Consider the following 57,671-nt stretch of genomic DNA (forward strand, 5'->3'; position numbering starts at 1 on the left):
TTAAAGTCTGCTTCTAAATGATCAAAACTAAATGTGCCATTTAAACCTAAAGAAAAGCGCCAATCACCTTGATTATCGACTTGCCCTGATACTTGTATATTAAATATCTCATGGCGGTATGTATACTGATGACTTAAAAGCGTATTTGCTGCAGAGTTAGACTGATATGTCAGCTGGGTTTGATTGAAGGTGCTTTGTGTTTGTGGCCAACGTAAACTACTTCTCAAACGAGTAAGTTCTGCGCCATTATTAGTCTGCCAATCTAAGGTGTTGGTCCATTTCCAAGAGGCAATATCCATTGAAGAATAAAGCCGGTTTATTAGGTTATTCGTATCGTCATCATAAAATAGTTGGCTTGACCATGTTCCTCCGATATAACTTTTATTGATACCTAATGAGAGTCGGTTTTTAGTGTTGGTATTTTCACGTACTTCATTGCTCCATCTCATATTCCAGTTAAGGGAGTTAAAGAAATCAGTGCGGCCATTTAGGCTCAATAACAGCCTATTTTTGAGTGAGTTCTCTTGTGCTACAAATAAAGCGCTAGAAAAGTCATTAAGGGCACTGTATTCAACATTAACACTGATGTCGTTAAAAAGTGTATCAGAAAGTAGGCCTCTAAAACCGGCAAAGTAAGCATAGCCAGCATCGAGTTGTTTTGTGGCTAGAAAACGGTAACTGCCGTGATCTGTAAGTGTATTTAGCCCCGATGATAGGTAGCTGCTGTTATCTTGGTCAGTTTGCAAATGAGTAACTTGAGCGTCATAAGTGATAAATTCACTAATGCCATATGAGAGATTGCTTTTAAAGGCATTACTCATCGCTGTTGAAGCGTTATTAGATTGATTAAAAACACTTTTATCTGTTTCTAAAAACTCTACCTGATAGCTTATTTTTCCGGGCGATAGAGCGTCTTGTCCTATTGTATATTTTTGAGTACGTGTGATTTGCTCGCCTTGTGAGCCAAAAAGTTTAATTTCAAAAATATTGTTGCCGTAAAACGTTTCAACATCGGTAAATCGAACCAAATTTTCGTCGTTAGCTTGAGTAGTGGCAATAAATTGACCATTTCGATACAGCTCCGCTTGCCAGCCCGATAATGCGGGTTCTTCAATGGTAATGGTTGAAAAGTTTTGTGCCGAATGTGGGTTAGCATTTGAAATATAAAATCCCCGACCTTGATTTGAGCTAGTAATAAGCTGATCTGATTGAGATTGAATATCTCCCAATTGGTAGTGAATGCGTGCCAGTGAGTGATCTTGTTCACTTAAATTAAAGTCTTTAGTTACTTTTAAAAAGGTATTAGCGGTGTTTTCGTTTTTGTTGAATCGTAGTTCAGCTCGATGATGAAATAAGTCAAAGTAGCTATTAAGCCTGAGCAGCCCCTTATAACGATTATTAGACGATTTATAGCTTGCTGATAACGAATATTCAGATACCGGATAGGTCAGCGTTTGGTATTGGTCGTCTATAAAGTGATCGTATTGCAGTACTTTGGACTTAATTTGTTTTGTAATACCACTTGTTATTTGGCTGTTATTATAAGTAAGCAAGCTACTAGAAAATGAAACCTGCATCAGTGAGTAATCAAAGCGCGAGTCGGTATTTAAAAGTGTATTTATGACAGATAAATCAACATAGTGGTCGTAGTCATCGACAGCCCACAATGAAACATTTTCTGAGGGAGCTAAAGTTGAGGAAAGCTCAGTATTAAGCACCAGCTCACTTGAGTCAACTTTAGCAACCAGTGTATTTTGTGACACATTTAAGCTAATTCCCATAGTCGATTTCAGGGCGCTTATGGGCAATAGCAACTTATTTGATTTTGAATAGTAGGCTTCTAAATCTGAGACAACTGAACGCCCATTTACCCTGACATTTATAATCACAAAAGCCTCCTCATCAATAGGCCATTGATAAAGAGTCGGTAACTGCTTGGCGATGATTGCTTTAGGTGCAATTAACAGTAACGTACAAAGTAATAAGCGAGCCGCTAAACCACAGCCTAATGCCCTTATGTTTAGCACTTTCTATCTGATATTAATAGGGATCGCTAACTCGATTTTACCGCCGTAAAGCTCGTTTTCTTTGTAATTGAGTGTCAAAGGCCCAGTTACTGGGGCTTGTAAAGTGATGTATACCTTTCGACGAGATAGAGGGGTATAAACGGCCACATTGGCTATTTCACCAACCATTACATTATTCTCATCAACTAATTCAAAGTTTCCATACACAGAGCGATTCCCTGTGAGTGTTTGCCAAAATGTTAGAGTCGGGCGCCCATTTTGAGTAATTAATTGCGGGTTTATTAATTCTGAGTCAGCCTCTAATTGGCCATGACGAACGATAACAGGCACGCTGTAAGCAACCTTAGGCCTAATACTTATTCCATCAGCGTCAGGGTTTTGTGATTCAGAGGCTATGATTTTAAGCACCGCCCTGTATTCGCCAACAGCAAGCTCAGCTTTTTTGCGAACGGTCATTCTGATAGCTTGCATCCCTTTTGGGGCAATAGTGCCGCGACGTGGTGAAAACCGTAGCATGTTTTTGGCAGAGCGTCCTTCAACTTGTTGCGGAGTAACATCTATAAGCGCTCCTTCTTCGGTCATATCTTTATGGGTAACAACAAGTTTAAAATCGAGATTTTTATTAGAGGTATTGCGGATAAGTAGTGAATTATTTTTAGTACGTCCATCGAAGTATAAACGGTATTCAGACAGCGCAAGGTTGGCACTACAAATTTCAGGTAGTAAAAGAGTTAGGCAAAGGGAAGCCCAACAAAAAAGTTTAAACATCATGGGACAACTCAACAACATGATAATAAAAAGTGGAGCGCGATGCTCCACACATTTTATTTTTAATGCGCAATTGCGCAAAAAAAATAAACTGAGACTAAATTAGTAAATTACTATTGCCTCTGCTTTCATAGTCTTATTGGAAAGACACATCTACAGTGTAATCTACAGTGTAAGCAGCGCCCGCTGTCAGTGTAGAATCAACGGTCATATCACCATATACATTAACGGTAATATCTGTTGCACTTGCATCAGTAGTGAAAGGAGACGCAACATTGTCAGCAGTTGTTACACTGGTTGTTCCATCTGTAGCCGTTGTTACTGGAGCAAAAGTTAAGTTAGTGCCTGTGCTTCCAGATACAGTAATGTTCATTGCTGAATTTGGCGCTAAACCAGATACAGTAATTCCACCTAATTGAATGTTTGCATCTGACGCATCACAGTCACCCGATACAACGCCAGCATTATCCATCGTACATGTTGAGCTTGTAGATAAGCGAATTTTACCAAAGTGCAGTGCGCTATCTTCTGCAAAAGTAGGCTCAGTCCAACCGTTTACACTTGCTTGAAATGTTTGGTTAGATGCAAGTAAAGAAGTTGATGAGATTGCTAGTAAAGCGGAAGCAGCAAAGATTTTTTTATTCATAGTTTTTCCATTTTTAAAAATTATTATTTTTTTACTTCCGTGCAAATTAGTTTAGAGGGTTATCTCAGTCCATTGTTTCGGATTTAAACACAATTGTTATCAAAATGAAATCTTTTGTTAACGTTAAGGCTTTTTAAAAGAGATAAGCAGTATGAAGTTATTAATTTTGACCAGCAAAATGCAACAAGAAAAATAGCACCGATGTAAATTATATTTTAACGCTAGAGGGAGTTATTTTAAGGCATAGTCATAGTGACTTAACTTATGTTGAATCTATATAGATGTTTATAAACTATTTTTAATCTTTCAGAACCATTTTGTAGTTTTGTATGGCAGGAGGCCTGTGCTTAAGCAGTAAAATAAAGTGGCTGCAACATCTATGCGACATGTTTGTTTATTGAGCATAATTTACGCATTACATCTCTATTGTTATTTGCCCAATTAAAATCATTACGGATTAAACCGCATTTATCAAAGATCAGATTTTTACTAACACGTCGGTTTAAAAGTATGAAATTTAATTTTCCAAGCCTGTTTTTTCATCGTTTTTGGTGGTTTTTTAGCCCTCTACGGTAATAAGTTAGTAAAAAATCGGTTTATATCAGTGGTATTTTATCCCTTGTTGGTAAAATACTGATCCAGTGTTATTTGAGGGAAATTTAAAGCTTAGAAGATCTTTAATTATTAGCTGCTTGTATCAAATTTTCCTGTTAGGCCATTTAAAAACTGATTCATGAGAGTGCTTTAGCTAACTTTTAATTTCATACACTGACGTGTATTTACTGCGGCTTTATGTATTTAGTAGATAACAACAACGCATTCAGAACAAGCACTCACTTATAAAGGTTATTTTATAGTTAATTTGTAATCTTATTGCAGATCACTATTTAACTAACTCAATTTAATGCTTATCACTGCATTCAAATACAAATAAGAATTACTATCTTTTGTATTTGTTGGCGTTATAATATCGCCATCTTTTTTAGCTATGTTTAAAAGGAATTTGCAGTATATGCAGGCCTCTAACCGTCTTTTAGACTTTCCCAAACCCGTATTTTCTATGTTATGGCAATTTATGCAGCGCTTTAACTATGAATTAGCGGTTTTATCGCGTTTTTTTATTGCCATTGTGGGCGGATATTTTTTTACTGCCGTCAGTGTGTCGCTGTTAAGTGTTGTGGTGCCGGCCTCTAAAGTTGACGCGGTTCTTTTAAGTGTGTCTGCGAGTATTTTAATTTATGCACTGGTGTTTATTTATAGTTTTTATCTTCAGTCGTTAAAAACAGTTTGGATCAGTATTTTACTAAGTATTGCAGTGCAATTTTTTATATTGTCGTTAATGAAGGGATGGTTATGAAAGGGAGTTTTTTTCGCTCAATGACCTGGTTACATACATGGGTAGGTTTACTCGTGTGTTGGTTACTGTATTTAATATTTTTTGCAGGCACCATCAGCTTTTTTAGAGATGAAGTTAGTTTATGGAATCAGCCAAGTATTCATAATATTGAGCAGCAGACAGACCGTATTGGCGCGCAAAAGCAACAAATAATAAGTGGCGTTGAGTATTTAAATACCCAAGCACCTAATGCCCCTAATTGGCGTATAACACTTCCTGAAGAGCGTGTACCCTATTTAACGTATGGTTATGCTAAGCCAAAAGAGCCTGAGCAGCGCAGAGCCTCTTTTGAAAATACCCGTTTAGATCCAAATAATATGCAGCCTTTAGCCCCTTTTACAGATACCCGAGGGGGAAATTTCTTTTATCGCCTGCATTTTGATTTACATTATATTGATGTAAAAACAGCGCGTTGGATTGTGTGTTTTGCAAGCTTGTTTATGCTTATTGCATTGATATCAGGGATAGTAATTCATAAACGAATTTTTAAAGATATGTTTGTTTTTAGAGCTAATAAAGGCAGTCGTAGCTGGTTAGATGTACATAATTTAAGTTCTGTATTTGCCTTACCGTTTCATTTAATGATTACCTATACCGGCATTATTACTCTGATATTCATGATATTTCCCTACCCCGCGCAAACCGTTTATGAAAATGGAATACGTGGTTTTTTCAATGATGTTTCGCCAAGTAGTCCTGTAACAGAATCATTGCAAGGTACTGCACCTTTGGTGCCTATCAATACTGTTTTAGATCAGGTTTATACTAAGTGGCCAGAGGCTGATATAACTCGGGTAATTATTAATAACCCGAATAAAGCCGCTGCAACTATTATGGTTTTGGTGAGCCCTGGGAAAACATTAAGGGATCAATCACCCCGTTTAATTTTTAGCGGAGCGAGTGGTGAGCTTGTTGCTCAAACTGATGATGAACTCACTGGCAGTAAGGCGCTATATGAATCATTAAACTCAATGCATACTGGGCGTTTAGCAGAACCATTATTACGTGTTTTATATTTTTTAGGCGGCATTGCCGGCTGCATAATGATAGCGACAGGCTGCATAATGTGGGCTAAGCGCTTACGCGAAAGAATGAAAAAAAATACTCAGCCATCTTGGGGGCTAAAGCTAGTTGAAGGGTTAAATCTAGGAACATTGATGGGACTACCCTTGGCTACATCGGCTTTCTTTTTGGCTAATCGTTTACTCAGTAAACAGGTTGCTGAGCGCGCGGATAAAGAAATACTCGCTTTCTTTTTAACTTGGCTATGTGTGTTCATCATTGCCTTTGTAAAGCGTGACAAGTTGCAGTGGTGTGTGATGGCTGCCATAAACAGTATTGCTTGCTTTAGTGTGCCACTTGTTAATGCGCTAACAACACAGGGTAATATAATCAGTTACTTGCGTAACGAGCAGTGGGCATTATTTATGTTTGATAGCCTTTTTCTAGCAATTGGTTTGCTGTTTTTGTTACAAACCGAAAAATTACGTACTGCTCTGCAAGCTAAAAAACCAACTCCAATAAATACTCAGGAGCAAAAAGTATGATTGCCTTGCTTCCTTTTAGTTTATGTTTGGTGGCTTTTAACTGCTTTGCGCTGGCTAAGTTTAATCATTTTAAGGATGTTTTTAATAAGCGCCCCACTCAACAGCAGCGTTTGGTTTTATTGAGTGTTGCTTGGATCAGTATTTTACTAAGTTTGCTGTTATGTATTAACGAATTACAAGGTTATGGTGGTTTGCAGTTTTGTGGCTATATGACGTTAAGTGCTTTAATTGTAATGACTTTTTATAGCTTTTTGGTGAGGTTAACTAAACTTTTTAACTTACTCATATTAGTGATATTGGCCATGAGTACGTTATTTTTTGGTTTAAATGGGCTTTAGTTAGTAAAAACCTGATCCCAAAAAAACAGGCTAAATTGCGTAAAAAAAATGGCAAGCCATCAGGCTTGCCAATTAAAAAGGGGGATTGTCATTATGTCTTCACCTGCTTGTTTCTTTGCAGATGCAGTCACTATAGTCTTGCTTTATTTAACTTACCTTACAGTAACGTGATCGTTTTATTACAGCTTAGACTATTTATCAATTCAACTTGTAAACCCCCTTTACAGCGTTTTTTGATTTACCCAAATAATTTCATCAGTTGCAAAACCAAGCGCCTTTACTTGGCTTAAAAAGTGCTGCTTAAGCTCTTTGCTTACTGTTGGTGTGCGTGATAAAAACCACAAGTAATCTTTACTATAACTGGTAATAAACGCATACTGATAATCAGGCTGGTCAAGTTCAAAAATAATATAGGCGCCATAAAATGGGCCAAAAAAAGATACTTTAAAATGCCCTGTATCGGCATTTTCAACAAATTTAGCTATGCCTTCAGCTTGGTCCCAACGCTGCTCTTCACTAATAAACCCTTTGTTTAATACCTTTACTGTTCCATCATCGTTAATTGAATAAGTGGCTGTTACTTGCTCCATACCTTGTTCAAAAGAGTGGTCTAATCGTGCTATCTCATACCACTTGCCTTGGTACTTTTCTAAATCAAAGTTTTTAACAGGGGTTATTCCTTCCGGTGCGCTGGTACAGGCACTGAGTAAAAACATAGCGGTAATAAATAATGCGGTTTTAAAAGCGAGTTTCATGTTGTTTCCTTTTCTTTAGAAATTGCTATAGGATCGCTCTAATACTAAAGCAATTTAAAGAATTTAGCATGAAAATTTGGGTTGATGCTGACGCTTGTCCGGTGGTAATAAAAGAAATCTTATTTAGAGCTGCAGAGCGTACGCAAACAGAAACTATACTGGTTGCAAATCATGCCATGCGCATTCCACCGTCAAAATTTATTAGTCGACTACAAGTGTCATCAGGATTTGATGTCGCTGATGATGAAATAGTTAAACGAATTGAAAAGGGTGATTTAGTGATCACTGGAGATATTCCGCTAGCTAGCGAAGTGATTGATAACGGCGGCCAAGCGCTTAATCCGCGCGGTGAGCTTTACACTCCTGAAAACATTCGCTCCTTACTAAATGTACGTGATTTTATGGATACTATGCGCTCAAGTGGCGTAGAAATGAGTGGTGGGCCGCCTCCATTGAGCCAAAGTGACAGACAAAACTTTGCTAACAACCTTGATCGTATTTTAGCGCAAAATAAGAGTAGTTAAGGTGAGCAGCCAGTTAATAGGGTTAGGTGATAATTCATTTAGAGTTGGCGTGTATGTAGCAAAAGCCCCACCTATGCCTTACTTTGAAGCACTTGCGCAGTTAGAGCCTGTGGCTAGTGGGCAAATAAATAGCATAAATCAGCACTGTGGCAATGGCTGGCGAAAAGTCTTTAATGTGTACGCCAAAGTGTTATTTGCGCTGCCAAGCGAGCATTACTCATTTGCTAAACAAGCAGTAAGCTGGCAAGCATATCGAGATGAGCTGTTGTTACAACAGCATAGCGGGACTGCATTACTATTTAGCACACCGGTGCTTACTGAGAGTAAAAACCAGTTGCACATTATTGCTGGGCGAACTCACGCTAAAAACTTAATACAACAAGGTAAATTAAACGCCCAATTTGATTGGCTTGATGATGAGTTTGCTATAGATAAAAGCCAGAATATTATTGTGTGCCCCTATTTTGATTATAGGCAGCTGAGTAATATTAAAATTGCCCGTTTGAGTGAATTAGTGGCTCAGCTAAGATAAGCCACTTTCTTTTTTGCTACTGTTACACGACGTGAGTTAGTTTTTGTGCGCTATCAACTAGCATTAGTGAGCCCAAAATAAACAGTACACATGCCGATGCACGCCCAAACTTAAGCGACAATGCGGGATTGTTACTAAGGATTTTTCTGGCACTTATCCCTATTAACCAATACACCAACGCACAGCCTACTAAATGAATTACACTCAGTACCAGCAATTGTTCAGTGATAGAAAACGATAAAGTTGGCAACACAAACTGTGGTAACAAGGCTAAAAATAACAGCATTACTTTAGGATTTAAACCACTAATAATAAAACCCTTTCTCATCCACTTTAGAGGGGTGTCTGAGGTGTGTTGTTGGCCAGCGTTATAGGCAGCAGGCATAGGAGGAAATCGGTACAGTGATGTAGCAATCCAAATTATGTATAAAGCGCCGAACAAGGTTAACAGCTTTATAAAAATAGCATGCGATGCTAATAGCGCACCTAACCCTACCACCACAATTAAACTGGCCATTAAATGCCCAAGTATTAACCCCGCTACCGCAGGAACAATTTTATCGCCTGCTATTCCTGCACTAATTGTATAAGCCCAATCTGCACCAGGGGTGAGAACAAACAAAATTGATACAAGCCAAAAAGAAAAAATAATATTAATATCCATAGCGCTATAACCTAAAATAAGTGAGTAGCTATTTTATTTCTTTCTGATGAGTAAAAGTTACTGTATTTTACTAATATAAGCGTTCATTTTAGGAAATAATTAACTATGGATACCATGGATAGGAAAATTCTTGCCGAATTACAAGTCGATGGCAGACTTACCCTCTCTGAATTGGCTGATCGTGTTGGGCTAAGCGTGTCGCCCTGTCACCGCCGTGTTAAAGAGCTTGAGAAAAGCAAAGCAATTGTGGGTTACCGCACCGAAATATCACCTGAGAAAGTGGGTTTAAACTTTTCTGCGTTAGTATTTATTACTATTAAAGAGGGCGATAAAGTGTCGCTAAGCAAATTAGAGCAAGCAGTGGATGCTATTCCTCAGATCACCAATGCTCAACGACTATTCGGTACACCTGATTACCTGTTACATGTCGTTACTAAAGATTTAGCCGCGTTTCAGCAACTCTACGATGACAAGCTATCAGCCCTACCAGGTGTACAGCGTTTAACCTCAACCATTGTAATGAAAGATATTGTAAGAGCGCGTAATTTGCACTTTTAACAGGTTACGTTTTAACACGAAGTTTAAAAAGTTAAGCCGAGGACGCTGTAAAGCCTATTATGAGAGGTTTTACAGTTGTATATAAAAATAAAGTATAAATAAAGCTTGTTATAAACTGTATTGCTGTTATTCTGCTTGCCATCGGGTTGATAGAAAGCCCAGTTTATTTGTAAGTACCACGTTGTTATTAGTAATAATCCTTCGCGATATCCTCAAGTTAAATGTTTGTTTTCTTCCTGTTAAACGCCTATTTTAAGGCAATTTTTTATTTATTTTTTTAGGATATTATTATGTCTAATACAACTACTGGTACTGTAAAATTTTTCAACGAAGCTAAAGGTTTTGGTTTTATTGAGCAAGAGTCTGGTCCAGACGTTTTCGCACATTTCAGTGCAATTTCAGGCGACGGTTTCAAAACTTTAGCTGAAGGCCAAAAAGTACAGTTCAGCGTAACTCAAGGTCAAAAAGGCCCGCAAGCTGAAAACATCGTTTGCATCTAATTTAAAGGGAGTGGGCTTTAAAGCGCACTCACCACGCTAAACTAACGTTAAGCGATAAAGCTAATATCAATACGATATTAGCTTTTTTTTGCAAAAAATTTATACCACGTACCCACTAAAACCAAGTGCTTTAAAGTACAGTTTTGGAATGCCAAAGCCACATTCATTAAGTAACTCACTAAAACGCATCCGATCAAGCGGGTAAAACTCACGCTCTAAGTTATGTGCCATTTGCGTTTTTCCTGTTTCACTAAGGCCAAGCTCTTTGCATGTATTAAGTTGTGCCTCTCGTTCAAACGGGGTTTCTGGGCGCATTAAATCAGCAATAAATACTGGTGCAGATTTTTTAAGATTATTTTTAATCCCCTTTAATAACTGCTTCTTATCGCCGTTATCTTCAACAAAATGCATCACCAATAAACATAATACCGCGTCGGCTTTAACTTTTAATTTATCTACTGGTTGGCACTCAATGCTGATACGTGCGTCAATACCTTGCTCTATAAAACGTTGCTTAGCAATGGCTAACATGTCGGCCGAGGTATCTTGAGCGGTAAACTGCCATGTAGAATTAATATTCGCCAGCGCTGCGATTTCTTTACCTGTGCCCGCGCCTACCACTAAAATATGGGCGTTATCAGTTAACGTAGCGCTTAGCTGTGCGTTGGTTAGTTGATGTAATAGCTCGTAACCTGGGACTAAACGGGTAATACGGTTATCATACTCTTGTGCTTCTTCGCCTGTAAAAGTGGGCATACTATTTCCTTAAATTACGTTTATGGTGGAGTATCCACCCGGTTTTTTAGCGACATGAATTTGCGTTGCAACGCGTTCGCTCATTTCACTTACATGTGAAATCACACCGACCTTTCTACCTTGCGCTTGCAGTGAATCTAGCGCGTCCATTGCAATACTGAGTGTTTCACTATCTAGTGTACCAAAGCCTTCGTCAACAAATAACGAGTTAATTTGCACTTTGTTTGAAGATAAAGAGGCCAGCCCTAATGCAAGTGCCAATGATACTAAAAACGACTCTCCGCCAGAGAGTGTGTTTACAGAACGTTGTTCATCGGCCATATCGCGGTCAATAATCGCTATATCAAGTGAATCAGCTATTGCTGTGAGTTCGTAACGCTTATTCAGCGTTTTTAAATGGCTATTAGCATAATGCAGCAATATTTTTAGTGTTTGTGTTTGCGCTAAATTACGCATTGTTTTGCCGGTTGCATCACCGAGCACTTTATTAAGTAAATGCCATTGTTCTACTTGTTGTTTAAGCTTGCTTAGCTCAGCCTGCTTGCCCTCAAGAGCTTTTGCATTTTGGTTGTGCTGCTCGATGGCAGTATTAATCGTAAGTAAGTTATTGTGTAATTGTGTTTGCTGCACAGTTAATTGAGTTTGTTGCTCAATTAACTGTGCTTCGCTGTGTGCTGGCTTATTATTTTGCTGATGCTGCTCATTGGTATTTTGCTGTTGTTTTAGCGCGGCATGAGCATCAACTAATGCTTGAGATAACTGCTCGCTATGCTTTAGCTGCTCTTTAATATCGTCATTACTTATAGCCAGTAGCATCTCGATTTGCTGATGGCTAATATCAGCATAAAGCGCGCTAAATTCTTCAAACCAAGCACTATAGCGTGTTTCAAGTGTGATTAGCTCTTGGCTGTTATCGGCGAAGCGCTGCTCAAGGTTTTTAAGCGTAATAGCGTGCTCATCGCGCTGTTTTACGGCGCTATCGTGTGCCTGTTGACTCTGATTTAATTCACTCTGGCACTGCTCTACTTGTCTATTCAGCTGAGCCTGGTAGTCATCAGCGCTAATCGTTTGGTTATCGAATAACGCTAAGCGTTGTTGCTGGGTATTGTTGTGTTGTTGCTGTGCCTGGGTTAAATCGTCGTTGAGCGTGCTAATTTGCTGCTCAGCTTTGGTCATAAGCGGGGTTAGCTGCTGCAGCTGTAAATTGGCGCTGTCTAGCTGCTTTTGAGTTTGCTCAAGTTGTAGTTGCTGATGTTGATACTGCTCTACTTGCTCACCTAATTCGCTTAGCGTTAACGCGCCGGTTTGTAATGTTTGCCAAAATTGACTGTTTTCAAAATGAGAATTCAGCTCACTTATAAGTGTTTCGCGTTGGCTGAGCAATTCCTGGTGCTTATTATTAAGCATGGTGAGCTGATTGTTCAGTTCAACATGCTGGGTATTTAATTGTTGCTGAGCAGTCTGTTCTTTTTTAACCGTGTTTTGCAGTTGGTTAACCGTTTCTTGCAACTGGCTTTGTTGTTTTTGTGCTGCAAAGTACTGCGCTTTTTGCTCGCTTAATTGTTTATGGGTGTCATCAAGCTGCTCAACGCTCAAGTCATTAAGATCTGTTTTAGCCGCTTGCATGGTGTTTTTAATGTCTAACATTTTGGCTTGGGCATCAGCAATCGCTTGGCTTTGCTGCTTATGCTCTGCGACTAAAACAGCATGCTGCGTTTGATGTTGATGTAGCTGGGTTTGTGCATCTAAGTGCTGCTGCTTAGCGCCAGTATAAGTATTTTCAAAGTCGGTTATTAAGTTATTAAAAGGTTGGCTTTGATTGTTTGCAAACGGGTGCTCAGTGGCTCCACAAACCGCACATGCCTCATTAGGCAGCAGTTGTGCGCGTAAATGTTCAACATGTTCACTCGCACGCAGCCGTGCTTGATTAAGCGATTGCTCGGCGTGTTTAAGTGCTTGCTCTTTTCTGCTTAATTGCTCACGCAGTGTGACGTTAGTTTGTTCACTCTGAGTTAGCTTTTCTGCTGTAGCACTTTGTTGCTGCACTGTGTACTTTAGTTCTTGATTAAATTGCTTATAACGCGCTCGTTGCTCTTTTAAGTAATCAATATTTTTAAGCTGATTATCACACTGCTCAATATTGAATTGCTCTTGCTGTTGGGTGAGCTTATTTAGATTTTGTTGCTCAGTGCTTAGTGCGTGCTCTGCATGTTCTAACTGTTTATTTTGCTCGTTGAGCTTGGTAGCGAGAGTGCTTAGCTGCAAAGTAATAGTTTGCTTTTGTTGCTCGAGTGTTTTTAATTGCGTTGTGGTATTAAAAAACTGCTTAAAGCTGTGACTAAAATAGTTCCAATCAGTGGCCAATGGCTTTAGTTGATTGTTTTCTTGTAACCACTGCTGATGGTGAGTGCTTTGTGTTGTTGCCTGCTCCACGCTGAGATTATTTTGTTGTAGCTGCTGTTGTAACTCGTTTAGTTGTTGCTGCTCTTTGGCTTTTTGTTGTGTCAGGCTTGTTATACTTTGCGTAAAAATAGCTAATTGACTGTCGAGCTCACGTGCTTTTGTTATGACTGGTTCAGCTGTTTGTTGTTGTTGTTTTGCTGTTGCTAATTCGCTTTGTTGTTTTTTAACCTTACTTGCTTGTTCATTAATAAGCGCGGCATGATCCAGCGCGTTTAATTCCTTTATTTGCGAATTTAACTGGCTGTTTTGCACAGTTAAGCTTTTAAAGCGCTGGCGATTATCTTTAATTTCAAGCGCACTTTGTGCTTGTTTTGCTTGCTCAGTTTGTGCTTTAACCGCATTTAGTGCATCACTTGCTTGTTGCTCGTTTTGTTGAGCCGCTATTAATGCTTGCTCTAAACTGTGTGCTTGTTTATACCAATTAACACCCAGCTCTGTGCTGGCCAACGTTGTTTTTATGTGTTCAGTTTGTTTTTTAAGTTCATCAAGAGTGTGCTTCTTCTCACTTAGCTCTTCATCAGACAATAACGCATAACTGGCTAAGCTAGCTGTTAGTAATTCAAACTTATCTTTAACTGCTTTATTTCGCTCAAATATACGTTGACCAATTCGGCTAAATTTATCGGTGCCGGTAAGGCACTCTAAAAGTTGTGCGCGTTCATCGCCAGTTGCTTTTAAAAATGCGGCAAACTCATGTTGTGCTAGTAGCACTGCACGGGAGAATTGCTCAAAAGTGAGGCCTATTTTATTTTCAATGGCTTTTATAGTGGTACTTTTGTCGGCGATTAAGGTTTCATCAGGTAAGCTATGCAAAGTATGCTCGGCTACTTTTAGTTTGCCGGTTACTTTTTTATGCGTGCGTTGAATGCTGTAGCGTGCTCTATAAAGTTGCTGATCTTGCCCGCTAAAGTCTACTTCAGCATAGCCTTCCCATTTTCCACGGCGCAATAAATTACGGGCATCGTTAAGCTTTATGTTATCGCCGTTAAAATCAATTAGGTTGCCTTTATCGCCTTTCAAACGAGCAGTTTTCGTATAAAGCGCTAAACAAATTGCATCAAGTACGGTGCTTTTTCCCGCGCCAGTGTCACCTGTAATAGCAAATAAACCTGCGTCTTTGAGTGGTGAAGCTAAAAAGTCGATTTCGGCATCAGCAATGGAGGCTAAGTTATGAATACGTACGGCGGTTATTTTCATATTAGCTGCTCCTGTTCAAGCTCATCAATAACGTTGGTTAATAGTGCTTTTAATTCACTGGGTACGGTTTCTCCGGCCATATCTTTGTCGTTATTAAAGGCCTGTTCGAGCAAATTAATTGGATTGAGCATTTCCACAAAGCTTAAATCCTCAAATACCGTTTCTGAAGAATTACTCACTTGCTGATCGCGTACCCGTTCTATACCGCAAAAGTTAACTTGTTTGCCCTTTAGTGCTTGCTCAATTTGCTCACGAAAAGTGGTGTCAATATCACTGGATTTTAGCTTTACTCGTAAGTACGGGGCTATTTCATACTGTTGTGTATCGAGCGCTTTTATTTGCTCACATAGCTTGGCTAAAGGGACGCACTCTCCTTCTGGTAGAACAATAACTTCCGCGAGTCGAGGAATGTAAAGGGGGTTTACAGTAGTGCTTAGCGGTTGGTCTTTTTGTACGTTAAACTCAACCACGTTAACTTGATGGGTATATTTCCTTTCTGAAAACGACATTGGAATAGGTGTGCCGCTATAGCGAATGTACTCATTTTTAGCCACTAACTGTGCTTTGTGTAAATGCCCTAGCGCTACGTAATTGGCATGCTTACCAAATACTGACGCTGAAATGGCTTCTTCACCGCCAATGACTAAGTTACGCTCAGAATCACCAGAAATATTTCCACCTTTGGCATGTAAGTGACCCATAACAATTAAAGGTGTACTTTCATTGGTAAGCGTTAACGCATGTTCAAATGCTAGTTGGTAAGCTTTAGCAACGCCTTGTGCGTAACTAGGGCCATCCTCGCTCTGGCTAAACGTACTTATATCGCTGGTTCGTAAAAACGGCATAGCGATTACTACAGCGTGTTTGTCGTTATTATTAATTGTTATTACCACGTCATTTGGATTGGCGGGATCAAACCGGCCTACAACATGGGTATCAAACTGGGCTAATAAGGGCTGAGCAGCCAAAATACGATTAGCAGAGTCATGATTGCCGGCAATTATGACCACGTGTAATTGTGGGCACTGTGCTTTGGCATTTTTTATAAATTGATAGAGTTGGTTTTCGGCGCTAGCACTGGGGGTGGCAGTATGATAAATATCGCCCGCAACAAGCAATAAATCGATTTGTTGGCTAACGAGAGTGGTTAATAACCAAGAGAAAAAAGCATGATGTTCATGACGGCGATCATGTTCATAAAATTGCTGACCTAAGTGCCAGTCTGAAGTGTGAAGAACTTTCATTTTGCGCTCTTAAAAAACCATAAGAGCGCCAATATACCCAAGGCAATTAAAGATGCAAGTATCGCTTTAGGTTAAAGTATACCAAGCAATAAAAATAACTGGCAAAGCAGCAAGGGCTATTGTTAAAGGCCACTTTAATGCCTTCGCTTTTTTGGCCTGTAATACTGCTAGTGCGTTTGTTTCATTACAAGCAGCCACTTTATCAATATACAGGTAGCCTGAGTTAATATACTGCTTACAATTTTGCACGTCTGCTGGTATTGCAATTAGTTTTTGCTGCTTTTTTAGGACATAAAAATCCATAAACTCACCACACTTAATACGACTAGTTAGAACAAAAAATATTTGAGAGAAACACTAAAAAAGTACCCTCAAATTAAAAAAGTGGGCGATTCTAATTACAAACCATAGTAAAGATCAACCTAAAACTGCGTTTTTTAGTATTTTTAATGAAAATAGCTGTGTTTTTTCATTTTATCTCTACTTTTAGTGATACTCAGCCTATTTTGTAAACCCCCTTTACAGCTTAGTTTTTTATGTAAATTGCTAAACAATTTAGTTAAATGTTGTTGTGTAAAACCGTGTTTTTTATATTCATATAAAAGTGTGGAATATCACCCTATAAAAGCAGGGTTTTATCGCTATTTTATTGAAGCTTAGCTGTAAATTTGTCACAGTAGCGTCACTAAAATCGATCAGGATTAACAATGAAGAAAAATTTATTTACATTGAGTGCGTTTGTATTGCCTTTGGCAATGGCGAGCTCTGTGATGGCCTCATCTGTTGAACAGACTAAAGGCAGCTATGTTGATAAGTTTCGTCAACTAGATGAAGCCTTGCCTACCCCTAATGTTTACCGCAGTGCCGCAGGTGCACCGGCAGAAAATTACTGGCAACAACGGGTTGATTACGATATTGATGTAAAGCTTGATGAGCAAAAGCGTCGTTTAACGGGGAGTCAAACAATTGAATATAAAAATAACTCACCGCATACGCTTAAATATTTATGGCTACAGCTTGATCAAAACATTTTTAAAAATGACTCGATTGCAGAAACCACGCAAACTTTTAAAAGTACCCTACAAAACGAACCTGATGCCAAGCCTGCTAAATTAAGCTTAGGTGATTTACGTCGTCAGCAGTTTATGAACGACAACGAGCTGGGTTACACCATTAGCAATGTTAAAGATGAAGATGGTAAAGCGCTGCGTGTAACGGTTGTTGATACTCTAATGCGTATAGATTTAAACACGCCACTAAAGCCCGGTAAAGATGTTGAGTTTAGTATGGACTTCGCGTTTAACTTGGTTGAGGAAGATGCGGTAGGTGCACGTGCAGGTTATGAACACTTTGAAGAAGACGGTAACGATATTTTCTTAGTAGCACAGTGGTTCCCTCGTTTAGCTGCGTATACTGATTACGAAGCATGGACTAACAAGCCATTTTTAGGCAGCGGTGAATTCACCTTAGAATTTGGCGACTACGACGTTGAAATTACGGTTCCTGCAGATCATATTGTATCGGCAACCGGTAAGCTTGATAACCCAAGCTCTGTTTTAACTAGTACTCAGCGCAAGCGTTTAAAAAAAGCTGAAACAGCAAAACGTCCTGTATTTGTAGTTACTGAAGAAGAAGCGCTCGAAAACGAAAAAGCCGGTACAGACAAAACAAAAACGTGGCATTTTAAAGCTGAAAATGTTCGTGATTTTGCATGGGCGTCGTCACGTAAGTTTATGTGGGATGCTAAAGGTTACCAACAAGGGGGAAATGAGCAACCACTGGTTATGGCGATGTCGTTTTTCCCTAAAGAAGGTGGCGATTTATGGAAGAAATATTCAACTGAATCTGTGGTACATACCATGGAAGTATATTCAAAATACTCATTTGATTACCCGTACCCAACTGCACAGTCAGTCAATGGTCCTGTAGGGGGTATGGAATACCCAATGATCACTTTTAATGGTCCACGTACAGATTTACAAGACGATGGCACGCGTACTTATTCTCAAGCAGAAAAGCGCTTTTTAATCGGGGTTGTTATCCACGAGGTGGGGCATATTTATTTCCCTATGATTGTAAACTCAGATGAGCGTCAGTGGACCTGGATGGATGAAGGTTTAAATAGCTTTTTAGATGGTGTTGCTGGGCGTGAATGGGATCCAACCATTCCTTGGGGTGTTGAGCCACGTGACATTGTGGCGTACATGAAGTCTGAAACCCAAGTGCCAATTATGACGCAATCAGACAGTGTGCTTCGTTTAGGGCCTAATGCCTATACTAAACCAGCCGCAGCATTAAATATTTTACGTGAAGTTATTTTAGGTCGTGAATTATTTGATTTTGCGTTTAAAGAATATGCTCAGCGCTGGAAATATAAGCGCCCTACTCCAGCTGATTTTTTCCGTACTATGGAAGAAGCGTCAGGCGTTGATTTAGATTGGTTCTGGCGTGGTTGGTTTTACACCACAGACCATGTTGATATCTCGCTTGATAAAGTATATCAATTACGGTTAGACACCAAAAACCCTGATATCGACTTTAAACGTTTACGTGACATTGAAGCGAATAAGCCAAGCTCATTATTTGTTGAGCGTAATCGTGCTGAAGGTAAAAAAACCTGGGTTGAGAAAAATCCAGATGTAACCGATTTTTATGACGAAAACGATCGCTTTACGGTTACTAATAAAGAGCGTAATTCGTACAACAAATTTTTAAAAGGCTTAAAACCGTGGGAGCGTAAAACACTCGATCGCGCATTAGAAGAAGACAAAAACTACTATGTTATGGAGTTTTCAAATCTAGGCGGCCTAGTGATGCCGATTCTTTTAGAGTTAACTTATGAAGATGGCACTAAAGAAGAGCGTTACATTCCTGCAGAAATTTGGCGTCGTAACCACAAAAACGTACAAAAACTGATTATTACCGACAAAAACAAACCGCTCACCTCAGTAACGGTTGATCCAGGTTGGGAAACAGCAGATGTGAATGTAGAAAATAATCACTACCCACGTCGTATTATTCCTTCGCGTATTGAAGTCTACAAACGTGAAAAGAGTAAAGCAAAAGTAAGCCGCGATATCATGCAGGATATTAAAACTGAGCTGAAAAAAGACGAAAAAAATAACGAAGAGGACCAATAATAATGCGATTTTTGCTTATTATTGTTTGCTTTTTAATTGCTGCGCCGAGTATGGCGCATCAATTAAAATCATCCGTTACCACGGTGTTATTTAATCAACGAACTCACAATATTGAATTAATGCATCGCTTTTACTTACATGACACAGAGCATGCTGTTGGCAGTTTATTTCAAGGCAAAGTGGATATCATCAATAACAAGCGTGACCAAAAACGCTTTGCTAAATATGTTGAATCTCATGTTGCTTTGCAAACCTTAACGGGTGAGCCGCTCACACTTAATTATGTGGGTGCACAAGTTGATGGTAAGTTCTTTTGGGTTTACCAAGAAGCGACGATCCCCGATGAGATTGAAGGTGTTAAGATGAGTAATGGCGCATTGCGCGATTTATGGCCTGCGCAAGTCAATATGGTAAATGTTGAAGGGCGAGGAAAAGTAAAAACGTTAAACTTTAGTCAAGACGATACGTGGCTTGAAGCACGATTTGAAACTAACTAACCCACTGTGCACCTTTATAAGGTGCGCACTTTTTTGCTGTATAAATTAGCTGATCGCATTAATTTACTTCATCGTAAAATCGATATAACAGTTGTTATTCAAACCCAAACTATTGTGTTATCAAATGAGCTATACTAAGAGGGCAATGGACTGAACTCTTTGTAATTGTCTATTGATATACTTTTTATATAAAGCAAATCCAGCAAAATGAGCTAATAACTTAGCGCAAGGAATGAAATGAAAACGCAAATTGAGGCAATCAAAGGTGTTATTTTTGATTTAGACGGAACCTTAGTATCATCAGAATTAAATTTTTCATTGATTAAAGCCCAAGTAGGTTGCCCTGCAGAACTAGACCTACTCGAATATATAGAGCAATTGCCCTCACCCTACATGCGTGAAGAAGCGATGAATATAGTGCATCAGCATGAGCTACTTGATGCGCAAACGGCGACCCTTTTACCCGGCGTTGTTGAAGCTGTTAACGCTCTGCGAGCAAAGAATATTCCTATGGCTATTGTGACTCGTAATTTTGATAAAGCGGCCACACTAAAGTTGCAACACAACCCATTGCCAATAGAAACGGTACTCACTCGAACTGAAGCGCCAGCCAAACCCGATCCGAGTGCTTTATTAATGATTGCAAGGCAGTGGTCCATGCCCGTTGATAACGTTATTTACGTTGGTGATTATTTATATGATATACAAGCGGCCCATAATGCAAAAATGCGAGCCTGTTTATATGCTCCCGATGTAACCCCCGCGTATGCCGAGCAAGCCGACTTTGTGATTCATGCTTTTGATGAATTAGTGTCGTTAGTTGAAAGTTACGCTAAAAAAGTGGAGTTATGTTAAATTGCACTGTATTTCATTTCGCTAATAGCATAACGGGTATTATTTAAATTAATACCCCGCTGCTTTTGCACAGCATAACATGTTGAACCACTAGCCCAATACGCTTTGAATTGGTAAAATATCAAAAACAGAACGTATTCAATAGAGGCACAAGATGGGCAGAGCATTTGAAGTCCGCAAAAGTTCGATGGCTAAAACCGCCAACGCAAAAACTAAAGTAAATTCAAAGTACGGTAAAGAAATTTACGTTGCAGCCAAAAGTGGTGAACCCGACCCCGATGTAAATCAAACATTGCGCCGCTTAATTGAAAAAGCCAAAAAAGACCAAGTTCCTGCGCACGTAATCGAAAAAGCAATTGAAAAAGCAGCCGGCGGGGCAGGGGAAGATTACTCAACTGCACGGTACGAAGGCTACGGCCCGGGTAATTGCATGGTGATTGTTGACTGTTTAACCGATAACCCTAATCGTACTATTAAAGACGTGCGCTTACCGTTTACTAAAACAGATTCAAAAATCGGCACACCTGGGTGTGTAGCACATATGTTTGATCACCTTGCTGTTTTGGGGTTTGCAGGTGACGACGATGAAGTCGTGTTAGAAGCGCTGATGATGGCTGACGTTGATGTGACTGATGTAGAAGCCGAAGATGGCAAGGTGTCGGTATTTGCACCGCATACTGAGTACTTTAAAGCTAAAACGGCATTAGAAGAAGCATTTGAAGGCATTAACTTTGAAGTTGATGAAATTACCTTCGTTCCACAAGTACATGTTGAAATTACAGATGAAGAAGTGATTGCCAACTTTGATAAATTTATCAATATGCTTGAAGATTGCGATGACGTACAAAATGTTTATCACAACGCGACTATTAAAAATTAATTCGTAGTTTTAACTAGGCGAATTTTAGCTATTTTGCCGCTTAATAAAACAAAAAGCGCGTTTTGTGTAGGCAAAACGCGCTTTTTTAGTGTTAAATAAATGTCAGCTATTCAGCTAGGTTATGGTGCTGTGCTTTATATTTTAAGCGGTAGCTATGCAGTAGCGGCTCAGTATAACCGCTAGGTTGGCTAACGCCTTCAAATACTAGTGCCAAAGCCGCTTGGTAGGCAATGCTATTAGCCAGTGTTTGCTCATTAGTTGCCATGGGAATGTAAAGGCTGTCATGTTCATTTTGGCCATCAACAACCTTAGCCATTTTTGCCATCACTTTTTGTACTTGCTCATTACTGCACACGCCATGATGCAGCCAGTTGGCAATATGCTGGCTTGAGATACGTAGAGTAGCTCTATCTTCCATTAAGCCAATATGGTTAATGTCAGGCACTTTAGAACAGCCTATTCCTTGATCAATCCAACGTACAACGTAACCTAAAATACCTTGCGCGTTATTTTCAAGCTCACTTTGAATATCTTCTTTTGACAGCGTTTCTGGGTTTGCCATTAGCGGGGGTGTTAATAAGCTTTCTAGGCTTGCTATTTGGCGCGTGGCAATGCTTTGCTGCAGGCTAAATACATCCACATCATGGTAATGCATTGCGTGTAATGTGGCGGCGGTAGGGGAGGGCACCCAAGCCGTATTAGCACCTGATTGAGGATGCGCTATTTTTTGCTCCATCATCATCGCCATTTTATCGGGCATTGCCCACATACCTTTACCAATTTGCGCTTTATGGCTTAAGCCACAAACTAGGCCAATATCAACGTTACGATCTTCATAAGCGCTGATCCAAGGCTGTGCTTTAATAGCCGCTTTAGGCAGTACTACACCCGCTTGCATAGAGGTATGAATTTCATCACCGGTGCGGTCTAAAAAGCCGGTGTTAATAAATACAACACGCTCTTTAGCAGCATGAATACAGGCTTTTAAGTTAGCAGATGTACGACGCTCTTCGTCCATAATACCCATTTTTAGGGTGTTTTTAGGCAAGCTCAGCGCCTCTTCAACCATGCCAAATAAAGTGTTAGCAAATGCTACTTCATCAGGGCCGTGCATTTTTGGTTTTACAATATTAATACTTTGCGCGGTTGAGTTCTGAATGGCATTTTTAGTGTTTAAATCGTGCAGTGCGGCTGTTGCGGTGAACATGGCATCCATAATTCCTTCAAACACATCATTACCACTTACATCGGTAATAGCAGGGTTTGTCATTAAATGCCCAACGTTACGCACAAACATCATACTGCGCCCTTTTAGGGTCAGTTTTTGGCCATCAAGACCTGTGTATTGACGATCGGCTTGTAACGTACGGTCGACCATTTTGTCGCCTTTTCTAAACGTTTCAACCAAGTTGCCCTGCATTAGGCCCAACCAGTTTTTGTACACTTGCACTTTATCTTCGGCATCAACTGCGGCAACTGAGTCTTCACAGTCCATAATGGTGGTCAGCGCTGCTTCAAGTACCACATCTTTTAGCCCAGCTTTATCTGCTTGGCCAATAGGGTGATGGTGGTCTATTTGCAGCTCAACATGTAATCCATTGTTTTTAAGTAAAATAACACTTGGGTTTTGTGCCTCACCTTGATAGCCAACGAGTTGTTCAGGGTTTTTAAGTGTAGTGTGCGAGCTGTCGCGTAATGTAATTGCAAGTGCGCCATCCACGATTGAATAATTAGTACTTTCGATGTGCGAGCCATTTTCAAGGGGTAGCGCCTTATCTAAAAATTGTCTGGCGTAGGCCATTACTTTAAAGCCGCGCACTGGGTTGTATTGAGTCCCTTTCTCTGCACCATCTTCCTCACTGAGTACGTCTGTACCGTATAGTGCATCGTATAGTGAACCCCAGCGTGCATTGGCAGCATTTAAAGCAAAGCGGGCATTACTAACTGGAACTACTAACTGTGGCCCTGCAGTCAACGCTATTTCTGGTTCTACATTTTGGGTTTCAATATTAAAGTTTTCAGGTTCATCAACTAAATAACCAATGTCTTTTAAAAAGTCTTGGTACTGGGCTTGATCAACGTTTTTATTAGCAACATGGTAGTCATCAATCTGTTTTTGTAATTGTTCACGTTTAGCGAGCAGTGACTTGTTCAGCGGAGTAAGTGTTTGCACTATGTGGGCAAAGCTTTTCCAAAACTGGTGTTCGTCTAGATTAGTACCTGGTAATAGTTGTTTTTTAACAAATTCAGCTAGTTGCTTATCAACGCTGAGTCCAGAGTGGGTGAGAGTATGGCTCATAATTAAAATCCTTAAACGGTCCGACAGAGTGCATTTTTTATATGCGTACACTTACCATATCGCAAAAAAGTTACTTTGAATGCTTTTTAGTCATTCACTATATGTATAGCCGTAATAACAACTATAAATTTACTAAATCTAAAAAGTAAGCCTAATGTTTAATTAAGCGCTACAGAGCTAACGCAATGTAGTCACTCTCTCAACAATAAATATTAATACCCGTTCGAAGGACTTTATTATGACAACATATCAAGGCGAAACAGATACACTAGCAACACTATGCCAATCACAAGGCAGTGCATGGAAAACTATTAATCCTGAATACGCAACTCGCATGCGTTTACAAAATCGTTTTCGCTCTGGTGTTGATATTGCACAATTTACTGCTGACATTATGCGTGAAGACATGGCTGCATACGACAAAGACACAAGTCAGTACACACAGTCTTTAGGTTGTTGGCATGGTTTTACTGCGCAACAAATGATGATGGCAATCAAGCGTCATCAAAAAACAACTAAACGCAGTTACGTATACCTAAGTGGTTGGATGGTTGCAGCACTTCGCTCTGAGTTCGGCCCACTTCCAGATCAAAGTATGCACGAGAAAACATCAGTACCAGCACTTATCGAAGAAATCTACACCTTCTTAAAGCAAGCTGATGCACGTGAACTTGACCATTTATTTAACGAGCTAGACGATGCAAAAGCAAACGGCGGCGACGTTCAAGCAGTGCTTAATAAAATTGATAACTTTGAAACGCATGTTGTGCCAATCATTGCTGATATTGACGCAGGTTTTGGTAACGAAGAAGCGACTTACCTACTTGCTAAAAAGATGATTGAAGCGGGTGCTTGTGCTATCCAAATCGAAAACCAAGTATCAGACGCTAAGCAATGTGGTCACCAAGCAGGTAAAGTTACCGTTCCTCATGAAGACTTTTTAGCTAAAATTAATGCAGTACGTTACGCGTTTCTAGAGCTAGGTATTGATAACGGTATTATCGTTGCGCGTACCGATTCTCTAGGTGCAAGCCTAACGCAAAAAGTACCGGTTTCACAAAAACCAGGTGACTTAGCAAGCCAATACAATGCATTTTTAGAAACAACACCGGTAAACAGTGTTGATGATTTAAATGAAGGCGAAACGGCAATGAAGCTTAATGGCCAACTTTGTAAGCCTACACGCCTAGATAACGGTTTATACCAGTTCCGCGAAGGCACTGAGAAAGACCGCGTAGTACTAGATTGTGTTACTAGCTTACAGTCAGGCGCTGATTTACTGTGGATTGAAACAGAAAAACCACACGTAAAACAAATTGCAGAGCTGGTAAATCGCGTTAAAGAACAAGTTCCAGATGCTAAATTAGTATACAACAACTCACCGTCGTTCAACTGGACGCTTAAGTTCCGTGAGCAAGTATACCAAGAGTGGCAAGAAGCAGGTCGTGACCTTAGCGCTTACCCAAGTATAGATGACAATAAAGCGCTTATGGCTCCAGAAATGGATGCAACAGAGCTTGCTGCAGCTGCAGACTTACTGGTACAAAACTTCCAACGCGATGGTGCGCGTGAAGCAGGTATTTTCCATCACCTAATTACATTACCAACGTACCATACAGCAGCATTAAGCACTGATATTCTATCTGAAGGTTACTTCGGTGACTTAGGTATGTTGGCTTATGTACGTGACGTACAACGTCAAGAAATCCGTCGTGAGCAAGCGTCAGTTAAGCATCAAGACCTTGCAGGCTCTAACATTGGCGATACGCACAAAGAGTACTTCTCTGGCGAGAATGCACTTAAAGCCGGTGGTGAAGCTAACACTATGAACCAATTTTAATTCAACTAGATAGTGTTACTTAAGGGCCACAAGGCCCTTTTTTTATGCCTACATAAAGGCAAAATTTAATAGATCAGTATTTTACTAGCTAGTTACTCAGGGATGCAATGCAGCTTAAAAGTGTAAATAAATTTAAAGGATGTTTATGCTCGGCTGCGAGGGCTTTATGTTGATTACGCTTTAACACGGGTAAGCACAATAAATTACCCGCTTTTTACAGCATATAGATCAGAGTTTAACTAGGGTCTGTTGACCTTTCAAGGTTAAATTTGCAGCAGTCTGTTTGGTAGTTAGGCAAGGCAGAGCCTATGTGGTGTGGTTCTTCCCCATAAATAGGCGATAACGCAGCATCAATGCCAAACAGGCGTTGCCCAAAGGGTTCTGCCTAGGGGCGATTTACTCTTTGTTGCTCGGTTTTTACTTAGCCCACTAGGTTACAAACCTCGCGCCGCGATTAAACCGCCCATAGTTTGAACAAATTTTAATCCGCAAAGGTCAACAGACCCTAAGCTACTAAAAGCAGATCACGATTTAACTAGCTAGTTGAAATACAGATCAGGTTTTAACTAACAAGGTTAAAAACAGCCATTACCTTCATTATTAAGGGTCGATTTGCCTTTCTAATCCTCAATTTGAGCATCTAAACGCTTAATTTAAAGGTTTTTAACTGGGGTTTAGAAAGTAATAAACCGATTTTTTACTAACTGTCGCACCTTATAAAACATTTTTTTACTAACTGAGGGCTTATAAACAGTGACTCAAACCGAATTTTTACTAACTCAAAGGGGCTGAGTTAGTATAAACCGAATTTTTACCAACTCAGTTTGAAGCTAAGTCCGATATTTAGCTAAAGTATGTAAGGGATTACTCACATTATTGCTGTAAAGGGGGTTTACACTTGTGAGCTTCGAGCTTCGAGCTTCGAGCTTCGAGCAACGAGCTTGTATAGTTCGTCACTCATAACTCTACGTTTTATTTCGAATGCTTATCAAACCACCACTGAATGTAAGCCACTTTAGTCATTAAATTTGATGGACGGGCAGTTATACCATGTGAAGCGTTTGGAATGCGCACCATCGCGGTATCAACCCCCTGTAATTTTAAGGCTTGATAAAACTGCTCTGTCTCTGAAATTGGCGTACGATAGTCTGCTTCACCAGTCAGAAGCATGGTTGGGGTTTTAACATTGCCAACATAACTGATTGGTGAGCGCTTCATGTAATGCTCAATATGGTCCCAAGGTTTACCTGGAAACCAATAATCGGCAAAAAACGGATAGAAGTCAGCAGTTAGTACAAAGCTGATCCAATTAATCACAGGCTTAGCAACAACAGCAGCAGCAAAGCGATCCGTATGGCCTACAATCCACGCGGTTAATACACCGCCGCCAGAGCCACCGGTAACGAATAATTTAGACTTATCAATAAAGCCTTTATCGATTAGCGCGTCAACGCCAGTCATTAAATCATCGTAATCATTGCTTGGATAATTATGGTGAATGGTTTGCGCAAACTCTTTACCGTACGAGTCACTGCCTCGTGGGTTCATGTATAAAACGACATTTCCTTTAGCGGCAAATAGTTGTACTTCGGCACTAAAGTGAGGGCCATAGTTAGCAACAGGGCCACCGTGAATTTCAAGCACCAGTGGGTATTTTTTTGATTTATCAAAACCCGGAGGGTAAGCAACCCAGGCTTGTATTGGTAACTCGTCGTGGCTTGATTTTAACCATAGCTCTTCAACCTTAGCGAGCTGCTTAGTTTGTAGTGCATCTGAGTTCAAATCGGTTAAACGCTTTATTGAGCCACGCTTTATTGTTGCAACATCAGCTGGACGCTGAGTATCAGCCAGTGTAAATGCAATATCGCCATTTTCACTAATATCAAAATCACCACCAGAATAAGGGCGCCCAAACGCCACACTACCTATTTGTTCGGTAATCACCTTACGTTTACCGCTTCGAGGTTGATAAGCAAGTGCGGTTTGGCCTTCATCGGCATAACTAAAATAGAGGCCTTTTGAATTTGCGCTCCACTTTATTTGGCCAACGCTGCGATCGAAATCGCTAGTCAGGCTTTGAGTATCGCCAGTTTTCAAATCACGAATATAAAGCTGAGTATTTTCATAGTTAGTGCGCTTGTCGTCGTAGCCAGTAAAAGCAAGGTACTGACCGTTTGGTGAAACCTGAGGTTGTTGATCTGGCCCATTACGGTCGGTCAGTGGGGTGATCTTTAACGTGCTTAAATTAAGTTGGTACACTTCACTATTGGTAGGCTTGAGCGCATGTTCAGCGTGTCTATTAGCTGAAAAATAAAGTGATTCGCCGTTTTTACTAAAGCTTACACCCCCATTGTAATCAAAGTTATCGTCAGTGAGTTGCTGTGCATTGCCGCCATTCGCATTAAGAGTAAATAGCTGATTAAACCCTTTTTGACTATAGCCACTGCCATCTGCACGGTAGTAAACATCGTCAATAAATTTAGCTGGCTCTGCCCAGTTAGCACCTTTAGGTTTGCCAGGCAAACTGACAGGAGGTGAGCTTATTTCAGGAACAAACATACTAAACACTAGGTGTTTAGAATTAGGTGACCAAGTTATTGAGCGAGGTGCATTAGTAAGGTTACTAATTTTTGCCACAGCTCCAGTTTTAAGCCACTTCATGTATATTTGATTACTGCCATCTCTGTTAGAGATAAACGCAAGGCGCTGCCCATCGGGTGACAACACAGGCGAGTAGTCCATAAATACACCTGATGTTAAGGGCTGCAGTTGTCCTGTGTTGTAATCAACAGACCAAATATTACCGACTTTGCGATCGGTTTTAATATCCATGCGGTTACGAACGAAATACACTGTTTTACCGTCTTCGGTGATGTCTATTTGGTTGGCATATTCTAAGTTGAATATATCTTGAAGTTGCAATGTGTGTGTATTGTCGTTTGCGCTGGCAAAAAGGCTTACGCTAAATATAAGACTAAGTACTAAAAACTGTTTCATTATTAATCCCTGTTGTTAACTTATGAACAGTTATAAGTGAGGGATTATTAAATTAACAGCACAATGCGATGAAGCCCATAATTAACTCTATGATTGCATTAATTCAGTGAGGTTACAAAAGCTGTAAAGGGGGTTTACAGCTTAATCTGTATTTTTAACTTGAACTATTGGCTGAGCAAAGCGCTTTTATCTCTTCAATAATTGCAATGCCTTGGGGGTTATCGCCATGCACGCAGATGCTGTCAGCAACTAGTTTCAACGATTTTCCAGATTGAGTAGTTACACTGTTACCGGTTAAAAGCTGTTTAACCTGAGCTAATAATGCGTCTTTGCTATGCACACTGCCCGGTATATTTCGTGCTACTAATTGCCCTTGGTCTGTGTATTGCCTGTCTGCGAACGCCTCTAATATCAGTGTGAGCCCAAGGTGCCATGCCATTGTTTGATGTAGCTTGGCATCGGCTGTGGCGAGTATCATCAACTTTAAGTTAGCAGGGTAACTGGCAACCGCACCCATAACAGTGGTAAGCAATTGCTGGTTGTTCATCATGTCATTATACAGCGCACCATGGGGTTTTACATAGCTAAGGGTTAGCCCTTGTACTTTTGCCATGCCATCAAGGGCAGCTATTTGATAATGCAAACATTGAGTGAGCTCAGCCACACTCATACTCATTGAGCGCCTACCAAACCCTTGTTTATCAGGGTAGCTTGGATGAGCGCCAATCATAACATTATGTTGTTTAGCTAGCTTTAGGGTATGCGCCATTACACTCGAATCACCAGCATGAAAGCCACAAGCAATATTTGCCATATCAATATGTGGCATAACGTCGTTATCAAGGCCCATTTGCCATGCACCAAAGCTCTCGCCTAAATCACAATTAAGTTTCATATTAATGGCTCTTCGATTGTTTAATAGTGACTGGTAACTGGCCTTTTGCAGGGGCTTGGCCAAATAATACTTTTGCCAGTGCAGTAAAAGCAGGCCCAGACACCAGATCGTTTTTATCTACATCAATATTGTAGGCGTATGAGGCAAGTACTGCATCAGCATAGTTACCAAATTGAGCAATATCATACGGTGCTCGCAAACTAATAAATACCGTTGGAGTGTTTTTTTGTTTAGCCATTTTTAGTAATGATTCAAGCGCTTTGGGTTGCTCTGCGTTATTTAAGGCAAAGTTTGGGTTATCGGCTAAATCATCCATACCGCCAATTTCCACGGCACTTTGGTTCGGCGTTGCATTGCCAGCAATAACAATACTTGCTTGGTTTATGTTGCGCTGCGCTTCATCTGGGTCAAAGCCCTGTAAGCTGCTGCAACTAAAACTGAGTGGTTGTGAACTTAACGCACTAATTGCTTGTTGCATTGCCATGCACTTGCGGGTGTCAGGCATAATAATATGAATATGCTGATCAGCGCCAAGTTTAAGCGGCAAGGTATTATTGTTATTTTTTATTTGGGTAATTGCCGCTAATGCCAGGGATGCTTCTAATTCACGATGTGCTTTATTACCAATAATGTGTTTTGCATTAGCCAATGCATTAATGGGGTTAGGCAAAGCGTTTAATTTAAACTTACTTTTAAGCGAGGTAATACGCTGCGTCGAATGGGCAATTTCATGTGCGTCTAGTTGCCCTGTTTTAACCGCACTAATTAAAGAGTCAATGAGCGCATCAAGCTTATTTATATCCTCAGGCGTTCTAATTTCTATTGGCATTAGCGCTATATCAACCCCAGCTGCAAAAGTGTTTACAACTGCTTGGGTAGGGCTGAAAAAATGACTTATACCGGCCATATCCAGTGCATCGGTTACCACTACGCCTTGATAGTTAAGCTCTTTACGAAGAATATCGGTCATGATTTTACGCGACATGGTCGCGGGTTTTATCATTTGCTTACCCTCTACATTGGTTAATGTACTGCTATCAAGCTCAGGGTATTGAATATGCGCGGTCATTATCATCCCAGGACTATGCTGCTCAATAATGTGTTTAAAGGGCGCTAAATCTTGAGCGTAAATAGCTTCTTTTGAATGCATCACTTTAGGTAAGCCTGTATGGCTATCTACATTGGTATCGCCATGTCCTGGAAAGTGCTTTATAGCGCTAATAATCCCGTTTTTTTCAAATTCACTAACTTGTGCCGCACCCATTACCGCTACTTCGTCGGGGTTTTCACTAAAAGATCGTACATTAATGACCGGATTGTCAGGATTCATGTTCACATCAACCGTTGGCGCATAATTTACATTAATGCCAAGCGCTGAGAGTTCAGTAGCCAATACGTTCGCCGTTTGGGTTGCGAAATAAGTGCCATGCTCAGGGTAAGTTGCGCCAATTGACATATTACCGGTGAATGAGGTTGCCACATCGCGAGGTAAGCGAGCAACGCGTCCGCCCTCCTGGTCAATAGAAATAAACAGCGGTAAGCCTGATTTTGATGCAGATGCAGCTTGTTGTAGTTGCTGATTAAGGCTAATAATTTGTTCGATGCTTTGGGTATTTTCAGAAAACAAAATTACCCCGCCAATATCATAACGACTAATTGCTTTTGCAAGAGTGTCGGGCAATTTGGTTAATGGCGTTCTGCAGCGTTTACTACTGCCTTGGTCACAAAAATAGCGTAAATCGAGCATGAGCTTTTGCCCAAGTTGCTGTTTAAGTGACAGCGCAGAATCGGCAAAAGAAGATTTTATTGGCATGAAACATCCGATTAAAAAAAGAGAAGACGATAACAAGTACTTATTTAGCAACACACACCCCAAGGCTAAATAAAAATAAAGTGCACGCAGCTTAACTATTATTGAGCTTAACTGCAAAACCCAGCAAATATAAATCGTATGATTTAATTATCCTTAAAATAACAAAAATTAGGCCACTTAGTTCTATTTATGTATTATATTAATTGTGTATGCAGTGCATAGCAGTCGTTTTTATTTGCTTAGGATGATATTAAGTTGCGTTTTCGATTACCATTTACTTTTAACCTCAGGCAATTAATTCTTTTGTTAGCTATGCCCGCTGCAGCTGCTATTTTGTTTAGTGGTTTATATATTAGTTATCAGGTTCAAAAAGAACGAGTTATTGAAGATACCCTGCAAAGTAATCATGTATTTGCTAGTAAGCTAGCTTCAGCAACTGAGCACTTTTTAGCAGCAGCAATGCAGCAACTTGAGTTTTCAGCCAGTATTATTGCTGAAGATATTACCAACACTGAGTTACTCCAAGCTGAAACCAACCGCCTTTTAGAGCAAACTCAGAGTTTTAATTCGGTTGCTATCAATATGCAAGGTGTGGTTAAAGCAGCTTCACCTGTGTCTTTAAATATAATTAATAAAACCGTTAATTCAGTCCACTCTAAGCAGGCTCTTAAATCGCAGCAGCCGCAGGTTAGCCTGCCTTACATTTCGCTGGCTAATAATTTAATTATTGTTGTCTCCTATCCTCTGTTTGATCTGGCAGGGAATTATTATGGTTATATTGGCGGTAGCTTTTACTTAGAGCAGCAGAGTATTTTAAATGCCTTGTTAAAACAGCATAGTTACGATGGCGGGGCTTACTTTTATGTGGTTGCTGATAACAAAACCTTACTTTACCATCCTGATTCTAAGCGCATTGGCGAGCAAGTATCTAATAACCCAGTAATAGAGCGAGTGTTGCAAGGTGAACGTGGTTACACTCGGATTTTAAATGGTCAAGGAACAGCTATGCTTGCTGGGTTTGCGCCCGTTAAGCTCGCGAATTGGGGGATTGTTGCCCAGCGAAGTGAAGCGACAACACTTGCAAAACTAGATACTTTTCAAGGGCAGGTGCTTAAGCGAATGTTACCCATAGTACTCATTACTTTTTTATTAATTGCTATGTTAGCTCACTATATTGCTAAGCCATTAAGACTGTTAGCCGATAGCGCTAACTTATCAACCGATAAGAAAAACGTAGAACACCTCAAAGGTATTAAGTCTTGGTACTTTGAAAGTCAGCAGCTTAAACATGCAATGCTAGAAGGCGTTCATACTTTGCAATCGCAAATGGGGCAATTACGTCAAGATGCACTCACCGATCCGCTAACTGGCGCGCATAATAGGCGGGGCTTAAACATATTGCTTGAAAACCTAATGGATAAGCAAATACCGTTTGCTGTGCTTGAAATTGATATCGACTTTTTTAAACGGGTTAATGATACGTTTGGCCATGATACGGGTGATGAAGTATTAAAAAACCTTACTCATATTATACAGTCGTTATCGCGCAAGCATGATATTGTGGCACGCACTGGTGGAGAAGAGTTTTTACTGGTGTTGCCAAACGAAAATAGTGATAGTGCATTTGTTATTGCTGAGCGTTTACGCAACCAAGTAGCCACCACATTGATGGCAAAAGTAGGCTATATAAATGTATCGATTGGTATCGCTACTTGGCCACAGCATAGCGATGATATTAACCAAGTATATAAATGCGCTGACAAAGCGCTCTATCACGCTAAAGAAACGGGTCGTAATAAAAGTGTGATCGCCAGCTAAAATTAAATTTATTTTTAAAAATTAACTTACCTTAAGTTTTATTTAAGTTTCACTGATTAAATTTTATCTATAGATTTAATACAGGCGATGCTTATATGCAACTAGCTCAACATCATTCCTCAGCTGCGCTGTTTCAACAGCCTTTTCATTTTGTTAGTGCTACACAAAGTGATAAACACCGTCAGCGCCTTGAAGATACAGTAAAACAAGGCTTTTTCGCTGCGTATAATGCAAGCCTAACCTCATTTATGCCATTACTCTGTCAGTATAAAACTGTGCAAGGGCATTGCACATTAGGGCTCAGAAACGCTACTTCCCCTTTATTCATTGAACAATATTTAGCTGCGGCCATTGAACAATTTTTACCACCATGCACACCGCGAAATAAGGTGTTTGAGCTAGGTAACCTTTGCTCAACACATCGTAAAGCCACGCTATCTCATTTTATTATTGTAAATGAAGCTTTGCGCGGCTTTGGCGCGAGCTACTTAGTGTTTTGCGCTACCAAAAAAGTACGCGCCTTACTGCGCCTACTAGGTGTTACCTGCAACGAAATTGCACTGGCTAATAGCACTGTAGTAGATCAGCCAAAGAGCTGGGGTAGCTATTATGAGAATCAGCCTACGGTGTGCATTGTTAATTTAGCGCAGGCACATCAGCAAGTACTTAACACACCCATGCTGTTAAATATTAAACAGCAAAATACACAACAAATTAATGCCTTGATGACTGCGTTGGAGAGCATATGAGCCTATTAAATAATATTAATAAGGTAGCGAATGAGCCTGTGGTTGTTAGTTACTTAGCCAATAAAGTGATGCCTATTAGCGTTTTGGAGTTACAACAAGAAACTAATAAGCTGACAGCTATTTTTAACGCTTTAGATTCTGGTGCAATTGCCTTCCAGCTTGATAATACTCCAGCTTGGCTGGTTGTTGATGCCGCAACCAGTGCTGCAAACAAGGTTGCGGTGCCTATCGCCCATTTTTTTAGTCAGCAGCAAACACAGTATGTGCTAGCGCAATGCGGTGCGCAGTTTTTTATTAGTGATATGCCTCGTCATTCGCTTGGTAAGCATTCATTGTCGGTAACATTATTTGAGCATTATACCCTTTATATTTATCAGCTCGATGCGATTGAGCCCGTGGACTATTTTACTGGTACGCAAAAAATTACATTTACTTCAGGTTCTACTGGTGAGCCAAAAGGGGTGTGCTTATCAACACAAAGCCAGATGCAGGTAGCTCAGTCATTATATGAGCAAATAAACATTAGTAACCCCGTGCATTTATGCTTACTTCCGCTGCCAGTACTATTGGAAAATATAGCGGGTGTGTATGCGCCTTTGTTAAGTGGCGGTTGTGTACATTTAATGCCGCTAAACGAATTAGGTTTTGTTGGCTCAGGGTTAAAAAACCCTAACAAACTCATTGGTGCAATCGATAGTGTAAAACCTAACACCCTTATTTTAGTACCTGAGTTATTAACGTGTTTAGTTGCCTTTGCAAAACAAGGCTGGCAGCCACCAAAGTCACTTAAGTTTATTGCTGTTGGCGGAGCACGGGTTAGTGAATCTTTAATTTTAACTGCACGAGAATATAACCTACCGGTTTATCAAGGTTATGGTTTGTCTGAGGCTGCTTCAGTAGTGAGTTTAAACACCCCCAACTATGACGACATAAATAGTGCTGGTGAAGTATTAGGGCACGTTGAAACGAAAGTTGAAAATGATGAGTTATTTATTAAAGGGTCGTTATTTTTAGGGTATTTAAATCAAGCGCCGCATAACCCAAATATCTGGTACGCCACTGGCGACTTAGTATCTAAGCGTAATAATAAGCTGTACATAAAAGGGCGAGTAAAAAATCTGATCATCACCAGTATGGGGCGTAATGTTAGCGCCGAATGGCCTGAATCATTAATTTTAAGCCAAAGTGCGATACAGCAAGCGGTGGTGTTTGGTGAAAGCCAGCCATTTTTAAGCGCGCTTATTTATGCGGCTCCCGGATTTAGTGATGAGCAATTAAAAGCACATTTAAAAACAGTAAACCAGCAACTTCCTGACTACGCACAGATTAAAAAGTGGCACCGTTTAGCCCAACCTTTAAGCGAGCAGCAAGGGTTATTAACCGCTAATAATCGCCCTAAACGAGCGGCAATCAGTCAGCACTACAGCCCTATTTTTGAACAGTTTTACCGACTTGGAGAAGTGATCCATGAGTGATTTTTTTAATACATTAAAAGCACAAACTCAAAACGAGCGTGAGTACTTATTAGCTGCGCCAATTATACAGCGTGTATTTTACGGACAAGCAACGCTTGAAGAGTATGCCTCGTTTTTAGCGCAGGCTTATCATCATGTAAAACACACCGTTCCTTTAATGATGTCACTTGGCGCACGTTTAACTGATGAGCAAGAATGGTTACGTGAAGCGGTAGCTGAATATATTGAAGAAGAAATTGGTCATCAAGAGTGGGTGCTAAACGACATTGCAGCCTGTGGGTTTGATAAAGAATGTGTGCGCCATAGTCAGCCACAATTCGCCACTGAAATGATGGTGTCGTATGCCTACGATAGTATTGCACGTAAAAATCCGCTTAGCTTTTTTGGCATGGTGCACGTATTAGAAGGGACCTCAATTGCGCTAGCCGACGGTGCCGCATCAAACATAGCAAATGCAGTAGGACTTCCTAAAAAAGCGTTTAGCTATCTAACCTCTCACGGCGCGCTTGATATAGAGCATGTTAAGTTTTTTGAAAACCTAATGAATCAAATTACCGACGAGGCGGATCAGCAGGCTATTTTACATGGCGCAAAATGTTTTTACCGTTTGTACGGCGATATTTTTCGCGCTTTAGACGACGAGCCGTTTTTTAAAGCATCAGCACAAGAGCAACACGCATGAATACCGGCTTATGTGTATTAACTGGTGCGACAGGTGGAATTGGTCAAGCCATTGCCAAAACACTACACGGCCAAGGTTGGCAACTACTCTTGGTGGGGCGAAATAGTGATGCCCTCAATACGCTAAGTAGCCAATGTCCCGGTAGTATGGTTTTTGTGGGGGATTTAAAGGTTGCCGAAAACATGTTGGCACTCGCCATTAAAGCCAAAAAATTAGGGGGCGCTAAGTTACTCATAAACAATGCAGGCATTAATGTAATGCAAAGCTTAAGTGCATCGAGTAGTGAGCAAATTGATAATCTACTGAGCACTAATTTAGCCGTCCCTATGAAATTATGTCAGCTGTTTTTAGCGCAATTGCATGCGAATAAAGGCTCCATAGTTAATGTTGGGTCGTCATTTGGCAGTATAGGTTACCCATATCAAACACTTTACTGTGCTAGTAAGTTCGGTTTACGTGGTTTTAGCGAAGCGCTATCACGAGAGCTTTCAGATACACCCGTTAAAGTTAGTTATTTAGCACCAAGAGCAACCGATACAGATATTAATGATGCACAAACACGAGCAATGAATAAGGCGTTTGGTAATCAAATGGACTCCCCGCAGTTGGTGGCTGATGAGTTAGTTGCGTTATTAAACTCAAATAAAACCAGACGATTTATTGGTTTTCCTGAGAAACTTTTTGCACGTATCAATGGTGTTTTTCCACGTATTGTGGATAACGCAATTGCTAAACAGCTCCCTAAAATAAAACAGTTTTTAGGTTAATAGAGGATTTATTATGAAAAAATTTACTTTAGTAGCTTATTTAAGCATTGTTAGTGTGTTTTCATCGTCGGTATTTGCAGACGAACAAAGCGATTTACTCGCTATTCAACAGCAGTGGGCTGTCGCTAATTATGAGCTTAAAGATGATGCACAAATCAAAGCCTTTACTCAACTAAGTGAGCAAAGTGCTCAATTTATTGAAAGCTACCCTGATTCAGCAAATAGCTATACGTGGAACGGCATTGTACTGGCCAGTTTTGCTGGCGCAAAAGGCGGGTTAGGGGCGCTGGGCTATGCTAAAGATGCAAAAGCGTCATTAGAGCAAGCCCTTAAAATAGACGACAGTGCTTTAGGTGGCTCAGCGTATGCCAGCCTAGCAACCTTATACAGTAAAGTACCGGGGTGGCCTATTGGTTTTGGTGATGATGACACCGCCGACAAGTTTTTTAAGCAAGCGCTCGCTTTTAACAAAAAAGGCATTGATACTAACTACTTGTATGGTGAGTTTTTATATGACGAACGTGAATATGAGCAAGCTAAAGCCCATTTGTTAGTTGCGCAAGCAGCAGGTATTCGTGATACTCGTGCTAAAGCTGATAAATATCGTCAACAAGCAATTAGCTCTTTATTGGCTAAAGTAGATAAAAAACTAAAGAGATAGCAAAATAAACAATGCATTTATTATTAGTTGAAGATGATAATCTTGTGGCGCAAGGGCTTTGCCGCTCATTGCGCCAAGAAGGCTACAGTGTAGAGCATAGCGCAACGGTTAAGCATGCATTGCAATGCTTAGGCAGTGGTGAAATAGAGTTGGTTATACTTGACCTAGGTTTACCCGATGGTGATGGTTCACAAATTTTAAAGCACATAAAAGCGCAAAAAAAAGTGATTCCGGTGGTTATACTAACTGCACGAAGTAGCATAGATGACAAGGTGCAAGGGCTTGATATGGGCGCTGATGATTATTTAGCTAAGCCATTTGAACCAGCCGAATTATTTGCTCGTTTGCGCGTAGCAAGCCGACGAGTAAATCAAGCTCAGTCGAGTTTATTACAGTGTGGTGAAGTGACTATGGACACGTCAGCGCATAGTGTCACACTCAGCGATGAGCTGCTTTCTCTGCCACGAAAAGAATACATGCTGCTAAAGGCACTATTGGAAAACCAAGGTCGCGTGCAATCTAAACAGCAGTTAGAAAATAAACTCTATCAATGGGGTGAAGAGGTTGGCTCTAACACCATTGAAGTGCATATTCATCACCTACGAAAAAAATTCCCCAGCGATTTTATTAAAACTCTCCGTGGTATTGGTTATGTCGTGGGAAAGAGATAGTTCACGTGATTAAAACGCCCCTAGATTGCACAAACTTGAATTTACAAAGGTAACCATACTCTATGTCAATTCGTAAGCGTTTAACTCTTATTTTACTATCAATGATGGTGTTAACGTGCTTTTTAGCTTTAGTCAAAGGCTACCAAAAAAGTATGAGCCATGGTGAGCAACTACTTGATAGTGAGCTAAAAGTAGTCGCTGGAGTGTTGATGCAACAGCCTTTATCTATAAACGCCATGGCGCCAAAAATGCAAGAAAGCGCCCAGTTACTGTATCAAATTTGGCAAGCTGGTGAGCTCCTTAGTGGCTCTGACGAATTAAATCTTGATTTGAACCAGTATCAAGCGGGTTTTCAAACGCTTAATATTGCAGGGCAGCGAATGCGGGTATTCGTTTTTGTCACTTCTTTACGCACCGTGGTTGTTGCCGAGCCGATTGCTAAGCGGTTTGAACTTGCCGAGGCGGTGATTTTATCAGCCATGTTGCCTATGCTTTGGGCGGTTCCTTTGCTTGCGCTATTTATTAGCTTTTTTGTTAAATATGCACTGGCACCATTAACCCGTTTATCAAAACAGTTAGCTCTGCGCCAAGCAAATGATTTCACAGCGATCAATTGGCAGGTGACTGATGAAGAGATAAAACCGGTGATCAGCCGCTTAAACGATTTATTTAAACGCGTAGAAACCGCCTATTTACGAGAGCGTTTTTTTGCCTCTGATGCGGCACATGAATTACGTACTCCCCTGAGCAGTTTAAAAATTAATGTGCATAATTTGGCTGCTCAACAAGGGGATAACCAAGAATTACAAGCCATGACTCAAGGTATTAATCGACTGTCCAATATAGTAGAGCAAATGCTAATACTAGGGCGTACTCAGCCAGAGCAGTGGCAAAAACAGTTTAAGGAGCAATCATTATTAGCGATCACGCAAGAAGGTGTTAGCCAGTTGTATGAAAAAATAGAGGCTAAAAACCACACTATCAGTCTTGAGGGAGATGACTTTATCATTAACGGTGATGAATTTACCTTAGTGACGTTGATTTCAAACCTACTTAGCAATGCCATAAAGTACGCACCAGCTAATGGACAAATAAAAATAACTCTAAAGCAGATGCACAAGCAGCGTATTTGGCAAATAGAAGACAGTGGTCCAGGTATGACGGACGATCAAAAACAACGGATATTTAATCGCTTCTATCGTGTTGGCGGTGACCAACACCCTTCGGGTGAACAAGGTGCGGGTTTAGGCATGGCAATAGTGCAGCATATTATTGCTATTTATCGCGCTGAAATTCACTTAACGGATAGTGATTTGGGTGGCTTAAAAGTACAGGTAGTTTTTGCAGGAGCTAAATGTGATTAAACGACTTATTAGGCCTTACTTATATTGTTGTGTATTTTTATCATTTAACGCCGCCAGTAAAGACTATCTTATTGTACTTAAAGATCATTTGTTTTACCCCGCAGAAATCGTCGTGCCGGCCAATAAAAAGGTACGCTTGTTAATCGAAAATCAAGATAGTACGCCTGAAGAGTTCGACAGTTTCGATCTCAATCGAGAGAAAGTACTTTACCCTAAGCGCAAAAGCGTTATTTATATCGGGCCGTTAATCCCTGGGCGCTATGAATTTTTTGGCGAGTTTTCGCCCAATACGGCGCGTGGTGCTGTCATAGTGACTGAAAAGGAGCGTTCTAATGCTAATAACTAGCCTAGTGATGAGTCTAAACCAGTTACTGCCGGTGGCCATTTTACTTATTTTACTCCAAGTTGTAGCCAAGCAAAGTTTAATGAAATTGCTGGGAGGGCTTATTTTAGGGATCGGGCTTTCATTTTTGTTTGTAAAAAGTGCGCCGTTAATTAGCCCCTTGTTTGACTATCAGGGTTTAGAATATGCCCAAATTGGTTTGTGTATTTTAATTTTTATTAGTGCACTGTACTACGCCATTAAACAAGCAACAGCTGCTTTTATGATTGCGATTATCAGCGTAATGACACTTTATTTAAGTCACTACATTATTTACCTGATTGGCTTTTGGCAAAACAACGAAGCGGCACAAAGTTTATTTATTGGCACTTTTTTAGGTTTGGGAATATGCAGCAGCTTTAGCGTGTTGTTGTATTTTTTATTGAGTGCAATCAAACAGCGCTTTGGACTTACCCCTTTATTGGTATTGTTAGCATTAAATAGTGCGGCAAAACTAGTTGTGGCGCTTGATTTGGCGAGCCAAATTGATTTGATAGCAACAACGGTAACCGTATGGGATTTACGTGCCATTTTAACCGAAAACTCAGAGTTTGGACGAGTATTGCGCGCTCTGATTGGTTATGAGGCTACGCCTAATTTAACCAGTGTTTTAAGCTATGCGTTGAGCAGCGTGTTATTTTTATCTGTTTGTTATTTTATTCCTAAATCAATAACTAAGGAAAAACCATGAAAGCAATAAACCTATTTGCAGCCACTGTATTAATTGGTTTTTGTTTATTAATACCTAAGCTGGCTTATGCTGATGGCATAGTAGTAGATAAAGTTTATCACCCGTATGTGTTGCCGTTTGAGCGCGAGCTAGAATGGCGGCTTGTGTCGCATCAAACTGATAGTGGTAATATTTTAGCGCAGCGCGTTGGCTTAGGCGGCGCAATAAACGACACCATGGCATTGGAAGGCTACATCGTGGGTGAGCGCGATGATAACGGTGACTTTGGCTTGCAAGCGTATGAGTTAGAGCTTCGTTGGCAGTTAATAGAGCAGGGCAGGCTATGGGCTGATTGGGGCGCGTTATTTGAATTTGAAAAACAGCATGACGCCGACGCATACGAAGCAACCTCTGGTTTTGTAATTGAAAAAGAGTTTGGTCGTGCAAGCCTCACCATGAATGCTTTTTTAGTATACGAATGGGGGCAAGATATAGAAAACGAATGGGAAAGCGAGTTTAGAGCGCAATATCGCTACCGGTACTTGTCTGCTTTTCAGCCCGCGGTTGAGGTTTATCTTGGTGAAGACTTTGTGGGTATTGGCCCTGGGTTTATAGGCTTGCACCGCTTTGATGGACAAAAACAATTAAAGTGGGAAGCCGGTTTTATTACTGAAATCAGCCAGTCAGAGAAGAATCATAGCTTTAGAATGGCGTTAGAATTTGAATTTTAAGCCGCCTAAACAAGTGCTTAACATGTAAAGTGGGTTGCGAGGGTTATTTTATTAATTAAATCGCGTAAAGGGTTGACTTGTCACAGTAACTCTATATAGTAGGCCGCAGCTAGAAAGAAAGCATGATAATTTATAAATCTCCATTTCGTTGTTGTATAAGTAATACTTGTAGTACCGTCCTGAAGTTTTTAAGTACCATCTCATTTTTTGCTACACCGCCCATTAGGGCACAATTTAATTTTTTATATCAGGAATAATACTATGTCTAACATCGTATCAGGTACAGTTAAGTGGTTCAACGAGTCTAAAGGTTTTGGTTTCATCGAGCAAGAAAACGGTCCAGACGTTTTCGCACATTTCTCAGCAATCAAAAGCGAAGGTTTCAAAACTTTAGCTGAAGGCCAACGTGTAGAGTTCACTCTTTCACAAGGTCAAAAAGGTCCTCAAGCTGATAACATCACAGCTCTATAATTTTACTTTTTAAGTAAAATGAAAAAAAGCGCTTAAGGCGCTTTTTTTGTGCCCAAAATTTAAGAACATCCCACCACCGCTTTAACATTCCCGTCATTTTATTTCTATTTACGTCATCTGCTATTTTAACATTACAAACAGCGTTATAAATTAATAGTCTCAACGAGTTTTCTAGGTTAAAGTTATTACTTAAATCATAGGGGGTGTGTATCTATAAATTTATACTATTAGCTTTTGTGCTGTTATTTAGCCAAAAAATTCAGGCTGCTGAGCCTAAACTGGTTATTTATACCGAAAGTTTTCCTCCGTATAACTTTCAAGATGGCACTGGCCAATTGGTGGGTATCAATCATGACATAGTAAAAGATACCTGTGCCCGTGCAGCGCTAGAGTGCGAGTTTATAATGCTACCTTGGAAGCGTGCTTACCACTTAGTGCAAAGTAACCCGCAGTCAGCCATTTTTTCTTTGGCAAAAACGCAAGAGCGAGAACCTCTTTTTAAATGGGTTGGACCCTTGGTGTCAAATCAAACCTATTTTTATAAATTAAAAACCAGTGAACATATTGTCATGGACGATATCACCCAAGCTAAGAACTATTCGTTAGGCATAGTGCGAGGCGATATTTATGAAATGCTGGTGCGTCGACTTGGGTTTGTAGCTGATAAAAACTTATTGCTATTTAGTGAAGCAGACTCATTTATGCGTTTGTTTTTTAAAAAACGTATCGATTTAATTATTGGATCTGACTTTACCATAGGCCATCAAACCGAACCATTTGGCTACTCTAGAGATGATTTAGTAAAGCTTAAACAAATTCATGTAGATGAGCTAAAAGGCAATTATATTGGTTTTAATAAAGCTGCTTCACCTGTGGTTGTAGAACGTTTTAATCAAGCTCTAAAGCAACTTAAAGCTGAATCTGAGTATAAACCTTACATTAACCGTTACGTTAAAAATTAAATTCATCGCTATCCGACATCATAGTTGAACGCATAGCATTTCACCGCTAGTTAGCCTCTGGGCCACTTCTTCTGATGACTTTAACACTTTGCCTGTGCTGAATTTATACCAATCCGAAATAATACTTAATCATTTTACGGGGGTAAACGTGTCGCTACCTGCGTTAAAAAATTCTCATTTACGACTGCATGGATGCAGAAGGTAGAGCAATGCAGGAGTTATTGCCGAGAACAACTAAATAGCAAATTTTCTGCCTTGCTATCAATACGTTTTCCAGCCTCAAAATAGACTACTTAACTAAGCGAATTGGTATTAATCGTAGAGAGAACGTGAGAATTAACGAAGATATTAAAAGGGTTTAAAGTAGGGGGGCTAAAACGATAAAAGGGCCTTGCGGCCCTTGGTGAAGTATCGTTCAAGTCAGATAGTGCTTTAACCCCTTAAAGCGCTATCCTATTGTTTTGCAACAGATGGATCATCTCATTAAGTTTCTAAGCTAGCGAGAGGAAAAACCCAGCAATTGCTGCGCTCATAAGGTTAGCCATAGATCCTGCTAACACTGCTCTGAGCCCTAAGCGTGCGATATCCTTTCGCCGACTAGGCGCCATACCGCCTAATCCACCTAGTAAAATGGCTATCGATGATAAGTTAGCAAAGCCACACAATGCAAAAGTAACAATTGCTTGTGTATGCGCACTTAACGTATCGCGATAATTTATAAAGTCTAAGTAAGCAACAAACTCATTTACCACTAACTTTTGACCAATAAAGCTGCCGGCTATAATTGCCTCATTCCACGGTACTCCTAGTAACCATGCAACAGGGGCAAATAAGTAGCCTAAAATTTCTTGTAGCGTTAATGTAGGGTAATCAAACAACCCACCAATACCGCCTAATAAACCGTTTAATAAAGCAATTAACGCAACGAAAGCAAGTAGCATTGCACCTACGTTAAGTGCCAACTGCATACCGTTTGCTGCGCCTGATGCTGCTGCATCAATAACATTAACCGGTTTGTCATCGCCTAAATCTATCTCGGCTAAATCATCTTTAGGTGTTTCTGTCTCTGGCACTATCATTTTTGCCATTAAGAAACCACCTGGTGCCGCCATAAAGCTGGCTGCAATTAAATACTTAAGGTCAACACCAATAATCACATAACCGGCCATTACAGAGCCTGCTACGGTGGCTAAACCACCAACCATTACGGCAAACAATTCCGACTTGGTCATGGTTGCAATAAACGGTTTAACAATTAAAGGCGCTTCAGTTTGACCAACAAAAATATTTGCTGTGGCTGAAAGCGACTCGGTGCGTGAGGTTTTCAATAATTTTTGTAAACCGCCACCCAAAATTTTAATAATCCAATCCATAATGCCTAAGTGATATAACACAGCAACCAACGCTGAGAAAAACACAATAACGGGCAATACTTGAATTGCAAAAATAAACCCTAGCGTATCTTGCGAAGCTAATGGGCCAAATAAAAAGCTAATTCCATCGTTGGCATAACCAATAACCGATGAAACGGCGCGAGACATACTCGCTAATACATTTTTGCCTGCTTCAAAAAACAGTACAAATCCGCCGATAATCACTTGCATTAAAAATGCGATACCCACGGTTCTTAGTTTTATTGCTTTGCGATTAGTTGAGGCTGCAAAGGCAATGCCTAGTAGCACCATCATGCCTACTAAGCTCATAAATGTTGTCATACAAACGTTTCCCGTTGTTATTCTTGTAAAATGTACTTTATTTTACTTTTTATAATATCAATCGCAACGCGATTCATACCGCCTCGAGTCACAACTAAATCAGCGTTATGCTTTGAAGGCTCAATAAATTGATAAAACATCGGTCTAACAGTTGCTTGATATTGCTCAACAACAGATTGTAATGTTCTGCCTCTTTGTTCCATGTCGCGTTGCATTCGGCGCATTAAACAAATATCTAGCGGTGTATCTATAAACACCTTGATATCAAATTCTTTATTAAGCGCTTTATCGCTCAGTAATAAAATACCTTCTACAATGAGTATTTTAGCCGAAGCCACACGGCGTGTTTTATCGCTGCGTGTATGTTGGGCATAATCATAAGTTGGTACTTCAACAGAGTGGCCATTACGAAGTTGTGTTAAATGCTCAAGCATTAGTTCGTGTTCAAATGCATCAGGATGGTCGTAATTCGTTTGCGTACGATGTGCCATCGGCAAATGCGATTGATCCTTGTAATAAGCATCTTCTTCAATAATGGCGATAGCGCCTGGTTCAAGCTCATTTACCAATTCATTATAAATTGTTTGGCTAAATAGAGATTTGCCGGACGCCGATGCGCCTGCAATAGCTATAATAGTTCGTGTCACTAAAGTTCTCACCCACACAGAAGGATATATTGTTGGTAGATCACAATAGCAAAAAAGACACGATTAATCTCTTTTGCTTCGCTTAAGAGTGCAAATTTATAATGTTTAGGTTTTATGAAACAGGACTTATGTCCTGTACGGAAAAATCGAAGAGCAGATAAAGTAACCACCTAGAACAGATGTGAGGTCACAATGGCAAGAGCAATTATCTTAATGGCGGATAGTTTAGGAATTGGCGCAGCACCCGATGCAGATAAATTCGGTGATGTAGGTGCTAATACATTCGCACATTTACTCAAGGCATATTATGACGAAACTGGCAGTAAGCTTTCGCTTCCTAACCTTTCAAAATTAGGGTTAGTTGATGCATGTGAAGCCGCTGGTAAAGAACCCTGTTTAATTGCTGACCGAAATGAGCCACAAGGTGCATGGGGTTATGCAAAAGAGCTTTCAAGCGGTAAAGACACGCCATCGGGTCATTGGGAAATGGCTGGTGTGCCAGTGTTATTTGATTGGGGATATTTCCCAAAAACACAACCGAGTTTCCCACAAGAATTTGTAGACGAGTTTATTGCTCGTACAGGTATTCCGGGCATTTTAGGCAATTGCCATGCATCGGGAACCACCATTTTAGAGCAGCTAGGTGAAGAGCACGTAAAAACAGGTAAACCAATCTGTTACACCTCAGCTGACAGTGTGTTTCAAATAGCCGCGCATGAAGAATCATTCGGCCTAGAGAAGCTTTATCAAGTTTGCGAAATCGCACGGGCGCTGCTTGATGAAATGAATATAGGACGAGTGATTGCGCGGCCATTTTTGGGTTCAAATAGTCAAGACTTTGCCAGAACCGGTAATCGTCGTGATTATTCAGTATTACCGCCTTCGCCAACATTGCTTGATGTACTTGCAAAAGACGGTGGCGAAGTAATCAGTATTGGTAAAATTTCAGATATTTATGCGCACCAAGGCATTACCCAAAAGCATAAAGCGCCAGGGTTAATGAACTTGCTGGAAAAAACCAGTGAAGTGATGGCCACTGCGCAGGATCACAGTTTAATTTTTACCAATTTAGTTGATTTTGATGAAAAGTTTGGCCATCGCAGAAATCCTGTTGGCTATGCCAAAGCGCTAAAAGAGTTTGATGATTACTTACCAACTATTTTAGATCAGCTAAAGCCTGATGATTTATTAATGATCACCGCCGATCATGGCTGTGACCCGACCTTTCCAGGGTCAGAGCACACTCGTGAGTATGTGCCAGTTATTGCTTATCAGCCAGGAATGAACAACACGCCACTGGGTGAACGCAATAGCTTTGCTGATATCGGTCAAACACTTGCGCAATGGTTTAACTTAAAAGCGTTAGAATATGGTGATGGCTTTATTGATAAGCTGAACACAGTTAAATAACTTAAAAATACGCTACTATATTTTTAAAGTAATAGGGCTTTTAGCCAAACAAAAGGAAAACAATCAATGAGTACTCCGCATGTCAGTGCAAACGTAGGTGATTTTGCCGAAACAGTATTAATGCCAGGCGATCCGCTACGCGCACAATATATTGCTGAAAACTTTTTAGATGATGCAGTGCAAGTAACTGGCGTACGTAACATGTACGGCTTTACTGGAACTTACAAAGGTAAGCCAGTGAGCATTATGGGTTCTGGCATGGGCATTCCTTCAATGTCAATTTATGCTCGTGAACTTATTGTTAGTTTTGGCGTTAAAAATATTATCCGTATTGGTACCTGTGGTGGTATTGGCAGCGATATTAAAATTCGCGACGTAATTTTTGCACAAGGTGCAAGCACAGATTCTAACGTGAACCGTGCCCGCGTTCGTGGTACTGACTTTGCAGCGATTGCTAACTTTGATTTACTTTTAAACGGCGTTAATGCGGCTAAAGATTTAGGCATTGATGCAAAAGTAGGTAACGTATTTACTACCGATACTTTCTATCAAGCAGACGACACTTTCTACAAAGACCTAGACAAACTAGGTGTACTTGCTGTTGATATGGAAACAGCTGGCCTATACGGCGTAGCAGCAGAGTATGGCGCAAAAGCAATGGCATTATTTACCGTAAGCGATCACGTGATCACCGGCGAAGCAACACCTGCAGATGAGCGTCAAACCACGTTCAACGAAATGGTAAAAATTGCATTAGAGTCTATCTAGTCTTAAACAGTTCCTTGGTAACGTATTCACTAAGTTTTGGAGACACGCCCAAAGTGAAGTGAGACTAAACCCCCAAAGCCGCATTTTATGCGGCTTTTTTTATGCCTGAGATTTTGATGCGAGCTTCGGGCTACGGGCTACGAGCTTTATGTTCCTAGGTTTTAGCACTAGCTCGTTGCTCGATACTCGAAACCCGTTGTTTTCCCATTTATTTCCCTGTCAGTATTTATAACTTAATGCTAATGTTTAAGTTATAAAATTTGCCTTTAAAATGAACAATTTTAAAGTTTTAGCTGATAGCTGATAGCTGATAGCTGATAGCTGATAGCTGATAGCTGATAGCTAAAACACGTCTTAAACTCTGGAGTAACTATGTCTAATTGGATTGATGCGACAATAAAGTCAGTCAAATGGTGGAATGAATCGTTATTTAGCATAACCGTTCACGCCGATGTAGAGCCGTTTAAAGCAGGGCAATTTACAAAGCTCTCTATTATGGACGGTGATAAACGTATCGCTCGCGCCTACTCTTATGTTAATGCACCACAAAGTCCTGATTTAGAGTTTTACCTCATCAATGTGGTTGATGGTTTACTATCTTCTCATTTAGCCACACTCAAACCAGGTGACACCGTATTAATAGAGCGCCGAGCAACTGGCTTTTTTACTCTAGATGAAGTGCCTGCGAGTGAGCAATTGTGGATGCTTAGTACAGGCACAGCTATTGGGCCATTTTTATCAATGTTACAGCAGAGCGAAGTATGGGAAAAATACAAACACATAAATTTAGTGCATGGTGTACGGCAAAATAGCGATTTAAGCTATCAGGAGCTTATTAACAAACTAATAAAATCACATCCTAGTCAACTCAACTATATTCCGGTTGTTAGCCGTGAGGTGCCTTTACAAGGCTTAGCAGGCAGAATTACCACTGTGATTGAAAATAATGCTTTATATGAGCACGTGGGGTTATGCGCTACACCAAAGAACGCCCAATTTATGCTGTGTGGTAATCCGCAAATGGTTAAAGACACCACAGAGTTATTATTGACTCAAAATTATAAGCGTAATCGTCGAAAAGAGCCGGGACATATCACGGTTGAGCAGTATTGGTAGCTAGCTATAACGTTATAATAACTATCTCAGAGGCCTAAAATTTGCTATGTTGCGCTTTAATTGTATTTAGTCTTCGTACTTAGGAAATCCATGAAATCTTTATTTATTATTTGTGCCTGTTTATTGGCCGCTTTCACGTTAAATAGTCATGCTATAGAGCAATCAACACCGCTGGACGAGACTAAACAAACACAGCAAAAAAATGCAGCGCAACAACAAGACGCGCTTGATACATTAAGCCAAGAGGCTAATACACCAAAAAAGCCGGTTGTTGAGAAAGTAAAAGCAGATGACTCTCAAGTACTTGGCAGCGAATCTACAAAGCCCGTTCAGCAGCCTAATAGTAAAGCGGATAAAGCCCAGGCTGTTGCGCAAGCTGAGCAAGCAGTCACACAAGCAAAAGAAGCACTCACAGCAAAGCAACAAGCCAAAGCAAAACAGTCGCGTGAGTCACTTGCTGTTGTTGAGCAATTAGTAAATGCTTACAACGCGCGTAACATTGAAGAATTTATTCGCATGTATGATGAAGATGTTGAGTTTTATATTTTCCCGAATGAGCTATTATTTAAAGGTAAAGAAAAACTAATAGCGCGTTATGGCATTATGTTTAAAAAACTTAAGTGTCTGCACTCATCACCAATCAAGCGTATTGTGCATGGTGATATTGTAATAGACCATGAACCGTCAGAAACCTGTTCAACGGATGCGAACGTTATAGATAAACGTTCAGAGCTTATATCAAGTTATCAGATCAAAGATGGTAAAGTGGTTAGGGTTTTATTTTTTAGGTAATTATTAATTATGCAGCTAAGTGACGAGAAAAAAATTCGTGTAATGTATCGAGTAGAGCCAGGTTGTTTAGGCCCTGATGGCGTAGACCACATTGAAGACTTTTGTCGCTTTGCGAACAAGCACATTAAATCGCCTTATTATGCGCAGTTATTATTTTTACCTCGATACGACAAGCAAAAAGATGAGCGCCAATACAGCGTTAAAAACCGCAATTTATCTCAGGTGCAGGCTAAAGCGTACTTAAATCATTTTGAAATTGACATAGAAGACTTTGAAGAGCAGCTAGACGAGCTGCTCTCTAAATCAATAGACTTATACTTCAAACGCTAGGGTCAGCAGACCCTAAGCTTCGTTTGAAACAATAGCATTAAAGCTATCGTTATCATGTAGGCTGGCAAAAGCACTTTCGTGAAGTAGCTCGTTTCGTAAGTTAGGCGAGTATTCAAGAGACATTTTTATATCAGCTAGGGCATCTGCATGTTCATGTGTTAAAGCATACGCACAGGCTCTTTGCCAATAGGCGTAACCATAATCACTGTCTATATCAATGGCTTGGTTGCAAAGTTCAATGGCTTGCTCAGTCTCATTTAGCTCTAATAATGCATCCGCTTTGTAGGCAATGGCTTCTACATCTTCTGGTTTACGTTTTAAAATTTCATCGAATATTTCAATTTTATTGGCAATATCACTTTCTAGGTTGGCTCGCATCCATAGCGAATGAACTTCGTTGGTGATTGATATACGTTCTTGGTTACTGAGTATTTCTTCAGAACGTACACGCAGTTTTTCTTCTAAAATTTTCAAGCGGTCTTCGTATTCGTCAGTAATAACACTAACTCGAGTATTTACTATATCTTCCACTTTATTTTTTACATCACGTAGTGAATTCCAGCCCACCAATACTAAAATAGAAGCGGTTGCAGTAATAATAAAAAATACATTATTAATCGTGTCGGTTGTGTAAGTCAGCGCCCGATCGGCGGTGTCTAACTGTGCATGCGTAACTTGTTTGGTCACGTCTTCACGCAGTTTTTGTTGATCTTGGCGAACCGACTTTAATTCGTCGAGAATATAACGCTCAAGTAATGGCTTATACATTGGCTCTTTTAGCTGCGCTAATTCACGTTGCTGTTGCTCATCCAAGGTCGCGGTGTTTTTATCAGCAGCTTGCACTACAGATGAAGCACCTATAAAAACAATAAATAGTAAAAAATAAAAACGCATTGATATGCCTAGTTAAAAAATTAATTAATCGCTTTGTTAACTCTAACATGCGCACATCATTGGTACTAGGGTGAGTATAGGGAAGCTGGTATTAACTTGAGTAGCAGTAATTATAGGCAAAAAAAACCAGCCCAAGGTGGGCTGGAAAAAACTACATCAACATCTCAGGGAACAATAGGAGATAAAGCCTAGTGTATATGTGCCTACCTGAATTTTTACTTAACTAAATTCAAATAGTTAAAAATAGGGAAGAAATAAAGGTGCATAAATAGTTTATACACCTTTTATAACTATAATTTCATGGCGAAGGGGGGTATTCCACTGTGCACTTAAGAGAACCTAAGTCACTTTCAAACCCTTCAGCATACATTACGTGGCTATTTTTAATAACGATCATCTATTTTATAAAAAGTTTTAATATTAAGCACTCAACTGGCAGCACCATCATATTTATAAATGATTGTAATCGTTTTAAAGCATCGTCTTACTCTAGCGTATCAAAGCCGCTACACGTATATTGAATAAGCAGAGACCGTACACGTCATTAATATAATGGCAAAAAAATAACAGCGCTCCCACTTGGTGAATGCCAAAAGCAGTAAGCATGGGCGTTTTTATTTATATTTAAAAAGGAGCTCAATATGGATAATCATAAAGCGGGTAAATGCCCAGTTATGCATGGCAGTAATACCACAACAGAAAACACCAATACAGATTGGTGGCCAAATTCACTGAATTTAGACATCCTTCATCAGCACGATAGTAAAACTACCCCCTACGATAGCGACTTTAATTACGCCGACGCGTTTAATTCACTCGACTTAGAGGCACTTAAAACCGACCTAAAAAATTTAATGACTCAAAGCCAACCGTGGTGGCCAGCCGATTGGGGGCACTATGGTGGCCTGATGATCCGTATGGCGTGGCATGCTGCGGGCTCGTATCGTTTAGCGGATGGCCGAGGCGGTGGCGGTACGGGTAATCAACGTTTTGCTCCACTTAACTCATGGCCCGATAATGCCAACCTCGACAAAGCTCGCCGTTTGTTGTGGCCAATTAAAAAGAAATACGGCAATAAGCTTTCATGGGCTGATCTGATGATTTTAGCCGGTAATATGGCGTATGAATCAATGGGACTTAAAACCTTTGGCTTTGCTGGCGGCCGTGAAGATATTTGGCACCCAGAAAAAGACGTTTACTGGGGCGCAGAAAAAGAATGGCTGGCCCCAAGTGATGAGCGATATACCCAGGTTGATAAACCCGACACCATGGAAAACCCATTAGCAGCAGTACAAATGGGCTTAATTTATGTAAACCCAGAAGGGGTTAATGGCAAGCCCGATCCACTTAAAACCGCAGATCAAGTTCGCGAAACCTTTGCCCGCATGGCCATGAACGACGAAGAAACTGCAGCACTCACCGTTGGTGGCCACACTGTAGGTAAAACTCACGGTAATGGTAAAGAAGAAAACTTAGGCCCTGAGCCAGAAGCTGCCGACGTGCATGAGCAAGGTCTAGGTTGGAATAACCATAAAACGCGTGGCATTGGCCGCGATACCATGACCTCAGGTATTGAGGGCGCATGGACAACTTACCCAACTAAATGGGATAACGGCTATTGTAAATTGTTGCTCAATTACGAATGGGAGCTAACAAAAAGCCCTGCCGGTGCTCATCAGTGGGAGCCGGTTAATATTAAAGAAGAAGATAAACCCGTTGATGTGGAAGACTCATCAATTCGTTTAAACCCAATAATGACCGATGCCGACATGGCAATGAAGCTCGATCCCGCATATCGTAAAATTATTGAGCGTTTTAATGACGATTTTGAGTACTTTACTGACGTATTTGCTCGCGCATGGTTTAAGTTAACCCACCGTGATTTAGGGCCAAAATCGCGCTATTTAGGTGCCGATGTACCAAGCGAAGATTTAATCTGGCAAGATCCAATTCCAACGGTTGATTACACCTTAAGCGACGCTGAAATAACCGACTTAAAAGCGAAGCTACTCAATTGTGGATTAAGTGAAACCGACTTAATTAATACCGCATGGGACAGTGCACGTACTTATAGAGGCTCCGATCACCGTGGTGGTGCTAATGGCGCCCGTATTCGCCTAGCTCCGCAAAATAACTGGCAAGGTAACGAACCTGCGCGTTTAGCCAAGGTACTTAGCGCACTTGAAACACTGCAAGCGAGCTTAACTAAGCCTGTTAGTATGGCTGATTTAATTGTACTTGGCGGCACCGCTGCAGTAGAGCAAGCCGCTAAAAAGGCCGGGGTTGATGTAACCGTACCATTTGCCCCAGGGCGTGGCGATGCAACTGATGATATGACCGACGCCGAGTCATTCGAGCCATTAGAGCCAATTCATGATGGCTTTAGAAACTGGTTGAAAAAAGACTACGCTGTATCCGCCGAGGAGCTATTACTGGAGCGCAGCCAATTAATGAGCTTAACCGCGCCAGAAATGAGCGTGTTACTAGCTGGTATGCGCGTACTGGGCACTAACTATGGCAATAGTGAGCATGGCGTATTTACCGACAACGTAGGCGTACTGAGTAACGACTTCTTTGTTAATTTAACTGACATGAACAACCGCTGGGAACCTGCAAGCAAAGGCGAGTACAACATAGTTGATCGTGCAAGCGGTAAAACTAAATACACGGCTACGCGGGTTGATTTAGTGTTTGGTTCAAACTCAATCCTACGTGCATTAGCAGAGTTTTATGCTCAAGACGATAACAAAACCCGTTTTGTACACGACTTTATAAATGCATGGGTAAAAGTAATGAACGCCGATAGGTTTGATATTAAATAAACCTGAGTAATATTTAAAAAGGAGCAGTAATGCTCCTTTTTTTATTATTTAAAGGCTAAAGGCTAAAGGTGAAAGGTTACGAGCTGTGGGCAACGGGCAACGGGCAACGGGCTGCGAGGCGCGAGCTAGTGCTAAAATCTGAAACCTTTATCCTTTAACCTACTCTTTCAGCGCAGCGCCTCATAGCCCTCTTTGTGCATAATTCACTAAAAAATTATTTGCACAAACAGCAAAGAATGGGTGCAAATGAGCAAAAAAACACAGCCTTTCTTTACTCTTTTATAAATAAACTACCAAGCACAATTCTGCCGAACCCCGAACCCCGAACCCCGAACCCCGAACCCCGAACCCCGAACCCCGAACCCCGAACCCCGAAATACAGACACAAAAAAAACGGCGCTTAAACAAGCACCGCTTTTAAAATGGTTTAACCTTTAACCTAGCTCTTAAGCTACTTTATTTTCTTCGCAGCTTGCCAGGTATTCGTCAAACGTACCTTGAAAGTCAATCACTTGCTTGTCTTTAATATCAACAATACGCGTTGCTAGTGACGATACAAACTCACGGTCATGGCTTACAAAAATAAGCGTGCCTTTAAAGTCTTTTAGCGCATTGTTAAGCGCTTCAATGGCTTCCATATCCATGTGGTTTGTTGGTTCATCCATTATTAGTACGTTAACGTCTTGCATCATTAACTTACCAAATAACAAACGGTTTTTCTCACCACCTGAACAGTTACGCGCTTTCTTATTTGAATCGTCTGCGGTAAACAATAAACGCCCTAACATGCCACGAACCATTAAATCGTTGTGTTTAGCTGTGCGCCACTGCGACATCCAATCAAATAAAGTTAAGTCGTTATCAAAGTCTTTGCTGCTGTCTTGTGGGCAGTAACCAAAGGTCGCGTTTTCTGACCATTTAACTTCACCGTGTAAACTTTCAAGCTCGTTAACTAAACAACGTAAAAAGGTGGTTTTACCCACACCGTTTTCGCCAATTACCGCAAGCTTTGCACCCGCTTCTAGCAATAAGTCGCCGCCGGTAAATAATGTTTCACCGTCAAACCCATGGCCAAGCTTGGTTAGCTCAAGCGCTTGGCGATACATTTTTTTGCCTTCGTCAAAGCTCAGTGACGGGCTCATACGGCTTGATGCTTTAACTTCATCAAGCTTAATTTTGTCCATTTTTTTAGCACGCGAGCTGGCTTGTTTTGCTTTAGAGGCGTTAGCACCAAAACGGTTAACAAAGTCTTGCAGCTCGTCTATTTCAGCGCTTTTTTTCGCGTTTTCAGCTAATAACTGCTCGCGCTGTAAGCCTGAGGCTTCAAGGTACTTTTCGTAGTTACCTGGGTAAATACGCAGCTCGCCGTAATCAATATCGGCCATGTGCGTACATACCGAGTTTAAAAAGTGACGGTCATGGGAAATAATAATCATGGTACATTTACGTTGGTTAAGCTCATTCGCAAGCCACGTAATAGTATGAATATCCAAGTTATTGGTTGGCTCATCAAGTAGCAAAATATCAGGATTAGCAAATAGCGCCTGTGCTAAAAGCACACGCAATTTCCAACCAGGGGCTACGTTTGCCATTAAACCATAATGAAATTCTTTATCGATACCCGCATCAAGTAGTATTTCTTCTGCGCGGCTTTCTGCGGTGTAACCGTCCATTTCAGCAAAAACGCTTTCAAGCTCGGCCACTTTCATGCCGTCTTCTTCGCTCATTTCAGGCAACGAATAAATACGGTCGCGCTCTTGTTTTACTTTCCAAAGCTCAACGTCGCCCATAATTACCGCGTCAACTACGCTGTATTGCTCAAACGCAAACTGATCTTGGCTTAGGTTACCTAATTTTAGCCCCGGCGTAATAGACACATTACCTGCACTAGGCGTAAGCGCACCGCTTAAAATTTTCATAAATGTCGACTTGCCGCAGCCGTTAGCGCCAATTAAACCGTAACGGTTACCGTTACCAAATTTAGCTGAAATGTTTTCAAACAACGGCTCTGCGCCAAACTGCATCGTAATATTTGCGGTGGAGATCAAAAAAAGTAATCCTAGAAAATTAATGGCAGGGTTAAGCTGCAGCAAGGTGCCGCATAAATAAACAAGCGATAGAGTAAATAATAGGCCGCGAATTATACAGATCCACGCCCAAAGATGAAAGGTAAAAGAATAAAGCTTAAAAGCTATAACAGCTGATAAATAGCGTGTATGTTGCTTTTATTTTGCTTAATTAACTCATTTATAGTTTGTAACTCGGCTTGGTTAATAGACTTTTTACTCAACATTAAATGAATAGAACTCTTATTAATAGCCGCCATACTAGTAACAAGCTCAATGCTTGGGTGTTGGTTTAAAAAATATTGTGCTGCTACTTCGTCTTCTATTGCGTAATCCACTCTGTTTTTACTAAGCATTGCAAAGCGTTTATCGGCTGTGGGCATCATAATAACGTGAGCAGGATGATTTTGTTTAAACTGCGCAAATGCAGCGCCATAATAACTACCGCGACCAGTAGCGAGAGTTAAATCTCTATAAAAAATATCGCTTAGGTTATTTATATCAGGAGAGTCGCTATATTTATAAAGGCGCATTATTTCATCGCGATAAGTATCGCTAAAATAGGCATAACTTTGTCTATCAGGGGTTATGCTGGCTGCAAAAACAATATCAATACGGCCTTCTTTTAACTCTTCAAAAGCACGAGCAGAGGTAGGCAGCAACATAAACTTTAAACAAAAAGGTGAGCCGTTAAAAATCGTATTTACCACATCAATTTCAACGCCTGTTAAATTGTTATTAACTGCCACCACATAAGGCGGCCAGTTGCGTTCATTAGTACCCACTTTAAGTGTTTTGGCACAGGCAAATACCTTAAAACTACCAATTATTAGTAATACAACAAAAGCGAGTCTTAGCATTTTATTACTCTAAAGAATGACTACAACTAAGTATACACTAGCTGGCAGATTTATCCCGCTTGTAATAAATAAAGAGCGCGCAGTGCAGGTAGCCCAGTAAAAACAAATGCGGGGGCTTAAGGGGTTGCAACTAAGCCTAACGACGCTCGATAAGCCTTTAATTGTTTTTCACGGCCAATTTCATCGGTTAACTTATTCCAGCCGGTTTCAATGTTTTCAACCGTTTGGTCTACGGTTTGGTTATGCCTTAGGTATTTAGCTACTTCCGTGTCGAGTATGTCTCTAAAGTAACGGTTGTTTTCAAAAATTCTTAAATCCAGAATAATATTGGCATTATTTACCGTTTTAGAAATAGAGCCTAAATAAAAGCGAAGGGTATTTTCACTCATGCCTTGCTTAAGCCAGCTTTGCTGATTAACCAATTGAGAGGTACGATACGGATTCATGCCCGTGGCCCCTATGGTTACATCTTCATTAGATTGCAAAGGCTGAGTAACATACGACAAGTACTCATAAGCGAGCTTTTTTTTGCCAGCAGTGCTGGCGCGGTTTATTGAGCCTACCCAACCACCAAATGCAGCATAAGGCGCATAGTTAATATCGCCCATGGCAAATGGGCAAAGGGTAGAGTTACATCGCTCAAGCTGGTTTGTTTTACGATTTAATACCTCGGTTGACCCCGGTAATATACTTACCCCCGTTTTGTTTTTTACTTTAGATTCGGGTAATACGGTCATGGTGCCAATATCGCCCCATTCAATAGCTAAAGCGCAGCGCCCATTAATAAACGCATACCTTACATCGTTAGTGTCAAAGTTAAGTTCATCGGCAGAGCCAAATTCGGTGGTTTGTTTATAAATTTGTAAGGCTTTTTTAAATGCCGCGTTATTCACTAACGGCGCCATGGTTTTGGTGTTAAAAAATATCCCCTGCGACGTGCCTTTACTTTGCAAAAAACTACCCGCAATAGATAGCAGCGACCAATACGACTGTTCATTGGCTTTTTTAGAAATGCACGAGCCAAAATCACCTTCGCCATCCCCATTCATATCAACCCCATGTAATTGCTTAGCAATAGCAAGGTAATCATCCCAGGTTCTGGGTGGGGTTAGGCCATACTTTTTAAGTACATCGAGGCGGTAATATAGTAAGTGTATATCGCCATCGAGGGGGATAGAGTAAATTTGACCATTATATTTAGAGCTAAAATCTCTAAAAAAGCGCGATACATCATTCCATTGAATTAGAGGGTCGGCACTTACGTAGGTGTCTAGGTGCTCTAGGTAATTGTTTTGTGCAAAATCAACCATCCACTGCGATGCATAAGCAATAATATCGTACTGGCTGGTTGGCGAGCTTAAATCTTTACTTATTTCATTATATAACTGACCAAAAGGCACCTTGGTTACATTAACTTTAATACCGGTTTGCTGTTCAAACTCTAAGCCCCTTTGTATTAGTGGCTTGCTAATAATAGTGCCTAAATCAACCGTAAGTACATTAAGTTGGGTGTTTGCGTGAAGCACTGTACTGGGTTGGCTTTCTATTTTAGAGAGAGGCAGGTTACTTTGTGCAACGCATTGAAAAACAAAAATTAAGCTTATAACTAAAGCAAATACAACTCTCATAAAAAACTCAACCACAGCAATATGTAATTACTACTCTAGTCTATATTTTGTGGAAAGGGAAAAGGCAGGTAGTTGTAAGCAATAAAAAG

The 57,671-nt window shown here is 40.4% G+C and carries 51 protein-coding genes (2 of these 51 cut by a window edge); 31 read left to right on the forward strand and 20 right to left on the reverse strand.

Annotated features, from left to right (window positions below; all coding sequences use genetic code 11):
- From PUND_RS15355 to PUND_RS15365, 3 genes are all read right to left on the reverse strand, one after another.
- Nucleotides 1–2,027: the 5' portion of an SdrD B-like domain-containing protein gene (locus PUND_RS15355; protein WP_010388726.1), read on the reverse strand. It extends 1,192 nt beyond the left edge of the window; the window shows 2,027 of its 3,219 coding nt (coding positions 1–2,027); it begins with the start codon at nt 2,025–2,027; the stop codon falls past the left edge of the window.
- Nucleotides 2,028–2,030: 3 nt separating this feature from the next.
- Nucleotides 2,031–2,798 carry a fimbrial biogenesis chaperone gene (locus PUND_RS15360; protein ID WP_240539524.1) on the reverse strand — a complete coding sequence of 256 codons (768 nt, stop codon included), beginning with the start codon at nt 2,796–2,798 and terminating at the stop codon, nt 2,031–2,033.
- Nucleotides 2,799–2,931: 133 nt separating this feature from the next.
- On the reverse strand, nt 2,932–3,441 hold the full coding sequence (locus tag PUND_RS15365; RefSeq protein ID WP_010388724.1) for a hypothetical protein: 510 nt from the start codon (nt 3,439–3,441) through the stop codon (nt 2,932–2,934).
- Nucleotides 3,442–4,453: 1,012 nt separating this feature from the next.
- Here PUND_RS15365 and PUND_RS15370 point away from each other — a divergent pair.
- Genes PUND_RS15370 through PUND_RS15380 form a run of 3 tightly spaced genes read left to right on the forward strand, consistent with a single transcriptional unit; the run spans nt 4,454 to nt 6,722 of the window.
- On the forward strand, nt 4,454–4,798 hold the full coding sequence (locus PUND_RS15370; protein WP_010388723.1) for a hypothetical protein: 345 nt from the start codon (nt 4,454–4,456) through the stop codon (nt 4,796–4,798).
- Entirely contained in the window at nt 4,795–6,384 is a 1,590-nt protein-coding gene (locus PUND_RS15375; protein ID WP_010388722.1) for a PepSY-associated TM helix domain-containing protein, read from the forward strand. Before PUND_RS15370 ends, PUND_RS15375 begins: the two co-directional genes overlap by 4 nt.
- The gene (locus PUND_RS15380; protein ID WP_010388721.1) at nt 6,381–6,722 is read left to right on the forward strand and encodes a DUF3325 domain-containing protein; all 342 of its coding nucleotides are present in this window, start codon (nt 6,381–6,383) and stop codon (nt 6,720–6,722) included. Before PUND_RS15375 ends, PUND_RS15380 begins: the two co-directional genes overlap by 4 nt.
- 221 nt (nt 6,723–6,943) lie before the next feature.
- Here the strand turns inward: PUND_RS15380 and PUND_RS15385 are convergent, their stop codons facing one another.
- Nucleotides 6,944–7,477 carry a lipocalin family protein gene (locus tag PUND_RS15385; protein WP_010388720.1) on the reverse strand — a complete coding sequence of 178 codons (534 nt, stop codon included), beginning with the start codon at nt 7,475–7,477 and terminating at the stop codon, nt 6,944–6,946.
- A gap of 68 nt (nt 7,478–7,545) precedes the next feature.
- On the opposite strand from PUND_RS15385, the gene PUND_RS15390 reads away from it, so the two are divergent.
- Both PUND_RS15390 and PUND_RS15395 read left to right on the forward strand, forming a co-directional pair.
- Nucleotides 7,546–8,001, forward strand: a complete 456-nt coding sequence (locus PUND_RS15390) for a YaiI/YqxD family protein (RefSeq protein WP_010388718.1) — start codon at nt 7,546–7,548, stop codon at nt 7,999–8,001.
- 1 nt (nt 8,002) lies between these two features.
- Nucleotides 8,003–8,533 carry a DUF6942 family protein gene (locus PUND_RS15395; RefSeq protein ID WP_010388717.1) on the forward strand — a complete coding sequence of 177 codons (531 nt, stop codon included), beginning with the start codon at nt 8,003–8,005 and terminating at the stop codon, nt 8,531–8,533.
- A gap of 22 nt (nt 8,534–8,555) precedes the next feature.
- Here the strand turns inward: PUND_RS15395 and PUND_RS15400 are convergent, their stop codons facing one another.
- Nucleotides 8,556–9,197, reverse strand: a complete 642-nt coding sequence (locus PUND_RS15400) for a LysE family translocator (protein ID WP_010388716.1) — start codon at nt 9,195–9,197, stop codon at nt 8,556–8,558.
- A 114-nt stretch (nt 9,198–9,311) separates the two neighbouring features.
- Between PUND_RS15400 and PUND_RS15405 the strand changes: the two genes are divergently transcribed.
- Nucleotides 9,312–9,755: an Lrp/AsnC family transcriptional regulator gene (locus PUND_RS15405; RefSeq protein WP_226916194.1), complete on the forward strand. Its 444-nt coding sequence runs from the start codon at nt 9,312–9,314 to the stop codon at nt 9,753–9,755.
- Between the two features lie 290 nt (nt 9,756–10,045).
- Nucleotides 10,046–10,255, forward strand: a complete 210-nt coding sequence (locus PUND_RS15410; protein ID WP_008110773.1) for a cold-shock protein — start codon at nt 10,046–10,048, stop codon at nt 10,253–10,255.
- 99 nt (nt 10,256–10,354) lie between these two features.
- Here PUND_RS15410 and PUND_RS15415 read toward each other — a convergent pair whose 3' ends face one another.
- The 4 genes from PUND_RS15415 to PUND_RS15430 form a co-directional block, all read right to left on the reverse strand.
- Nucleotides 10,355–11,011 (reverse strand): class I SAM-dependent methyltransferase, encoded by a 657-nt coding sequence (locus PUND_RS15415; protein WP_010388714.1) that lies wholly within the window; start codon nt 11,009–11,011, stop codon nt 10,355–10,357.
- A gap of 9 nt (nt 11,012–11,020) precedes the next feature.
- Entirely contained in the window at nt 11,021–14,671 is a 3,651-nt protein-coding gene (locus PUND_RS15420) for an AAA family ATPase (protein WP_010388713.1), read from the reverse strand.
- Complete coding sequence (locus tag PUND_RS15425) at nt 14,668–15,915, reverse strand: exonuclease SbcCD subunit D C-terminal domain-containing protein (RefSeq protein ID WP_010388712.1); 1,248 nt, start codon at nt 15,913–15,915, stop codon at nt 14,668–14,670. Before PUND_RS15425 ends, PUND_RS15420 begins: the two co-directional genes overlap by 4 nt.
- 66 nt (nt 15,916–15,981) lie before the next feature.
- Nucleotides 15,982–16,218, reverse strand: coding sequence for a hypothetical protein (locus tag PUND_RS15430; RefSeq protein WP_010388711.1), 237 nt, complete (start codon nt 16,216–16,218; stop codon nt 15,982–15,984).
- A 404-nt stretch (nt 16,219–16,622) separates the two neighbouring features.
- On the opposite strand from PUND_RS15430, the gene PUND_RS15435 reads away from it, so the two are divergent.
- The 4 genes from PUND_RS15435 (at nt 16,623) to PUND_RS15450 (ending at nt 21,287) form a co-directional block, all read left to right on the forward strand.
- On the forward strand, nt 16,623–19,055 hold the full coding sequence (locus PUND_RS15435) for a M1 family metallopeptidase (RefSeq protein WP_010388710.1): 2,433 nt from the start codon (nt 16,623–16,625) through the stop codon (nt 19,053–19,055).
- 2 nt (nt 19,056–19,057) lie between these two features.
- The gene (locus tag PUND_RS15440) at nt 19,058–19,552 is read left to right on the forward strand and encodes a DUF6702 family protein (RefSeq protein ID WP_010388709.1); all 495 of its coding nucleotides are present in this window, start codon (nt 19,058–19,060) and stop codon (nt 19,550–19,552) included.
- 237 nt (nt 19,553–19,789) lie between these two features.
- Entirely contained in the window at nt 19,790–20,407 is a 618-nt protein-coding gene (locus PUND_RS15445) for an HAD family hydrolase (RefSeq protein ID WP_010388708.1), read from the forward strand.
- A 154-nt stretch (nt 20,408–20,561) separates the two neighbouring features.
- Nucleotides 20,562–21,287: a YebC/PmpR family DNA-binding transcriptional regulator gene (locus PUND_RS15450; protein WP_010388706.1), complete on the forward strand. Its 726-nt coding sequence runs from the start codon at nt 20,562–20,564 to the stop codon at nt 21,285–21,287.
- 106 nt (nt 21,288–21,393) lie between these two features.
- Here PUND_RS15450 and PUND_RS15455 read toward each other — a convergent pair whose 3' ends face one another.
- Nucleotides 21,394–23,586: a malate synthase G gene (locus PUND_RS15455; protein WP_010388705.1), complete on the reverse strand. Its 2,193-nt coding sequence runs from the start codon at nt 23,584–23,586 to the stop codon at nt 21,394–21,396.
- Nucleotides 23,587–23,824: 238 nt separating this feature from the next.
- Here PUND_RS15455 and PUND_RS15460 point away from each other — a divergent pair, with 238 nt between their 5' ends.
- Nucleotides 23,825–25,426 carry an isocitrate lyase gene (locus tag PUND_RS15460; protein WP_010388704.1) on the forward strand — a complete coding sequence of 534 codons (1,602 nt, stop codon included), beginning with the start codon at nt 23,825–23,827 and terminating at the stop codon, nt 25,424–25,426.
- A 972-nt stretch (nt 25,427–26,398) separates the two neighbouring features.
- Here PUND_RS15460 and PUND_RS15465 read toward each other — a convergent pair.
- From PUND_RS15465 to PUND_RS15475, 3 genes are all read right to left on the reverse strand, one after another.
- A complete protein-coding gene (locus tag PUND_RS15465; protein WP_010388703.1) occupies nt 26,399–28,423 on the reverse strand; it encodes a S9 family peptidase in 2,025 nt (674 codons plus the stop codon).
- A gap of 154 nt (nt 28,424–28,577) precedes the next feature.
- Nucleotides 28,578–29,318, reverse strand: coding sequence for a 5-oxoprolinase subunit PxpA (locus tag PUND_RS15470; RefSeq protein ID WP_010388702.1), 741 nt, complete (start codon nt 29,316–29,318; stop codon nt 28,578–28,580).
- A 1-nt stretch (nt 29,319) separates the two neighbouring features.
- Nucleotides 29,320–31,131 carry a glycoside hydrolase family 3 protein gene (locus PUND_RS15475; RefSeq protein ID WP_010388701.1) on the reverse strand — a complete coding sequence of 604 codons (1,812 nt, stop codon included), beginning with the start codon at nt 31,129–31,131 and terminating at the stop codon, nt 29,320–29,322.
- A 255-nt stretch (nt 31,132–31,386) separates the two neighbouring features.
- On the opposite strand from PUND_RS15475, the gene PUND_RS15480 reads away from it, so the two are divergent.
- The 13 genes from PUND_RS15480 to PUND_RS15540 all read left to right on the forward strand — a co-directional run bounded on the left by PUND_RS15480 (nt 31,387) and on the right by PUND_RS15540 (nt 42,534).
- Nucleotides 31,387–32,949: a sensor domain-containing diguanylate cyclase gene (locus tag PUND_RS15480; protein WP_010388700.1), complete on the forward strand. Its 1,563-nt coding sequence runs from the start codon at nt 31,387–31,389 to the stop codon at nt 32,947–32,949.
- A gap of 95 nt (nt 32,950–33,044) precedes the next feature.
- Nucleotides 33,045–33,698 carry a thermostable hemolysin gene (locus PUND_RS15485; RefSeq protein ID WP_010388699.1) on the forward strand — a complete coding sequence of 218 codons (654 nt, stop codon included), beginning with the start codon at nt 33,045–33,047 and terminating at the stop codon, nt 33,696–33,698.
- A complete protein-coding gene (locus PUND_RS15490) occupies nt 33,695–35,173 on the forward strand; it encodes an AMP-binding protein (protein WP_010388698.1) in 1,479 nt (492 codons plus the stop codon). Before PUND_RS15485 ends, PUND_RS15490 begins: the two co-directional genes overlap by 4 nt.
- Complete coding sequence (locus PUND_RS15495; protein ID WP_010388697.1) at nt 35,166–35,855, forward strand: iron-containing redox enzyme family protein; 690 nt, start codon at nt 35,166–35,168, stop codon at nt 35,853–35,855. The genes PUND_RS15490 and PUND_RS15495 overlap by 8 nt, the downstream gene beginning before the upstream one ends.
- Entirely contained in the window at nt 35,852–36,622 is a 771-nt protein-coding gene (locus tag PUND_RS15500; RefSeq protein WP_010388696.1) for an SDR family oxidoreductase, read from the forward strand. The genes PUND_RS15495 and PUND_RS15500 overlap by 4 nt, the downstream gene beginning before the upstream one ends.
- Before the next feature lie 13 nt (nt 36,623–36,635).
- Nucleotides 36,636–37,283 (forward strand): tetratricopeptide repeat protein, encoded by a 648-nt coding sequence (locus PUND_RS15505; RefSeq protein WP_010388694.1) that lies wholly within the window; start codon nt 36,636–36,638, stop codon nt 37,281–37,283.
- Nucleotides 37,284–37,294: 11 nt separating this feature from the next.
- Nucleotides 37,295–37,954 (forward strand): response regulator, encoded by a 660-nt coding sequence (locus PUND_RS15510; RefSeq protein ID WP_010388693.1) that lies wholly within the window; start codon nt 37,295–37,297, stop codon nt 37,952–37,954.
- A gap of 62 nt (nt 37,955–38,016) precedes the next feature.
- Nucleotides 38,017–39,318, forward strand: coding sequence for an ATP-binding protein (locus PUND_RS15515; RefSeq protein WP_010388692.1), 1,302 nt, complete (start codon nt 38,017–38,019; stop codon nt 39,316–39,318).
- Nucleotides 39,311–39,664 (forward strand): cupredoxin domain-containing protein, encoded by a 354-nt coding sequence (locus PUND_RS15520; protein WP_010388691.1) that lies wholly within the window; start codon nt 39,311–39,313, stop codon nt 39,662–39,664. Before PUND_RS15515 ends, PUND_RS15520 begins: the two co-directional genes overlap by 8 nt.
- Nucleotides 39,651–40,391, forward strand: a complete 741-nt coding sequence (locus PUND_RS15525) for an FTR1 family protein (protein WP_010388690.1) — start codon at nt 39,651–39,653, stop codon at nt 40,389–40,391. The genes PUND_RS15520 and PUND_RS15525 overlap by 14 nt, the downstream gene beginning before the upstream one ends.
- Nucleotides 40,388–41,101: a hypothetical protein gene (locus PUND_RS15530; protein WP_010388689.1), complete on the forward strand. Its 714-nt coding sequence runs from the start codon at nt 40,388–40,390 to the stop codon at nt 41,099–41,101. Before PUND_RS15525 ends, PUND_RS15530 begins: the two co-directional genes overlap by 4 nt.
- Nucleotides 41,102–41,362: 261 nt before the next feature.
- Nucleotides 41,363–41,572, forward strand: coding sequence for a cold-shock protein (locus PUND_RS15535; RefSeq protein ID WP_008467029.1), 210 nt, complete (start codon nt 41,363–41,365; stop codon nt 41,570–41,572).
- A 236-nt stretch (nt 41,573–41,808) separates the two neighbouring features.
- A complete protein-coding gene (locus PUND_RS15540) occupies nt 41,809–42,534 on the forward strand; it encodes a substrate-binding periplasmic protein (protein WP_235575559.1) in 726 nt (241 codons plus the stop codon).
- A gap of 491 nt (nt 42,535–43,025) precedes the next feature.
- On the opposite strand, the gene PUND_RS15545 is transcribed toward PUND_RS15540, so the two are convergent.
- The gene (locus tag PUND_RS15545; protein WP_008110735.1) at nt 43,026–44,249 is read right to left on the reverse strand and encodes a NupC/NupG family nucleoside CNT transporter; all 1,224 of its coding nucleotides are present in this window, start codon (nt 44,247–44,249) and stop codon (nt 43,026–43,028) included.
- Between the two features lie 17 nt (nt 44,250–44,266).
- Nucleotides 44,267–44,896, reverse strand: a complete 630-nt coding sequence (gene udk / locus PUND_RS15550; protein ID WP_008110733.1) for a uridine kinase — start codon at nt 44,894–44,896, stop codon at nt 44,267–44,269.
- Nucleotides 44,897–45,088: 192 nt separating this feature from the next.
- Here udk and PUND_RS15555 point away from each other — a divergent pair, with 192 nt between their 5' ends.
- The 5 genes from PUND_RS15555 (at nt 45,089) to PUND_RS15575 (ending at nt 49,312) form a co-directional block, all read left to right on the forward strand.
- On the forward strand, nt 45,089–46,306 hold the full coding sequence (locus PUND_RS15555) for a phosphopentomutase (RefSeq protein WP_008467026.1): 1,218 nt from the start codon (nt 45,089–45,091) through the stop codon (nt 46,304–46,306).
- A gap of 66 nt (nt 46,307–46,372) precedes the next feature.
- Entirely contained in the window at nt 46,373–47,074 is a 702-nt protein-coding gene (gene deoD, locus PUND_RS15560; RefSeq protein ID WP_010388686.1) for a purine-nucleoside phosphorylase, read from the forward strand.
- A gap of 372 nt (nt 47,075–47,446) precedes the next feature.
- A complete protein-coding gene (locus PUND_RS15565; protein ID WP_010388685.1) occupies nt 47,447–48,190 on the forward strand; it encodes a ferredoxin--NADP reductase in 744 nt (247 codons plus the stop codon).
- 90 nt (nt 48,191–48,280) lie between these two features.
- On the forward strand, nt 48,281–48,982 hold the full coding sequence (locus PUND_RS15570; protein WP_010388682.1) for a nuclear transport factor 2 family protein: 702 nt from the start codon (nt 48,281–48,283) through the stop codon (nt 48,980–48,982).
- A gap of 9 nt (nt 48,983–48,991) precedes the next feature.
- On the forward strand, nt 48,992–49,312 hold the full coding sequence (locus PUND_RS15575) for a hypothetical protein (RefSeq protein WP_008112665.1): 321 nt from the start codon (nt 48,992–48,994) through the stop codon (nt 49,310–49,312).
- 12 nt (nt 49,313–49,324) lie between these two features.
- Here PUND_RS15575 and PUND_RS15580 read toward each other — a convergent pair whose 3' ends face one another.
- Nucleotides 49,325–50,206 (reverse strand): tetratricopeptide repeat protein, encoded by an 882-nt coding sequence (locus PUND_RS15580; RefSeq protein ID WP_010388681.1) that lies wholly within the window; start codon nt 50,204–50,206, stop codon nt 49,325–49,327.
- 641 nt (nt 50,207–50,847) lie between these two features.
- Between PUND_RS15580 and katG the strand changes: the two genes are divergently transcribed.
- Nucleotides 50,848–53,028: a catalase/peroxidase HPI gene (gene katG / locus PUND_RS15585; protein WP_010388680.1), complete on the forward strand. Its 2,181-nt coding sequence runs from the start codon at nt 50,848–50,850 to the stop codon at nt 53,026–53,028.
- Nucleotides 53,029–53,474: 446 nt separating this feature from the next.
- Here the strand turns inward: katG and PUND_RS15590 are convergent, their stop codons facing one another.
- The 4 genes from PUND_RS15590 to PUND_RS15605 form a co-directional block, all read right to left on the reverse strand.
- Nucleotides 53,475–55,076, reverse strand: coding sequence for an ABC-F family ATPase (locus tag PUND_RS15590; protein ID WP_010389550.1), 1,602 nt, complete (start codon nt 55,074–55,076; stop codon nt 53,475–53,477).
- 143 nt (nt 55,077–55,219) lie between these two features.
- Entirely contained in the window at nt 55,220–55,954 is a 735-nt protein-coding gene (locus tag PUND_RS15595) for a substrate-binding periplasmic protein (protein ID WP_010389548.1), read from the reverse strand.
- A gap of 116 nt (nt 55,955–56,070) precedes the next feature.
- A complete protein-coding gene (locus PUND_RS15600) occupies nt 56,071–57,582 on the reverse strand; it encodes an ABC transporter substrate-binding protein (protein ID WP_010389547.1) in 1,512 nt (503 codons plus the stop codon).
- A 35-nt stretch (nt 57,583–57,617) separates the two neighbouring features.
- Nucleotides 57,618–57,671, reverse strand: the 3' end of a protein-coding gene (locus tag PUND_RS15605; RefSeq protein WP_240539525.1) for a substrate-binding periplasmic protein. The gene runs 777 nt beyond the window's last position; 54 of the gene's 831 nt are visible here — the last part of the coding sequence; its start codon lies off the right edge, out of view — the gene reads right to left on this strand; it ends in the stop codon at nt 57,618–57,620.

The sequence above is a fragment of the Pseudoalteromonas undina genome, assembly GCF_000238275.3.
GTDB classification, from domain to species: Bacteria; Pseudomonadota; Gammaproteobacteria; order Enterobacterales; family Alteromonadaceae; genus Pseudoalteromonas; species Pseudoalteromonas undina.

Excerpts from the sequence above, each read along its gene's own strand:
- PUND_RS15360 (WP_240539524.1), bottom strand. The coding sequence starts at position 2,798 with ATGATGTTTAAACTTTTTTGTTGGGCTTCCCTTTGCCTAACTCTTTTA.
- PUND_RS15365 (WP_010388724.1), bottom strand. The coding sequence starts at position 3,441 with ATGAATAAAAAAATCTTTGCTGCTTCCGCTTTACTAGCAATCTCATCA.
- PUND_RS15370 (WP_010388723.1), top strand. The coding sequence starts at position 4,454 with ATGCAGGCCTCTAACCGTCTTTTAGACTTTCCCAAACCCGTATTTTCT.
- PUND_RS15375 (WP_010388722.1), top strand. The coding sequence starts at position 4,795 with ATGAAAGGGAGTTTTTTTCGCTCAATGACCTGGTTACATACATGGGTA.
- PUND_RS15380 (WP_010388721.1), top strand. The coding sequence starts at position 6,381 with ATGATTGCCTTGCTTCCTTTTAGTTTATGTTTGGTGGCTTTTAACTGC.
- PUND_RS15385 (WP_010388720.1), bottom strand. The coding sequence starts at position 7,477 with ATGAAACTCGCTTTTAAAACCGCATTATTTATTACCGCTATGTTTTTA.
- PUND_RS15390 (WP_010388718.1), top strand. The coding sequence starts at position 7,546 with ATGAAAATTTGGGTTGATGCTGACGCTTGTCCGGTGGTAATAAAAGAA.
- PUND_RS15400 (WP_010388716.1), bottom strand. The coding sequence starts at position 9,197 with ATGGATATTAATATTATTTTTTCTTTTTGGCTTGTATCAATTTTGTTT.
- PUND_RS15405 (WP_226916194.1), top strand. The coding sequence starts at position 9,312 with ATGGATAGGAAAATTCTTGCCGAATTACAAGTCGATGGCAGACTTACC.
- PUND_RS15410 (WP_008110773.1), top strand. The coding sequence starts at position 10,046 with ATGTCTAATACAACTACTGGTACTGTAAAATTTTTCAACGAAGCTAAA.
- PUND_RS15415 (WP_010388714.1), bottom strand. The coding sequence starts at position 11,011 with ATGCCCACTTTTACAGGCGAAGAAGCACAAGAGTATGATAACCGTATT.
- PUND_RS15420 (WP_010388713.1), bottom strand. The coding sequence starts at position 14,671 with ATGAAAATAACCGCCGTACGTATTCATAACTTAGCCTCCATTGCTGAT.
- PUND_RS15425 (WP_010388712.1), bottom strand. The coding sequence starts at position 15,915 with ATGAAAGTTCTTCACACTTCAGACTGGCACTTAGGTCAGCAATTTTAT.
- PUND_RS15430 (WP_010388711.1), bottom strand. The coding sequence starts at position 16,218 with ATGGATTTTTATGTCCTAAAAAAGCAGCAAAAACTAATTGCAATACCA.
- PUND_RS15435 (WP_010388710.1), top strand. The coding sequence starts at position 16,623 with ATGAAGAAAAATTTATTTACATTGAGTGCGTTTGTATTGCCTTTGGCA.
- PUND_RS15440 (WP_010388709.1), top strand. The coding sequence starts at position 19,058 with ATGCGATTTTTGCTTATTATTGTTTGCTTTTTAATTGCTGCGCCGAGT.
- PUND_RS15445 (WP_010388708.1), top strand. The coding sequence starts at position 19,790 with ATGAAAACGCAAATTGAGGCAATCAAAGGTGTTATTTTTGATTTAGAC.
- PUND_RS15450 (WP_010388706.1), top strand. The coding sequence starts at position 20,562 with ATGGGCAGAGCATTTGAAGTCCGCAAAAGTTCGATGGCTAAAACCGCC.
- PUND_RS15455 (WP_010388705.1), bottom strand. The coding sequence starts at position 23,586 with ATGAGCCATACTCTCACCCACTCTGGACTCAGCGTTGATAAGCAACTA.
- PUND_RS15460 (WP_010388704.1), top strand. The coding sequence starts at position 23,825 with ATGACAACATATCAAGGCGAAACAGATACACTAGCAACACTATGCCAA.
- PUND_RS15465 (WP_010388703.1), bottom strand. The coding sequence starts at position 28,423 with ATGAAACAGTTTTTAGTACTTAGTCTTATATTTAGCGTAAGCCTTTTT.
- PUND_RS15470 (WP_010388702.1), bottom strand. The coding sequence starts at position 29,318 with ATGAAACTTAATTGTGATTTAGGCGAGAGCTTTGGTGCATGGCAAATG.
- PUND_RS15475 (WP_010388701.1), bottom strand. The coding sequence starts at position 31,131 with ATGCCAATAAAATCTTCTTTTGCCGATTCTGCGCTGTCACTTAAACAG.
- PUND_RS15485 (WP_010388699.1), top strand. The coding sequence starts at position 33,045 with ATGCAACTAGCTCAACATCATTCCTCAGCTGCGCTGTTTCAACAGCCT.
- PUND_RS15490 (WP_010388698.1), top strand. The coding sequence starts at position 33,695 with ATGAGCCTATTAAATAATATTAATAAGGTAGCGAATGAGCCTGTGGTT.
- PUND_RS15495 (WP_010388697.1), top strand. The coding sequence starts at position 35,166 with ATGAGTGATTTTTTTAATACATTAAAAGCACAAACTCAAAACGAGCGT.
- PUND_RS15500 (WP_010388696.1), top strand. The coding sequence starts at position 35,852 with ATGAATACCGGCTTATGTGTATTAACTGGTGCGACAGGTGGAATTGGT.
- PUND_RS15505 (WP_010388694.1), top strand. The coding sequence starts at position 36,636 with ATGAAAAAATTTACTTTAGTAGCTTATTTAAGCATTGTTAGTGTGTTT.
- PUND_RS15510 (WP_010388693.1), top strand. The coding sequence starts at position 37,295 with ATGCATTTATTATTAGTTGAAGATGATAATCTTGTGGCGCAAGGGCTT.
- PUND_RS15515 (WP_010388692.1), top strand. The coding sequence starts at position 38,017 with ATGTCAATTCGTAAGCGTTTAACTCTTATTTTACTATCAATGATGGTG.
- PUND_RS15525 (WP_010388690.1), top strand. The coding sequence starts at position 39,651 with ATGCTAATAACTAGCCTAGTGATGAGTCTAAACCAGTTACTGCCGGTG.
- PUND_RS15530 (WP_010388689.1), top strand. The coding sequence starts at position 40,388 with ATGAAAGCAATAAACCTATTTGCAGCCACTGTATTAATTGGTTTTTGT.
- PUND_RS15535 (WP_008467029.1), top strand. The coding sequence starts at position 41,363 with ATGTCTAACATCGTATCAGGTACAGTTAAGTGGTTCAACGAGTCTAAA.
- PUND_RS15545 (WP_008110735.1), bottom strand. The coding sequence starts at position 44,249 with ATGACAACATTTATGAGCTTAGTAGGCATGATGGTGCTACTAGGCATT.
- PUND_RS15555 (WP_008467026.1), top strand. The coding sequence starts at position 45,089 with ATGGCAAGAGCAATTATCTTAATGGCGGATAGTTTAGGAATTGGCGCA.
- deoD (WP_010388686.1), top strand. The coding sequence starts at position 46,373 with ATGAGTACTCCGCATGTCAGTGCAAACGTAGGTGATTTTGCCGAAACA.
- PUND_RS15565 (WP_010388685.1), top strand. The coding sequence starts at position 47,447 with ATGTCTAATTGGATTGATGCGACAATAAAGTCAGTCAAATGGTGGAAT.
- PUND_RS15570 (WP_010388682.1), top strand. The coding sequence starts at position 48,281 with ATGAAATCTTTATTTATTATTTGTGCCTGTTTATTGGCCGCTTTCACG.
- PUND_RS15575 (WP_008112665.1), top strand. The coding sequence starts at position 48,992 with ATGCAGCTAAGTGACGAGAAAAAAATTCGTGTAATGTATCGAGTAGAG.
- PUND_RS15580 (WP_010388681.1), bottom strand. The coding sequence starts at position 50,206 with ATGCGTTTTTATTTTTTACTATTTATTGTTTTTATAGGTGCTTCATCT.
- katG (WP_010388680.1), top strand. The coding sequence starts at position 50,848 with ATGGATAATCATAAAGCGGGTAAATGCCCAGTTATGCATGGCAGTAAT.
- PUND_RS15595 (WP_010389548.1), bottom strand. The coding sequence starts at position 55,954 with ATGCTAAGACTCGCTTTTGTTGTATTACTAATAATTGGTAGTTTTAAG.
- PUND_RS15600 (WP_010389547.1), bottom strand. The coding sequence starts at position 57,582 with ATGAGAGTTGTATTTGCTTTAGTTATAAGCTTAATTTTTGTTTTTCAA.